Below are 47342 nucleotides of genomic sequence, written 5' to 3'. Positions count from 1 at the left end.
AAGGAGCATAGCCTAAGCTAAGTGACTGAAGAGTAACGAAGTGCAGGATAAAATTTGGCAAATGCAGCCCAATGGGTGAAATCCCAACATAGTCTTAGATCAGTTTTAGCCCATTTTACCTTGTATTAAATCATAGCTGACAAAAAACATCCTGGTTTTCGGAATTGCAGATGGTTTGAAGTTCTTAACTTGTGCAGCCAAATGCATTAAAACTCACCCAAGTGCGACGACTGCTGCCCATCCTTCTGCTATTGTACTATGCCTCGCTGCCGGGGCAGGAGCAGCCTCCTGTCAACGCCTTTGAGCCAGACGTGTACGATGCAGGCAACCAAAACTGGATGCTAAGCCAGAGCAAGCGGCAGTTCATCTATGTGGCCAACAATAAGGGACTGTTGGAGTACAACGGCATGCAGTGGACCCTATTACCCTCGCCCAACGAAACGATTATCCGTGCAGTAAAAGTAGTGGATGGGAGCATCTACACCGGCTGCTATCAGGAGTTTGGCGTTTGGGAGCCTAATGCCTACGGTGGGCTGGAATATCAGTCCCTTTCCCAACCGGTCGCCGATCAGATGGTCGCCGATGAGCATTTTTGGAATATCCTGGTCCACGAAGGCCAACTGATTTTTCAGTCGCTTGATCAGCTGTTTATCTACGACCCGGAATCGGAAGCCATTGAGGTTTTTACGCCTGATAATGGTGTGGACAAACTCTTTGAAGTTCGTCAGGGTCTGATTTTTTCCGACGCCCGGGCAATGCTCTATCGTTTGGAGGGAGGAGAAGCCCTGCCATTACTAAAGGCTGCTCTGCCTTCAAGGATTATCTATGCCTGGGATGCACAGGAAGGCATTGGCTTGGTCACGGACCGGCACGGAAGGTGGCTGGTCCGGCCAGATGGCACCGTTGAAAAACTGCAGGACCCTCCCCGGATGCAGAATACTCGGGTGTACAGTGCGCTGCAGTTGGAAAACGGGCAGCTCGCAATGGGTACAATTTCTAACGGTATTTTCATACTGAATGCCTCCGGGGAAGTGGCCTATCAAGTCATTCAAACCGACGGGCTGACCAATAATACCGTCCTGTCGCTATACGAAGACGCCTCCAACAACCTCTGGGCAGGTACCGATAACGGGATCAGTTGCGTGAATCTGGGCTCTCCCTTTCGGAAATATACCGATCAAAATGGGGTGTTAGGTACTGTCTACACTGCAGTGAAACACAATGGACGGCTCTACTTCGGCACCAATCAAGGCTTATTTGTCCAGGTGCCCGGGCGTACCGAATTTAAGCTGGTGGAGGGTACCACCGGTCAGGTTTGGTCACTATTCCAATATGAGGGGGCATTGTTCTGCGGGCACGATCAGGGGACTTTCATTATTGATGGGCTTAGTGCGGAACAAATCTTCGGAGAAAGCGGCACCTGGCAGTTCGTGAGTGTGCCGGGCAGGCCGGATCTCCTCATGCAGGGCAACTACTACGGGTTGTCAGTGCTGGAGCGATCGGGAAAGGGGTGGTCGTTTCGAAATAAGGTGGAAGGGTTTAATCTGTCCAGCCGGTTTATAGCGCTTCGCAAAGAGCAGGAGGCTTATATCAGCCACGAATACAAAGGCATCTTTGGCCTGATGCTGGATAAAGGTTATCGTCAGGTGGTTGCCCGGATGGATTACCCGGAGCCAGTAAAAGGTAAGAATGCGGGGCTGGCCGCTTTTGACGACAAGGTGTTCTACTATTCCCGGGAGGGGCTTTTCGCGCTGAAGGGCTTTGAATCTGGGTTTGAATGGCACGAAGCCCTGAGTAAGGAACTGGCTGGGAAAGCCTTTGAATCCGGCAAAATGTCGGTGGACCCTGAAGGGCGCTTGTGGTTCTTCACAGATGACGAGCTCATTTACTACACCAAGGGGGCTTTATCTGAGGATTGGGAGTTGCGCTCTGTACCGGTTCAAGCCAACTTGATCAATGCGATGTCCGGCTATGAAAACATCACCTGGTTGAAACCTGACCATTACCTTATTGGTACGGCAGATGGCTATCTGGTGTTCAATTTTGAAGACTTACCGGTGTTAGACCATCAAGTGTACATTACCCATGTACTCAGCTATAAAGTGGACCGTCTTGAACGTGCGCTGCCGGTCAGTGACAGCCCAACGGTGCCTTTTTCCTACAATAATCTATCCTTTGAGTTTGCGGTGCCCACTTACAGCCGTTACTTTGTGCCGGAATTTCAATACCGTTTGCTCGGGCTGTACGATTCCTGGAGCGAATGGTCGCATGATGCCTCCTTGTCGTTCCGCAACCTGCCCTTTGGTCACTATACCCTTGAAATCCAATCTCGTATAGGACAACAGCATAGCAGCAATGTTCTAACCTATGACTTTGTAATCAATCGGCCCTGGTATTGGTCAGTCGTGGCGATAGTGGTCTACGTACTCCTCGGTCTGCTACTGATTTACTTCACCCACCGGGCCTACACGCGTTACTACCAAAAGCAAAAAGAAGAGTTGCAAGCTGAGAGCCAGCTTCGGTTGGAGGCGCAGCAAAAACAAGCTGAACTGGAGTTGATTCGGGTACGCAACGAGCAACTGCAACAAGATATCGACAGTAAAAACCGGGAACTTGCCATCTCCACCATGAGCCTGGTCAAGAAGAATGAGCTGTTGCACCAAATCAAAAGTGCCCTGAAGCAGGAAGGCTCCCCGGATGCCAACATCCGCCGGGTAGTTCGCACGATTGATAAAAACACCGATGAGGCCGAAACCTGGAATTTTTTCAAGGAAGCTTTCGAAAATGCGGATCAGGAGTTTTTTAAGAAAGTACAGGAGAAGCATCCCAAGCTGACCCACAATGACTTGAAACTGTGTGCCTACCTGCGCCTTAATCTGTCCTCCAAAGAAATTGCCCCCCTCCTCAATATCTCTGTGCGCAGTGTGGAAGTGAAACGGTACCGGCTGCGCAAGAAGATGGAGCTGGAGCACGATGAAGGCTTGGTGGAATACATTCTCAGTATCTAAATGCCACCTCAACAAGACCGGAATTTACCACAACATTACCTATACAAAAACGGTTTTCAACCGGTTTTACTGGTATAAGCGCCCTTCACTGGATTAACCTCTGATGTAGTGGATTCCATGCGATTCCAACTTTTTAGAGCCTGAACAGGCATTGGGGGAAAAATAATTTGGTGTTGTATGCTTTTTGTTGTGGTCTCTTTTTTCTCAGCCACCTATACATGTCCTAGTTTTGAAGAGAATCAATAAGTCCTGCCCTGACTTTGAGGAAGGGAGGAAAAAATTAGTGATATGAAACGAAATTGCCTAACCATTTTTCTGCTGTTGCTTGGCGGATTCCTGTATGCTCAGGAAGTCACAGTCAAAGGCACAGTACAGGATGCCGAATCGGGTGAGCCCCTGATCGGCGTAAACGTTTTAATGCTCGGTGGCGACGGCACCGGCGGTGCAAAGGGGACCATCACAGACTTTAACGGGGAGTTTGAACTGCAAAATGTACCGGTTGGTACGGTCTTGCAGTTCTCTTACACCGGCTTTGAGTCGCTCACCAGAACGGTAGAGAGCGATGCGCCCATGATCATCGAAATGGGCACCAACGCCGAGGTGCTGGAGGAAGTCGTAGTCATTGGCTACGGTACCCAAAAGAAAAGAGATGTAACCGGCGCCGTTGCCATTGTCGATTCCAAAACCATCGACGAACTGAAACCTATTAAAATTGAACAGGCCCTGCAGGGTACTACACCTGGCGTAAATGTGACACAGCAGTCTGGTTCGCCCGGTGCAGGCTTGGATATCCGTATTCGGGGAGTGTCCACCAATGGGCAGAACGCGCCCCTGGTCATTATCGATGGGTATCAGGGTGACTTGAATACCCTCAACCCGAATGATATCGAGTCCATTACGGTACTGAAAGATGCTCAAGCGGCGGTATACGGCACCATTGGTGCGAACGGCGTCATCCTGGTAACTACCAAGACCGGCCGGAAAAACAAGCCGCCTCAGCTGAGCTACAATACTTACTTTGGCCTGCAAGAAACATCTCGCACACTGCCGCTGCTCAATGCTACAGAATACGCGTTGCTGCTCAACGAAGCCTATGCCGCAGGCGGGCAGCCTTTGCCTTATCCCAATGCAAGCGGGCTGGGCGCAGGCACCAACTGGCAGGACGAAGTTTTCGATCAGGCACCTATGATGAGCCACGACATCACCGTTTCCGGAGGCTCAGACCGGGTGACCTACTCCCTTAGTGGTTCTCATCTGGAGCAAGAGGGCATAGTAGGTGGGAATAAGTCGAGTTTCCGGCGGAGTACGGCACGCCTGTCCCTTGGCATTGACCTTACCGACAACCTTAAGCTGACTACCAACGCGATTTACTCCTACGTAGACCGCGATGCCCTCAACGAGAATGGTCTTGGTGCAGTCTTGTTTAACGCCTTGAATACACCGCCCACACAGGCTGTTTTCGACGATGCCGGTGATTTCACCCTCGTGCCCAACACCCCTGGTCTGGGCATTGAGGTCATCAACCCGCTGGCACAAATCGCCAATACCTTCAATGATTATGACCTGAACAAGCTGAATGGACAGACCACACTGGACTGGACGGTGCTGGAAGGGCTGAAACTTACCGGGCGGGTAGGTTTTAATACCAGCAACAGTGAGGGGCGGACTTTTAACAAGCTTATCAGCTACGGTGGCAAGGTGTTCGATATTACGCGAAGCAGCGTGAATCAAAATGCCATTAACGACAATAACTACTCGATTGATCTATTTGCCACTTACGAGCGGTCTTTCGGTAGTGCCCACAACCTGACCCTGACTGGTGGTTCCACCATCTTCCGCGAAATAGGCAACGGGCTGTTCGCAACGGGATTCGATGTTCCGAACAACTCCTGGAATTTTGCCGATATCGCACTGGCCCTGGGCACAAGCCCGGATGGCGGCCGTGATGTGGGCTCTTACGCCTACGATGAGCGCCGCTTGTCCTACTTCGGTCGTGCGCAGTACGATTTTGATGGGAAATACCTGCTGAGTGCGATGCTGCGCCGGGATGCTTCCACTAAGTTCGGCCCTGAAAACAGAGTGGGTATCTTCCCTTCTTTCACTGCGGGCTGGGTATTGTCTGACGAAGACTTCTTCAATCCGGTTGGCAAAGTCGACCTGGCCAAACTTCGCGTAAGCTACGGTATTCTGGGTAACGATCAGATCGTTAATAATGGCTATATCGGCACCCTGAGTGGCGAGGCAACTTACGTTTTCGACGGCGCGCTGGTTAACGGTACCGCGATTGGCGCTTTGCCCAACCCGGAACTGCAGTGGGAGGAAGCCGAGAAGTTCAACGCCGGTATCGATCTGGCTCTTTTCGACTACAAAATAAATATCACAGCCGACTACTTCATCAACACTCGGGATAATCTGCTGATTTCCAATATCCCGGTTTCCGGTATTACGGGTACTTCCGCTCCTGGTGCCGCCTCTCCAACCGTCAATGCCGGTTCGGTGCGCAACCAGGGACTGGAATTTTCCATTGGTTACCAGCAGCGGTACGACAATGAACTGAAGGTGAATATCAACTACAACTTCACCACCCTCAGCAACGAAGTGCTGGAAGTGAACAACGGGACCGGCTTCATTGAAGGTGGTGCCTTTGGCGTTGGGCAGTTGGCTCCATCCCGCATGGAAGTAGGGCAGCCGATTGGCTATTTCTTTGGCTATCAGACAGATGGTATCTTTCAGAATGCAGCAGAGGTGGAAGCTCATCCTTCCCAGATTGCGTTGGGTGCAGAGGCGCAGCCGGGCGACCTTCGCTTTGTGGATATCAACGGGGACGGCGTGATCGATGCCGATGACCGTACCAACCTCGGTGACCCGATCCCGGATTTCACCATGGGCCTCAACCTGGGCTTTGAATACAAACGGCTGGATTTCCGGGCGTATATTTTCTCCTCCATTGGTAACGATATGGTCCGCAATTACGAGCGGGCGCTGTCTGATGTGAACCGTCTGGACTATTACCTCGACCGCTGGACCGGTGAGGGTACAAGCACAGAGGTGCCGCGTGTGACTACAGCAGCGACTTCCAATCTGGTCTTCTCTGACTTTTATGTGGAAGATGCTTCCTTTGTGCGCTTGCAGAATGTGCAGTTGGGCTACACCCTGCCACTTTCCTTCCTGCGCAATGACTTGTCTACGCTGCGGCTTTACGTAAGTGCGAACAACCTGCTGACGCTCACGCAGTACCGCGGCTTTGACCCCGCAGCCTCATCCGGTGCACCGATTGGCGGCGGTATCGACTACGGATTTTACCCCATTCCCCGCATCTTCATGTTCGGGGCAAACCTTAACCTGTAAAATCGATCAACATGAAATCTTTCCTTCAAAAAATAGGGATTGTCCTGCTGGTACTGACACTCAGTACAGCCTGTGAAAAGGAATTCATAGACCGGGCCCCCGTTTACTCTATCGACTCGGAAAACTATTTCAACTCCGAGGACGACTACAATAATGCATTAATTGCGGCCTACGATATCCTGCAGTCCACTTACGTGAATGTACTGCTGGGCGAGATTGCGTCTGACAATACCCTTTGTGGTGGAGAAAGCGCTACCGACGTGGTGGGCTTTCAGCAGATCGACGATATGATCCACACCCCGGTAAACAGCAATCTCCGGGATGTATGGAACTGGATGTTTGCCGGTGTTAGTCGTGCCAGTTATATTCTGGAATTCCAGGATAAGACAGATTTTCCCGGCAAAGCACAGATTTTAGCGGAAGCTCATTTCCTGCGTGCTTACTACCACTTTGAGCTGGTAAAATGGTTTGGCCCGATTCCGCTGAAAGGAGATGAGCGTTTTGCGATTGGCGATGAGACCCGAATCCCACGTTCTCCTGTATCAGATGTCTATGCTGCCATTGAGGAAGACTTGCAGTTTGCGGTGGAAAACCTGGCAGATGTAGCCCCTCAGACAGGGCGGGCCACCAAAGGCGCTGCTCAGGCGCTGCTGGGTAAGGCCTACCTCTATCAAGACAAGTTTGCCGAAGCAGCAACCGTACTTCAGGAGGTGATCAACTCTGGCTTGTACGAGCTGGAACCGGACTACAGCGTCATTTTCGAGCCACAGGGCCAGAATGGAGTGGGCTCCGTTTTTGAGGTGCAGTACTCTGACGCAGAAGGTGCTGGTTTTGGCTGTCTGCAGTGCAGCGAGGGCAACGTAGCCGTTGGCTTCAATGGCATTCGTAACTATGTAGGCCCTGAGTTTGACAGCGGCTTTAGTTTTAATGTGCCGGTACAGGAAGCCTATGATGCTTACGAGCCGGGCGACAGCCGCCGGGACAATGCCATTCTAAATATTAATGCCTGGGCGGAAGAGACCGGAGCGACTTTCGGAACAGGGTATGAGCACACGGGCTTCTTCAACCGCAAATACCTGCCTCGCAAAGGCGATTCCAACATCGGTGATCAGAACCTGACCAACCCCAACAATTACCGGGCGATCCGCTACGCAGATGTGCTGTTAATGGCAGCCGAGGCCCTGAACCGGGGCAATATCGACGATGAGCTGGCACGCGAATACCTAAACCGCGTACGTCGCCGTGCATTTGGCGATATGGACCACGAAATCAGCGCCAGTGGCGGCGCGCTTACCGATTTCATCCTGGCAGAGCGCCGGCTGGAACTGGTAGGAGAGGGGCACCGCTTCTTTGACCTCGTCCGTACGGGCCGGGCTGCTGAAGCAATCGAAGGCTTTCAGGAGGGCAAGCACGAGCTGTTCCCTGTCCCCTTTGAAGAAATCCAATTTTCGAATGGAAACTGGGAGCAAAACCCAGGCTACTAAAATTGACAACCATGCGTATTTTAAAATATCAGCTATTTCTGTTCCTCCTCATCGGCTTATTCAGCTGTACGGAGGAAGATACGGTGCCTGAGCTGGAGGGCATACCGGCACCTTCAAATATTTCCGCCCTATTCACTATCGCTTCTGACAATTCGGGCGATGTAACGATTTTGCCGGATGGGCAGGGCGTTACCCAATACACGGTCTTCTTTGGAGACGGCAGCGAGGAAAGTGCCGAGCTACAGCCTGGCGAAAGCGCCGAGCATACTTACACCGAAGGTACTTACACTGTTGCGATTGATGCGATGGGCGTAAATGGCAAAGTTACAAGCTATACTCAGGACCTGACCGTAGCCTTTGAGGCGCCTCAGAACCTGGAGGTTACCGTTGTGCCCGTGCCTGGTGACCCCTTTTCCATAGATGTGGCGGCTACTGCTGAGCTGGAGACCTTCTTCGAAGTGACCTTTGGAGAAACCCCTGATGAAGAGCCAGTTGCCTTTATGGAAGGAGAAACGATACGGCATACCTACAGCGCCACTGGCGAGTATGTGGTCAGGGTTGTGGCCCGCAGTGGCGGAACAGGCAGTGCAGAAGCTACAGATACCGTGACCATTGCCAATCCACTACTGTTGCCGATTGACTTTGAGGACCCTACTCAGGAATATGTTTTCTCCAATTTTGGTGGCGCAACCTCCACCGTAATAGATAATCCGGATATGTCGGCTGCGAACCCAAGCAGCCGTGTGGGCCAGTTGAATAAAATGGATGGCTCAGAAGTCTGGGCAGGTTCCTTCCTGGAGCTGGGCGAGCCTATTGATTTTGCTTCCGCACAAAAAATTGCGATCAAGACCTGGGCGCCTGAAGCCGGTATAGACATTCTGCTCAAGGTGGAAAATGCCGCTAATCCCGACTTATTCCATGAAGTGACGATGCAAAACACCGTTGCCAACGAATGGGAAGAGCTGGTTTTCGATTTCAGCGAGGCTGACTTTGCCAATGATTACAACCGTGTAGTGGTTTTCTTCAAGTTTGGCACCGCTGGTACAGGCGAAGATTATTACTTCGACGACATTGAAGTGACGGACGGCAGCGCAGAGCTGGTCTTTCCGGTAGATTTTGAAAACCCGGATATCAACTACAGCTTCGAAGGATTCGGCAGTGCAGGCGCTTCGGTGGTAGCTAACCCCGACATGACTGCCCCGAACGAAAGCGCCAATGTAGTGGAATTTATCAAAGCCGAAGGTTCAGAAACCTGGGGCGGTGTGTTCTTCGACATGAGCAACCCGATCGACTTTTCTACCCAAAAGAAAGTCCGTATGAAGGTTTGGGCGCCAGCTGCTGATGTACAGGTCCTACTTAAGTTTGAGAACCTGGGCAACGGCGATATTTTCATTGAGCGTCCGGTACAAAATACAGTACCGAACCAATGGGAAGAGCTGGAATTTGACTTCACAGATGCTGATTTCTCCAATGAATACCAGCGCGTGGTACTCTTCTTTGACTTTGGCAATGCCGGTACCGGTGAAGCCTACTATTTTGATGACATTCAACTTGTTGAGTAAAAAAATCAAACGATGAAATTTTTTCCCATATCAATAATATTGCTCAGTGCGCTGGTCTTCTTTGGGTGTGAAAAAGAGGACTACGAGTTTGGTGAGATCACGGCTCCTTCCGGGCTGGAGGTAGCGGTGAACATCGCCGGAGCAGATGAAGAAAACCCCTACGGTGACGGCAGCGGCCTGGTGACTTTCACCGCTAATGCCAGCGATGCCATCACCTACAAATACGTATTTAGCGACGGTACAGAGCAAGTGTCGCCAACGGGCAAATTTGCCAAGCGTTTCACGCAGGTTGGTGTGAACACCTATACCGTAACCACTATCGCTTCCGGCAAAGCCGGCGTGGCCACTTCCTTTACACAGGAGGTGACGGTGCTCAGTAATTTCAACGATAATGAAGCCATGGAACTCCTTACCGGTGGAAGCTCCAAAACCTGGTACTGGGCAGCGGATGAGCCGGGGCACCTGGGCGTAGGCCAGAATGATGACAACGCCGAACTGAACTACTTTGCCAACTATTATCAGGCTGTACCTTTTGAAAAAGACGGTGCAGCTGAAAGCACTTGCCTGTATCAGGACGAGCTGACCTTCTCTATGGACGGCAATCGGTTGTTGTACCAGCTAAACAACAAGGGGCAGACCTACTTCAACTTCAATTTCGAAGGTGTGGCAGGTGGCTCCAATGGCTTCGACTACTGCTACGACTTTGAAGTAAACGATGAGCCTCAGGTGGTGTCTCTTAGCCCTTCGGAGTCCGTCGTGGCTATGAATGGTATCCCCGGGCTGACCCGCGGAACGGTGATGAATTTCACGGATGGCGGCTTTATGAGCTACTATGTGGGGTCCTCCACTTATGAAATACTGTCCATTACCGAAAACCGGCTGGTGGTCCGTGTTGTGCAGGGCAATGATCCTGGCCTGGCCTGGTACCACATCTTCACCTCCACCAAGCCCGGTGCTGATGAGCCTACCTTCGACAACCTGGTCTGGTCTGATGAGTTTGATACCAATGGCGCACCGGACGAAGCCAACTGGAGCTACAATACCGGTACCGGCAGCAACGGCTGGGGCAACGGCGAGGCGCAGTTCTACACCGACAGTCCGGATAATGTGATCGTGGAAGACGGCTTGCTGAAGATTACCGCCCGCCGCGAAGAGTTTGGCGGGTCGCAGTTTACCTCTGCCCGGATTGTCTCTGAGGACAAATTTGAATTCACCTACGGACGGGTAGATGTGCGTGCAAAGCTGCCAACCGGTGGCGGTACCTGGCCGGCGATCTGGCTTTTAGGCGAAGACTATCAGACCAATACCTGGCCAGCTTGTGGCGAAATTGATATCATGGAGCACGTGGGCAACGAACAGGACCGCATTTTCTCTTCCCTGCACTTCCCCGGCAACTTTGCTGGTGATGCGGTAACGCAGGGGACTGATCTGCCTGGTGCCTCCGAAGACTTCCACACCTACTCCGTGACCTGGACCGAAGATTTCATCCGCTTCCTGATTGATGATGAGGTGTACCACACCTTCGCCAATAATCCGGATTTGCCTTTCAACAGCGACTTCTTCCTGATCCTGAATGTCGCCATGGGGGGCAACTTCGGTGGAACAATTGACCCCGCCTTCATGGAATCTACCATGGAAATCGACTGGGTGCGGGTTTACCAATAAAGACTCAGTTGCTGCGTGCTGCCTAACCATTAGCCCGCAGCAACTACTTTCCTTAACTAAACTTTCCAATTTGACTTCAAAAACGTATGAGACTATGAAAAAATTTACTTTCCTCCTGTTGTGCCTGATCCCGTTTTGGGGTATGGCGCAATCTGAACCCACAGTGGCTGCCCCTACGCCCACACAGGATGCAGGGGACGTAATTTCTTTGTTTAGCGATGCCTATACAGATGTACCTGTGAATACGTACGCAGCCCCCTGGAGTGCTGGCATGGTATCAGATGTACAGGTCGATGGCAATGCTGCCAAGCTCTATACCAATTTAGACTTTGCCGGTATCGAAATGCTCGACGATAACGCATTAGACCTGGTTGCAGCTGGTATGACGCACCTGCACGTGGATGTATGGACACCCAATGCCACGACATTCCGAGTCAATATGGTCGACTTTGGAGGTGATGGCTTTGGTGGTGGCAATGACACCAACTTCAACCTGCCGTTTGAGAACTTCACGCAGGGCGAGTGGGTCAGCTTGGATATTCCGCTGACGGACTTTATGGGCATGAATCAGACGGATGTTTCTCAGTTGGTCCTCTCTGCGGTACCGGCAGGTGAAAGCACCGTTTATCTGGACAACCTGTTCTTCTATGCAGGCGTGCTGCCCCCGGCACAAATGGACCTGCCGGTGACATTCGATGAAGACAACGTACTGTACAGCACAATTGATTTCGGAGGCACTTCCTCTATGCTGGTTGAAGACCCTGAAAATGCAGGCAATACCGTAGTGCAGACCGTTAAAATGGCGGGCGCAGAAATCTGGGCAGGCACGACCCTGTCTGAAAACCTTGGCGGTACGCCGAATGATCCCGGTTTTGCCAGCGCTATTCCATTTTCCTTTGCGGAAAGCGTGATCTCTGTGCGGGTTTGGTCGCCCGCAGCTGATGTTCCGGTTCGACTGAAGGTAGAGAACTCCATGGACGCCGGTGTTTTTGTAGAAACGGAAGATACAACCACAGTTGCCGGAGCCTGGCAGACGCTGGAGTTTGAGTTCAAGAATCAGGTGGAGGGTACCCCAGCTATTGATTATGCAGCGATGTACGACAAGCTGTCCATCTTTTTTGATTTTGGGACCTCTCCCGCTGCAGATGCTACTTACTACTGGGACGATGTGGTCTTTACCGGCACCACTACCGTTGGCGGTACGACTCCTATGACCGCTGCGCCAACCCCAACTGAAGATCCCGCCAATGTGATTTCCCTGTTCAGTGATGCCTATACAGATGTACCAGTGAATACCTTCCTGGCGGTGTGGAGCAATGCCGCTTTGGAAGACATCGAAATTGAAGGAAACCCCACAAAGCTTTACACCAACCTGGATTTTGCTGGCATCGAGATGCTGGATGACAATGCCCTTGACCTCGTTGCAGCCGGCATGACCCACCTTCATTTGGATGTTTGGACACCCAATGCCACGACTTTCCGCGTCAATATGGTCGACTTCGGCGGTGATGGTTTTGGCGGTGGTAATGACACGAACTTCAACCTGCCATTTGAGAACTTCACTCCAGGTGAGTGGGTCAGTCTGGATATTCCGCTGACGGACTTTATGGACATGAATCAGACCGATGTTTCTCAGCTTGTGCTTTCGGCAGTGCCAGCCGGGGCGAGCACCATTTATCTGGATAACCTGTATTTCTACCAGGGCGTTACGCCCCCTGCGCAGATGGACCTGCCGGTGACATTTGATGAGGACAACGTGCTCTACAGCACAATCGATTTTGGCGGTACCACTTCTATGCTGGTCGAAGACCCTGAGAACGCAGGCAACACAGTCGTACAGACTGTAAAAATGGGCGGTGCAGAAATTTGGGCAGGCACGACCCTGTCTGAAAACCTTGGCGGTACGCCCAATGATCCCGGTTTTGCCAGCGCTATTCCATTTTCCTTTGCGGAAAGTGTGATCTCTGTGCGGGTTTGGTCGCCCGCAGCTGATGTTCCGGTCCGTCTGAAGGTAGAGAACTCCATGAATGCAGATGTTTTTGTGGAAACAGAAGATACAACCACAGTTGCCGGAGCCTGGCAGACGCTGGAGTTCGAGTTCAAGAATCAGGTGGAGGGTACCCCCGCTATTGATTATGCAGCGATGTACGACAAGCTGTCTATCTTCTTCGACTTTGGCACTTCCCCTATGGAAGATGCGACCTACTACTGGGACGATGTCATCTTCACCGGCACCACTACCGGAAGCCAGGAGCCTATGGTCGCCGCACCAACGCCCACCGAAGATCCTGCCAATGTGATTTCCCTGTTTAGCGATGCTTATACGGATGTGCCTGTGAATACCTTCCTGGCCGTTTGGAGTAATGCAGGACTGGAAGATATCGAAATCGAGGGCAATCCAACGAAACTGTACACCAACCTGGACTTTGCCGGCATTGAGATGCTGGATGTCAATGCCATTGACCTGGTCGCAGCTGAGATGACCCACCTGCACGTGGATGTATGGACACCCAATGCCACGACTTTCCGTATCAATATGGTGGACTTCGGCGGTGATGGTTTTGGTGGTGACAATGACACCAACTTCGAGATTCCATTTGAGAACTTCACGCTAGGATCATGGGTCAGCCTGGATATTCCACTGACAGACTTTGAGGGCATGAACCAGGATGATGTTTCCCAGCTTGTGCTTTCAGCAGTGCCAGCCGGGGCGAGCACCATTTATCTGGACAATCTGTATTTCTACAAGCAGGAAGTACAGACTGGCAACCAAATGGACCTGCCTGTAACTTTTGATGATCCTGAGGTACTGTACAGCACTATTGACTTCGGCGGTACGTCCTCTACCATTGTAGAAGACCCTGAAGCTGCGGGCAATATGGTAGTGGAGACCGTGAAGATGGCAGGCGCAGAAACCTGGGCCGGCACTACACTGTCCGAAGACCTCGGCGGCACGCCCAACGATCCTGGTTTTGCCTCCGCCATACCTTTCACAGATGAAGCGACTATCATTTCTGTACGGGTGTGGTCACCTGCTGCCGATATTCCGGTCCGCCTCAAAGTTGAAAATTCTATGGATGCAGCAGTATCTGTGGAGACAGAGACGATGACCACAGAAGCAGGTGCATGGCAAACGCTTGAGTTTGAATTCAAGAACAACGTGGGCGGCACCTCGGCGCTCGATTATGAGGCTGTTTACAACAAGCTGTCCATTTTCTTCGACTTTGATACTTCTCCGGCAGAAGACGTTACCTATTACTGGGATGATATCGTTTTCACAGGTACCACCACCACGGGAGAGGATCCTACTCCAATGGAACCTGCGCCAACACCTACCGTTGACCCGGCATTCGTGATCTCCATGTTCAGCGACGCCTATGCCGATGTACCGGTAGATACCTGGCTGACAACCTGGAGCGCTGCAAATTTGGAAGATATCGAGATCGAAGGCAACCCCACCAAATTGTATACGGCACTGGATTTTGCTGGTATAGAAACGGTAGGTCCAAATGCCATTGACTTAGTGTCTACAGAAATGACGCACCTGCACGTGGATTTCTGGTCGCCTAACAGCACCACCTTCCGCATAAAACTGGTCGACTTCGGCGGTGACGGCTTCGGTGGCGGCAATGATACCGAGTTTGAGATCCCGTTTGAACTGGCACAGGAAGAATGGGTCAGTCTTGATATTCCACTGGTCGATTTTGAGGGTATGAATCAGGATGATATCTCACAGTTTATCATCTCTTCTCTGCCGGCAGGAGGATCCACAGTTTACCTGGACAACGTTTACTATTATGATGCTGATCCTAGCAGTACGAATGCCCCTGAGCTCGGCGTGGCTAAGGCTTTCCCGAACCCGGGCCATGACAACTTTACTATTACTGCACCAGCTATTATGGACGAGGTGATCCTCTATAATGCTTCCGGTCAGGTAGTAAAAACCTGGCAGCCACTGAGCACGCAGTTGAATGTGGATGCTTCCGGCCTGAACCCTGGCGTTTACGTCGCTATGGTTCAGTCTGGCAGCCGCCTGATGGTGGTACGCCTGATCAAGCAGTAAACCAAAAATCAGGTTTCATACTACGTATTTCTTGAGCTACAATTGGACGAAACCCTGTCTCTTCGGAGGCAGGGTTTCTTGTTGTAGGAAACTAGGCGACTTCCGACCCGGTGGAAGCCTGAAGCAGTTCAAACCATTCTTCCCGGCTCATCATGAGGTGTACCGCATCGGCTGCCGCTTTGAGGCGTTCTATGCGGGCAGTGCCGACTACGGGCAGGATACCGGATGGGTGCCGCATCAACCAAGCCAAGAGTAACTGGTCTACGCCAATATTTTGCTCCCGCCTTTCAATGATTTCCCGGGCAGTAGTAAGGATCCGTTGTGCTCGCTCATCGGGCGAAGCACTGAAAATACTCCCTCCGCCCAGCGGCGACCATGCCATAGGCCGAATCCGGTGCTGCTGGCACTGATCGAGGGTGCCATCGGTAAAGGGGGGCAGGTGGAGCAAAGCGGCTTCTACCTGATTCGTAACGAGTGGAAAACGGCTGTTGAGCAAATCAAACTGCGCGGGCGTGAAGTTGGATACCCCAAAATAGCGCACCTTCCCTTCCTTCTTTAGGTATTCGAACTCCCCAGCGATCAAATCAGCGTCCATCAAAGGGCTGGGGCGGTGAATGAGCAGGAGGTCAATGTAATCCGTATTTAAATTGCGCAGGGACCGGTCTACGGAAGCGCGGATGTGCTCCGGGCTGGTATCGTACGACTTGATGCGGTGATGAGGGCGCTGTGGCACCTGCATCTTTATACCGCATTTGGTTACCAGCTGTATTTTGTCCCGAAGGCTTGGCTGAAGCTTCAGGGCTTCACCAAATTCCGCTTCAGTGGTGTAGCTGCCGTAGATATCCGCGTGGTCGAAGGTAGTCACGCCATAGTCCACACTTTCTTCAATCAGGCGAAGCATATCCTGGGTGTTGAGCTGATGCCCCCAGAGCCCCCATTTCATAACGCCGAAAACGATGCGGGAAAATGTAGGGCCTTGCTCAGAAAGGGAAGTCGTCATAAGTCTGTGGTTTTGCATTGGCCTAAAGGTAGTAAGCTTGTATAGATTAGGAATGGATTGAGTTTGTTTCTAGTTTTTGCTTTTACTCATTTAAAATTTTCTTTCTTTTTGTTTTTTGAAAAACAAAGGACAGACCTATACGATATGACTTGAGGCACTAGCTGAGGAGGCGCGCCCCCTGCAATATTCTCGGTTGACCGGTTCACTTAGGCGGTAGTCAGCCATTATTCCTGTGCATCCGGAGCCACGGGTTCCTCACCTAGCAAAAGACTGACAAAATAGTCCGGTAGCATCACATGCACCGGGTGTTCCTGGCCGGGCAGTGCAATAAGAGGAGCTTGAATAGGCAGCAATGCTTGCAGATAGGTCGAATTCTCAAAGGGGACAAGGGTGTCTGCGGTGCCATGAATGAGGGTAGTGGGCACCTTTACCGACTGAAACAGGGCTATGGCTTCCCGGAGCGCTTGCGGGTGCCCCAGCTTCTCTACATTAGAAACCCAAATCGGGGAGGGGAGCAGGTAGCGGAAAAGCTGAAAATTGATCCAGTAGGAGATACCGAAGGTCACTTCCAGTTTCGGATCATAAGCACCCGAAACGCCATAGATGCGTGCTATCTCTTCCGGTGCCAGCGCCCCAAGTGCTACCGCCACTGGTGCGCCATAACTATGCCCAAAAACCACGGCAGGTTTGGGTTGAGCTTTGAGAATGGGCAGCAGCGCCTGACCTTGTACCTTCACAGAGGGCTCGGCTCTCTTGGGGCGAGTGCCGCCGTAACCGCGACGTTCAGGGATGAGTAGATAGTATTGCTCGTAGAGCTGGTTCCGCTTAGCGATGGCCAACCAGTCGAACAGCCCGCCCGGCGCGCCATGGATAAACAGCAGAGGGGTCTTGGTACTGTCGCCAATTTGCAGGTAGCGCACCTCATCGGGCGTGAATTTTATAGTCAATGGCTGCTCAACTTCACTGTACAGCCAGCGGGCGCCCCTCTCAGAACTTAGAAACCGGTCAGCGCCTGCAATCAGTAGCAATAAAAGCACCGTCAGCCCACCGAGGCTGATCAACACCCATTTCAGGATACGTTTTACTTTATTCATCGTAGCTTTAACAACCGCTCCTGCCAGAAGTAGTTTGCCGCTTCCAGTCTAAGTAAATAAGTGCCGGCAGGGTAGGGCGTCAGCGGGATGCGCAATTCTCCTCCGTTCAAAGCCCAGCGCCCGGCCTCCTGACCTTGCATAGTATATAGTACCGCCTGCCCTTCAGTCTGCCCGGGGACAACGAGCCAGACCGCATCTTTAGCCGGATTGGGAAAAAGCCTTACCTGTTGACTCCCGGGCTCTTTGGTATCCACAATCACCACTTCAATAGTATCACAGTAAGTATTGCTGCCGCAGAGGTCGGTAGCGGTCAGGCAAACCGGATAGAATCCAGACTGCTCATAGGTATGAATGGGATTGGGCACGTCGGAGGTATTTCCATCCCCGAAATCCCAGCTCCAGTCTGTGACGGTGTTGTCAGCCAGTTCGAAGAAGCTCACCATGCCATCCTCAGCAATCCAGTTGTAATTGACCCAGGGCGGAGAACAAGTAACGCTTATGGAGTCACAAAACTGGGTGCTGCCGCAAATGCTGCTGGCGGTGAGGCAGACCTGGTAGGAGCCAGGTTGCGTATACGTATGCATGGGGGCCTGTTGGGTACTGCTTTGACCGTCGCCGAATGTCCAGAGCCAGGCGACTGCATCAGTGGTAGAGCTGTCCTGGAAAGTAGCCAGGAGTTCATCAGTGGTGAAGCCAAAATCAGCTTGTGGAGGTGTGCAGGTTACTGTGATGAGCTCACAACGTTGTGTTGACCCGCACACGCTGGAGGCCTGCAGGCAAACCAAGTAATTGCCTGGACTGCTGAAGGTATGGGTAGGGTTCTGCGCAGCACTGCTGTTGCCATCCCCGAAAGTCCAAAACCAGGTGTCAGGAATATTGGTGGAAATATCGGTAAAGTCTACTTCCAACTCTGAATTCATGTAAGTGAAATTAGACTGGGGCGCATTGCAGGTGATGCCGATGGTTTGGCAAGTCTGTGAAGTCCCGCAAATACTGCTGACGGACAGGCAAACGGTGTAGATGCCCGGTTCGGGGAAAGTATGGGCAGGGGTTTCCAGATCGCTGGTGGTGCCATCGCCAAAATTCCAGGACCAGGAGGTGGGATTATTGGTGCTGGCATCCGCGAAGATGAGGTTAAGTTGGTTGGGTGTGTATTCGAAATCAGCCTCAGGCGCAGCACAGCTTACCGTTATGGTTTGGCAGGATTCTGTAGTACCGCATACGCTGCTAACCGTTAAGCAAACGGTATAGTCCCCGGGCGCAGCGTAGGAATGTGTGGGATCGGGCAGGGTGGAAGTTGTGCCGTCTCCAAAATCCCAGGCCCAGCTGGCTGGATCAGCCGTTGAGGCATCGGTGAAAGCCACCTCTAGTTCGTTGGGTTGGAAGGAAAACTGTGCCTGAGGCGCAGCACAGCTTACCTGCACGGTTTCACAGTCAGTGGCACTGCCACAAAGGCTGCCGGCTTCCAGGCAAACGGTATAGGTTCCGGGCTGACTATAGGTGTGCATCGGGTTAGGCCCGGTTGCGGAATTGCCATCCCCAAACGTCCAGAACCAGCTCGTGGGGTTGTTGGTGCTGGCATCGGTGAAAGACACCGAAAGCTCTTCTTCCTGCACTGCAAACACAGGTTGAGGGGCGTTGCAGGACACGGTGATCTGTGAGCAGGTTGTGTTGGAGCCACAAATGCTTTCAGCGGTGAGGCAGACTTCGTAGGTGCCTGGGGCAGCGTAACTGTGCGCCGGGTTTTGCTGGGTAGAACCGTTTCCGTCCCCAAATGTCCAGGACCAGCTTGTGGGCGCGTTTGTGGTGTTATCCTGGAAGTTCACCTGCAACTCATTGGCGGTATTGGTAAATGCAGGGCCTGGAGCTGCGCAGCTAACAGCAACCTGTTGGCAGGACTGATTGCTGCCGCAGGTATTGCTGCTGATGAGGCAAATGGTGTAGGTGCCCGGCGCATTGAAGGTATGCGTTGGGTCGGGGACACCGCTGCTACCGCCATCACCAAAGTCCCAATCCCATTCGGTTGGAGTATTAGGGCTCAGGTCAGTGAGGGTAACCGTGAGCTCGTCGGTCTGAACTTCGAAATTGGCTTGTGGCTCCGGGCATTCGATGACCACAGGAGCACAAAAATCATCAGAGCCACAGATGCTGCTTGTGGTCAGGCAAACTTCATAGGTGCCGGCTGCCCCGTAAGTGTGGGAAGGGTTTTGCTGCGTGGACGCGTTGCCATCGCCAAAATCCCAGGCCCACTGCGCCGGGTTGTTGGAAGAGGCGTCAAAAAAGGAAACATTAAGGAGGTTGGCTACCTGTTCAAAAGCAGCATTGGGCGCCGGGCAACCTACAGATTCGGTTTGGCAGACGGTATCGCTCACTCCACATTCGTTGGTTGCGGTCAGGCAGATTTCGTAGGTGCCGGGAGAGGAATAGGTATGCATGGCGTTGGCTTGCATAGCGCTGTTCCCATCGCCAAAATCCCAGGCCCAAGCGGTGGCAGTACCAGGCAGGTTCGCTGTGAAGCTATAAGAAAGCCCATTCGCAGAACTTGCGAAGTCAGCGTCAGGCGGAAAGCAGTCAATGTCAAGGGTCGTGCAGGTGCTTAAAAGCCCACACGGACCGTTGGACTGCAGGCATATTTCGAATACACCGGTACTCGGGAAGGCAAAGCTGAAACTGCTCCCTCCACCAACGCCCTGACCGTTGACCTGCCAAAACCAGCTGTCGGCCTGGACAAACGAGGTGTCGGTAAAAGTGGCTTCCAGTCCATCCAGGTCAATGCTGAAGCCAAGGGGCGCATTGCTGCAATCCAGGTCAAGAGTCTCGCAAACCACATCGCTGCCGCACACACTTGATGCAATCAGGCAAACTTCAAAGCTGCCCGAACCCGGGAAGAGGTATTCGGGAGAAGGTCCGGTAAGCGTATCCTGCCCGTCAATGACCCAGGCCCATTGTTCTGCACCGCCGTTGGAATCGTCTTGGAAACTGACCAGCAGGTTGTCTGATGCATAGGTGAAGCCAGCCTGCGGTGGCGGGCAGCTGACTGAAACCGTATCACAGACTGCTGAGTTGCCACAAATATTTTCTATGCTGAGACAGATTTCGTAAATCCCTGGTGTTTCGTAATTGTGGAATAGGGCAGGGCCGCTGGCGATGGTACCGTCCCCGAAGTCCCAGCTCCAGGAATCCGGGAAGTTGGCGCTTTGGTCTTCCACGAAAACAGCCAGGTCTGTGACCTCGGTGGTGAAGGCGGCAGCCGGAGGCGGGCAGGTAACCGCTACATTCTTGCACGATGTATCCGTTCCGCAAGCGCCGTCCACGGAAAGGCAAACCTGGTAGGTGCCTGGCGCATCATAGGTATGCTGAGGGCTCTGGCTGTCGGAAGTATTGCCATCTCCAAAGTCCCAGGACCAGCTATTCGTGCCAGCGCTGGAAGCATCGGTGAAGGTGACATTGAGGTCATCTTCACCGAAATCAAAGTCGGCTTCCACATCGCCGCAGTTGACCTGCACCAGCTCGCAGGTGGATGCGTTGCCACAATTGTTGAGCACCACCAGGCAGACAAAGTAGTTGCCCGGCTCGCTGTAGGAGTGGGTAGGGTTTTGCTCGCCGGAGGAATTGCCATCGCCGAAATCCCATATCCATTCATTGGGCATGCCGAAGGAAAAATCCTGAAAGCTGACTTCCAGCCCGTTGTTGTTTTGGGCAAAGAAGACTTCCGGAGGGGTGCAGGAGGTCTGTAGCTGTTTGCAAACGGTAGCACTTCCACAATCCCCAACGGTAGTCAGGCAAGCCGTGAAGGTACCGGTAATGGGAAAGGTGTGGACGACTGCCACTCCGGTGTCCTGTGCTCCATCGCTAAAGTCCCAGAAGTACTGATTAGTCCCTGTGTCACCCTGTCCCTGAAAACTGGCGGTCAGCCCTGTCACCTGAAAGGAAAAATCGGCCTGAGCTTGACAAAATTCCCCTTCGGTGATTTGATAAAGGGTATCCACATCCGGGTCTTCCAGGAAGTCGATATTCCCGTTTGGCCAGCGCACAATAATGCTATCCAGTGTAGTACTTGGCCCCAGCCCAAAGTGCGCCCGCAGGCCGCAGTGAATACCGTACCCTTCACCGCTTCGGATTTCGCGGACCTGCCGCCCCCATGGGCCATAGATTTCCACTCTTGACCCCACGCCATTCGGGTTGGCATCCGTTCCTTTGAGGGCGACCTCCACGTAGTGGTTGTTGTTCCCGGCATTGAGCAGCAGTTTGTCCGGCTGTGTGCCGATTTGGTTGAAGCCCAGGCCGTAGCCCGCGTAGATGTCCACAAAGCCGTCCGCATTGAAATCCCCAACCACCGCACTGTGTATTCTGCCCGGGGCAGGAATCGCATTATTGACCCTTACGAAAGTAGAATTGCCCTGATTGCGGAGTATGGCGTGGCTGGCTCCGATAGACGTGTAGAGCAGGTCCAGGCGCCCGTCATTGTCAAAGTCCGTAAAAATCGCCTGCACGCCCAGGCCCGTTCCGGCTAAAGCTTCCGGTATATTGCTATTGCTGGTGATGTTGGTAAAAGTGCCGTTGCCGTTGTTGCGGTAGAGGGCGTTGGGGATATCATGATTGATCACGAAGGCATCATAGTCGCCATCGTTGTCAATGTCGCCAAATGCAGTGGAAATACTCTGTCCCATCGGGAGCAGGCCTGCAAAGGCGGCTACTTCGGTGAAGTCGTCATCATCGTCGTTGCGGAAGAGCAAATTGAGGCGGCGGCCGTCAGTGGCATCGGTTACCCCCAGGCGGTATTTGGAGATATACAGGTCAGAGGCCCCGTCATTGTTGTAATCTGCCCAAACGGTGCCATAGTTGCCTGAGTTGTCGGAGGGGACACTTGAAACAGGGTTGATTAGGTTGTAGTCCAGTGAGAAGACATTGTTTCCCAGGTTGCGGAAAGGAGCGCTAAGCCCGTCCTGATGGGCTGCGAACAGGTCGAGGTCACCATCGTTGTCGATATCTGCCATATTGGTGCCCTGCAGGAAATAATTGCCGGGATCGATGACTAGTGCGGTATAGTCGGTGCCATCGTCATTGGCCAGGAACAATCGCAGGGCATTATAAGAACCGCCGGTCAAAATATCATTGTAGCCGTTGCCGTCTACATCACCCACCGCGATGCCATTGGACGGGTTGTTCAGGGACTGAACGTAAAGGCTGCTGAAAAACGGGGTGCCGGCCTGCTGATATTCAATGTAGAGTTCCTGACGATTGTCAAGGATCACGAGGTCTTGCAAGCCGTCACCATTCATATCAGCGGCGGCCATGGGCGTCCCCGAAAGCAAACCAACGTTATCAAGGTAAAGTGTAGAGTCAAGGAAGCTAATCTGCCCCAATACAGGCAGCGCAATTCCAAGGCAGGCGAGGAGTAAGTAGTTTCTCATAGGATTATGTTACGGTATGGCAAACTTCTGGTTTGCCTGGTGTGGGATTATCCACTATCAGTATATACTGTAGTCCGGACCTTAAAGTTACACAACTTTGAGAAAAGTAGGGTGAATTTGTGCGTACGGATTGAAAAGTGGAGAGGAGCAAAGCTGGTCGGGTAAGGCTTTGATATACTGGAAGCTTACAGTTTAGACAAAAGCAGATATTAAAAGATTTGATGATCAGTGGTCAGGCATTGATACGGGCTGCTCAGGCGCTGTATCACCCGGCTTGCCCGGGCTAAAATCAGGATTTGGCTGGAAATGCCCCTGTTTTTTTAACTTAGCAACCTATTTTACACCAAAACCCAAAAACCATGATGTTACAACGGACCTACCTACCGGGTATTTTTTGCCTGGTTTTCGCACTTCAAATGCTTTCGGCTCAGACTTACCAAGAATCAATCAAACTGACACCTTCGGACCGGGACACTTTCGACTTTTTTAGCGGACATATGGCAACCGACGGGGCTTTCGCTATTGTTGGTGCGGTGGGCACAGATGAGAATGCCGCAGGTACTAATTTCCTGGATAATGCGGGCGGCGCCTACCTTTTTGAATACAATCCTGCGGATGGTTCCTGGACGGAGCGGCAAAAACTAATAGCCTCTGACCGGAGTGCAGGGGACGAGCTGGGCTATCGGGTAGCGGTGTCCGGGGCGATAGCCGTGGCCACTTCTTTCCGCAATCGACTGGATGAGAACGGGGCCAATCCAATGCAGGATGCCGGAGCTGCCTATATTTTTGAAAGGCAGCCCAACGGTAACTGGGCCGAATTGCAGAAACTGGTACCCGCTGACCGGGCACCTGTAGATCGCTTCGGGAGAGGCCTGGCAATTACGGAAGGCCACACCATTTTTGTTGGTGCCCCGGATGAAGACCCGGAAGTCAATGGCTCGCCTGCTGTCTCTGGTGCCGGAGCAGTGTATGTTTTTGAGAAAAACCCGGAGAATCAGTGGACTGAACAACAGAAACTCGTGGCCTCTGATCTAACCACGGGCGATAATTTCGGCTATGCTGTAGCGGTGGATGGAGATGTGGCACTAGTCGGCGCATTTGGGAAAGACCGTACAGAAGGCGGGGAATTCTATAATGTGGCCGGTGCTGCCTATTTTTTTGAACGGCAGTCTGATGGCGAGTGGCTGCAAACCCAAAAGGTGGAGTCACCCGAACCGGTAGCCGAAGCCTTTTTCGGGCATGAGGTAGCTTTGAAAGGAGATTACGCTGTGATAGCTGCTGATGAAGAAAGTGTTTTTGAAGGGGGAGGGGCAGAAATAACCCAAGCGGGAGCAGTGTACGTGTATCATCGCGATGGTAATGGGCTCTGGACTTTTGAAGGACGTTTGACTGCCCCTGATCCGGATGTGAAGGACCATTTTGGGTTCAGTGTGGCTATCGAGTGGCCGATGTTATTAATCGGTGCATACCAGGACGAGGAAGATGCTAACGAAGAAGATGCATTAAACCAGGCGGGCGCGGCTTTTATTTTCGAATCCAGTGAAGATGGCGAGTGGGAGTGGGTACAAAAGTTAGCAGCTAGTGATCGCGCAACATCTGATTTTTACGGCCGCTCTGTTGCGATTGCCGGAGAACAGCTTCTGGTCGGATCTTTTCGGACCGCTTTTGCTGGCACCGGTGCGGCGGCCTTGAATGGAGCAGGGGGCGTATACATTTACAATCCCATGACTACGCATACCTTAGAGGCAGCTCTTATTCGGGCTGAGGTATTCCCCAATCCTACGTCTGGCGCTATTCGGGTGGTGTTGCCAAATTTACATTCCTCTGTTGAAGCTTCCATCTTGACGATTGATGGGCGTCCGATTGCGGATCACATGTTCCAGTACACTCAAACGCTAGACTTTTCGCTCCCGGGCCCCGCAGGTATTTACCTGCTACGATTGGCTACCGAGGATGGGGCAGCTACCTGGAGGCTGATTAAACAGTAGGTATCCGGTTCCAGAGCCACTGAGTGCATCAAACCATCCGCCAACGCGTAGGCTGCCAGCTTGCCCAGTCAAACCGGGGCACAAATCGCGGCGCCAGTTCGCGCAACCGTTTTACCCTATCCTTTATCTCGGGGTGGGAGCTTAGAATCGTTGGCACTTTGATGCCACGTGGGGACTGGAACCTGGCCAGCCAGCCGCCTTTATTGTAATAATCCAGCGTTTCGAGCGCATCTGCCAGCGCATTAGGGTCGCCGGTCAGCCGGGCAGCCTCAAGGTCGGCATCGTACTCGCGGCTGCGGGAAAAGGCTTGTACCATCAGCGTCACTAGCGTAGGCGCAAGGAGCAAGAGGGCGATTGCGGTCCATGAAACCGTTGCTTCCCCCATAAAGAATAATGGAAGGTTAATAAAAAGCAAAATCTGCCCGAAGAGAGAGAAAAACCGGGTATACCGGCTAAACAGGTTGACCATCGACTTCAATTGCAGGTCATTATTCCGGATGTGGCTGATTTCATGGGCTAAAATACCGGAGAGGCCTCTGAGGTCCATCCTGGAAAGCAGTCCATGGGTGATGGCAATAGCAGGGTCTTTCTTGCTACCGGTAGCAAAGGCATTCAAGCTGTTGTTGGGGACATAGTATAGTTTTGGGGTAGCTGGGAGGTTGGCCCGCTGGGCAAGTTGCTGAACCAGTCGGGCGAGCTGAGGTGCCTGATGAGGATGCAATGGGCGACCTCCCTGAAACCGCATCACCATTTGGCTGGAAACTCTTGTGCTCATCCCTAACGTAATGAGCCCGAAGGCACCTGCCCAAAGCATGCCGGTAAATCCAAAGAGGGTATAACCCAGCCCGAGCATTAATGCCAGCATGCTGATGAATAAGGCGCTTGCCCGAAGAGTATTCTGAAATTTCTGATTCTTATACTGTGATTCGCTCATTGGTCATGGTCATGGTTCGCTCTTTAAACAGCAAAACAAGTACCATGTGAAAAATACTGCCAGAATGACGCAGCTTTTTCTGGATTGCTGTCATTCTGGCATTTAGTCTGTCTAGATGTACTGATTAATAATATTCTCAAAATACTCCTGACGGCCACTATGCTGCACCAGCCGGATATTATGCCGGGCGATGCGGTCCAGGTCCTCCAGGCTCAGCTTGCCGGCTTCAAAATCCTTACCCTCGCTATGGTCGAATGAGCTGTAGCGGTCCTTGCGCAGTTGCCGGTAGTGGGATTCCTGCAGGATGCGGTCAGCGGCTAGGAGTGCCCGGGCAAATACGTCCATCCCGCCAATATGCGCGTGGAACAAATCAGCCAGGTCGGTACTGTTGCGCCGGGTCTTGGCATCGAAGTTAATGCCGCCGCCTTGCAAGCCACCGGCCTCCAAAATAACCAAAAGGGCTTCCGTTACCTCGTAAACGTTTACCGGGAATTGATCGGTATCCCAGCCGTTTTGATAGTCTCCGCGATTGGCGTCAATGCTCCCCAAAAGCCCGGCATCGGCAGCAACCTGCAGTTCGTGCTGAAAGGTATGCAGGGCGAGGGTAGCGTGATTGACTTCGACATTGATTTTGAAGTCGTCCATCAAATCGTTGGCTCTTAGAAAGCCGGTCACGGTTGCCGCATCAAAATCATACTGATGCTTGGTAGGCTCCATGGGCTTAGGCTCAATGAAGAAGTTGCCCTTGAAGCCTTGCTTGCGGGCGTAGTCTTTGGCTGTATGCAGGAAGGTTGCCAGGTGGTTCAACTCGCGCTTCATATCGGTATTGAGCAGGGAGAAATAGCCCTCCCGGCCGCCCCAGAAGACGTAGTTTTCACCGCCTAGCTTGATCGTGGCATCAAGGGCGAGCTTCACCTGTGCGCCTGCGTGGGCTACCACAGCAAAGTCAGGGTTCGTTGCCGCGCCGTTCATATAGCGGGGGTGAGAAAACAGGTTGGCGGTGCCCCACAGCAGGCCGACTCCAGAAGCTTCCATTTTCTCCTTTGCGTAATCCGTGATGGCGTCCAGGCGCTTCTCAAATTCTGCCAGACTGTCCCCTTCGTCGATGAGGTCTACATCGTGGAAGCAGAAGAAGGGAATGTTCATCTTGGTGATGAATTCAAAGGCCGCATCCATTTTGTCCTTTGCCCGCAGCAGCGGGTCTGCCGCTTCATCCCAGGGGAACTGCATGGTGCCCGGTCCAAAGGGGTCTGCCCCGGTATTACAGAAGCTGTGCCAGTAGGCGACCGCAAAACGGAAATGCTCTTTCATGCTCTTGCCGGCAACCACCCGGTCGGCATCGTAGTATTTGAAAGCCAGTGGGTTTTTGGATTCGGGGCCCTCGTAGGCAATTTGGTGAATGCCCTTGAAATACTCTTTTTGTCCTTTGATCACTTTCATGGTGTAATGGTTTTTTTTAAAGCCTTTTCCCAGGCCTGATAGGCGGCCCGGTAGGCATCAATATCGGTAGACTGAGGCTCGTATTGCCCCACTTTTTTCAGATTGTAATGGATGGCGCTGAGGTCATCCCAATGCCCTGCACCTACTGCTGCTGCCTGTGCAGCCCCAATGGCTCCGGTGGTTTCCATTATCTCGATGGTGCAACCGCTGAGGGTGGCCAACGTATGTCCAAAAATAGCTGACTGAAAGAGGTTGTCATTTCCTACACGGATTACCTCCATTTGCAGCCCTATCTCCTGCAGGATTTGCATGCCATATATGAAGGAAAAAGCGATGCCTTCCAGCCCGCCCCGCAGCAAATGCGCTTTGCTATGCCGGTTAAAGTCTAGCCCCAGCAATTGAGCGCCCACCTGCCGGTCATTGAGGATGCGCTCCGCGCCATTGCCGAAAGGAAGGGACGTCAGCCCGGCTGCGCCAATCGGGGCCTTTTGGGCTTCTGCCTCCAGCGTTTCGTAGGGCGTCCCGGGCGCGAGCATTTTACGCAGCCAACTATACTGTATGCCGGTGCCGTTGATGCACATCAGGACACCTATATGTGGGGCATCGGGTTGGTAGTTGACATGGGCAAAACCATTGACGCGGCTCTGAGGGTCGTAGAGGGGCTGATCGGTGACGGCGTAAACGACACCGGAAGTGCCACCGGTAGCTGCCACTTCTCCGGGGCTCAACACCCCCAGGGAAAGGGCATTGTTAGGCTGATCGCCTGCCCGGTAGGAGATAGGCGTGCCGGGCGCGAGCCCCAGTTCGCTTGCTGAGGTTTTGCTCAGTTCGCTTTGCGGGCCTATACCGGGGGCAATGTCTGGTAGCAAAGCCGGATCAATATCGTACACTCTAAGCACATCAGAAGATACCCGCCGGTCGGCAAAATCCCAGAAAATCCCTTCGGACAGCCCGGTAATAGTGGTTTGAACCTGCCCACTCATCCGCATGGCAATGTAGTCACCGGGCAGCATGATTTTGTGGATGCGGCCGTAGGTGCCTGGCTCTTCCTGTTGCACCCACTTTAGTTTGGAAGCCGTGAAATTGCCCGGGCTGTTGAGCAGGTGCTTGAGGGCGCGGTCTTGTCCAATGGCTTCAAAGCCAGCCTGCCCGGTAGCCACCGCCCGGCTGTCGCACCATATAATAGAAGGGCGTACCACTCGCTGCTGCTCGTCTACAAGGACGAGGCCATGCATTTGGTAGGCAATACCGATGCTGCCAATTGCCGTTCCGGGCGCGCCGGTTTGTTCCAGCAACTGCCGGGTAACGGCTTTGATACATTGCCACCAGAATTCCGGGTCTTGTTCTGCCCAGCCGGGCTGCGGCGCCTGAATTGGCATCTCCTGCTCCGGATAGCTGCTCTTGCCAACCGCTGCTCCGTCTTCCAGGCGGATTAATGCCGCTTTGACGGAAGAGCTGCCCAAATCAAAGCCTATACTGTATTGCGGTGCGCTCATGGTTTTTGTTTTTGTTGCTCAAGCCACGCTTTCTGTCGGTCATAGTGGGTATGGTCTGCCGGGGATCTCACCTTCAATAGCGGTGGAAGGTTTCCCAGGGAGTTCTGGAAATTTTTCATCGCCTTCAGCAGCTCCGTTGCCTTATTTTAAGAAACTTTATTAAGGTAAAGAATGATTTGATAATCCCTCGCTTCTAGGTTCTCAATGTTGTTGAAATTTTGAGCCGGCAGCAAAAAGTCAGCGAAGGACACCTCCAACGCTGATCCGGCATTGATGTATTTCCAAGAAGCGTGCCCCTTGGGGAATTCAGATTTGGCTTCAGTAAAAGGCCGGATTTATTTTTTCAGACACTTGCTCAGTGCTTTGTTGTGGTGAGGTATACTAACGCTAATTGTAACCAGGAAAACGGCTCATCCTGTTTGGTCTTCAAGCTTAAATTTGATTAATGAGGTTACAACCAGCAGGTACTTTACTCCCCCCACTGAACATGCCGTATATGGCATCTTTGAAGGTGCTTGAGGTGCTGCTGTTTTTCTTTTGCTGTCTGAGGCTGGTTTTGCTATTCGGTCAAACCGTATAGTGTTGTTGTCGCAATACCGGGTGAAGCGGCGAAAATTAAGGCATAGGCGGTCCGGGCATTGCTGTAGGCAAGACATTAAAATCACAATACAAATATGAGTACTCATTTTAAATCGTACTACGCGACCAATCCCAGAGATTTTAAGGCGTACGACACCCAACGGCTCAGGGAGGACTTTCTGCTCACTCCTGTCATGAAGGAGGGTACGGTGCAGCTCAACTACCTGCATTATGACCGGTTCATTGCTGGCGGAGCGGTCCCAACAGACAAGCCGCTAAAGCTCGAAGCCATCGATCCCCTGAAAGCGGACTATTTCCTGGAGCGCCGGGAATTAGGTATTATCAATATTGGCGGTGGCGGCACAGTCTCAGTAGATGGTACGGAGTATGCACTCGGGTATCGGGAAGCCCTGTACGTGGGGCGTGGTAACCAAGAGGTCGTTTTTAAAAGCAGTGATGCTTCGAAGCCTGCGCATTTTTACCTGAATTCGACTCCTGCACACCATGCTTATCCCACCAAAAAAATCACAGAAGCGGATGCTGAAGTGGTAGAGCTGGGCTCCCTGGAAACCGCCAACCATCGGGTTATCCGCAAGCTGATCGTGAATAGCGTGGTGGAAGTTTGCCAATTGCAAATGGGGATGACGCAGCTGAAGACAGGCAGCGTTTGGAATACCATGCCGGCCCACACTCACGATCGCCGCATGGAGGTCTATCTTTACTTTGAGCTCCCTGAAGATCAGGCCGCCTGCCACTTCCTCGGCGAGCCCACAGAAACCCGCCACCTTTGGCTCAAGAATGAGGAAGCAGCGATTTCTCCGCCCTGGTCCATTCACGCTGGCTCAGGTACCACCAACTACACCTTTATCTGGGGCATGGCTGGTGAAAACCTCGACTATGGCGATATGGACCAATGCGCAATCACAGATTTGAAATAAAGAGACATGAATCCACTATTCGATTTAAAAGGAAAGGTTGCTCTGATTACCGGCGGTACCCACGGGCTTGGAATGGCGATGGCTATGGGGCTCGGGCAAGCAGGTGCCACGCTGGTCATTAACGGGCATTCTTCTCAGGAAAAGATTGACAAAGCCCTGGAAACCTACCGGGCAGAGGGCATCACTGCGCACGGCTGCCTGTTTGATGTGACGCAGGAGGCTGCGGTGATGGAAAGCGTTGCTCAAATCGAATCAGAGGTAGGGCCTATTGATATCCTCGTTAATAATGCCGGGATTATTAAACGCATTCCGCTGGTCGAGATGAGCGTAGAGGAATGGGATCAGGTTATCCGTACTGACCTGACGGGCGTTTTTATTATGTCTAAGCATGTCGTTAAAGGCATGATGGAGCGCGGTGCGGGAAAGATCATCAATATCTGTTCTATGATGAGCGAGCTTGGGCGCAATACCGTAGGTGCTTACGCAGCAGCCAAGGGCGGCTTGAAAATGCTTACGCAAAATATGGCGACGGAGTGGGCCAGGCACAACATTCAGGTTAATGGCATCGGGCCGGGCTATTTTGCGACGAGCCAAACGGCGCCAATCCGGGTAGACGGGCATCCGTTCAATGATTTTATCCTTCAGCGCACGCCTGCGGGCCGATGGGGCGACCCAGCAGACCTGGCGGGCACGGCTGTTTTTCTGGCAGCCCCTGCCAGTGATTTTATTAACGGGCAGGTGATCTATGTGGATGGTGGTATTTTGGCTACCATTGGCCGGCCTGCTAATGAGTCATAAGTGCCAAAGTTTTGGGGTATTGCTTTGGAGGCCAATCGGGTACCTGGCGCGGCTTTGACCACTGCATAAAGGTACCCGCTTTTCGTTCGGGCCAGTGAAGTGCCCGTGCAGGCAAGGTCTTTTGAGCCAAGAGAATTGGCCTGTTTTAACCAGGCTTCTTGCGGTTGGTAGACTGCCTGCAGATTAATTCCGTATCGAGGACCACTTTTTGATGTATGTAGTTTTCATCCTGATCGCTATTGATCTCTTCAATCAGTTTTTGAACAGCCAGTTGCCCCATTGCTTTACTTGGCTGCCGGATAGAGGTGACGGAAGGTTTCATGAAGGCCGAGAAAGGCTCTTCAGAAAATCCAATCACGCCTAGCTGTTCAGGCACCTTAATGCCCAGTACTTCAGCGTGTGCGATGGTGCTGATCGCAGTCAGGTTATTGGCGGTAAAGATGGCATTCGGGCGATCTTTAAGGCTTAAGAGCTCATCAGCAACCCGGGTGCCATCGGCAAAAGAAAGGTTGGAGCTGTATTTTATCCACTCCTGTTTCAAGGGCAGCCCTGCTTGTTTTATTGCTTGCTCAAAACCTCTTAACCGGTCTGCGTAGATCAGTTGTTTAGTTGGGCCAGACAAATATGCGATTTTGGTGTATCCCTGTTCAATAAGGTGTTGGGTTCCTTCCAAGGAAGCCTGGTAGTCATCAATGACAATTTTGGTAGTCTCCTTCATCGCGTTGGTCACCCGGTCCACCAAAACCAACTTGATTCCTTGTTCCTTGGCTTTGTAAAAGTGCTCAAAAGATTCAGTTTCCAAAGATAAGGTCGCTATTATTCCGGCCACCCTGCTGGCAATAAGTGTATCCATGTAAGTTTTTTCCCGCTCGTGAGAGTTATTGGTTTGGCAAACGATGACCGAGTACCCCATTCCAAAGGCGGTCTCTTCTATGTTATGCACGAGAGCGGATAGAAAGCCCCGGTTGAGTTCAGAAACCAAGACCCCGATCACTTTAGATTGATTGGTTGATAAACTGGTTGCGATCGCATTCTTCTGGAAGCCAAGCATCTTTGCTGCGGCTTGAACTTTCGCTTTTGTTTTAGCGCTGATCCGGGGGTCGTCATTCAGGGCGCGGGATACGGTGGAGATAGAGACACCTGCTTCCGCTGCGACATCGTAAATATTTACCCTGGTTTTCTTTTTCATGGGGCTGATGATTTGGCCATGAAGCCGGGAGCCACAGTGCTTTCCTAGGCATAAGCACTCTGTTTTGCCAAAATAGTGGAAATTATATCATTCTTTAGGCAAGGCTTCGGATTCAAAATACAGGTCTCTTTTCGTTGGTCGATTTTGATTGACAAAGATAGGGCAATCACCTCAATGTTTTAATCAAGCGCTTGCCTTGATGAGAAAGATAATAAAAAATTGAGTTAAAAATAATTTATTTTATTGCAATTAGTACATATAAAACCAAAGTTTAGGTTGTTATAATTTTTTGAAACAAATAAAAAGCTGTACAAGCGCTTGCATAAATTGAAATCGATTGGTAGATTTATGTCGTCGTTTGGCAACAGCCGATTGCGTGAAACTGAATTCGATAGTTCAAGAACAAACCGAATTATGGAAGACCGAACTACCTGTAGTGCCCACCAAAAAAACTGGCAAGCCTATCTGAATGGCAGCGATCAGGCCTTTGAAGATTTATACCTAGCTTTCGCCGACCGTTTGTACGTCTATGGCTCCAATCTCACCGTAGACAAAGCCTTGGTGGAGGATGCAATTCAGGAGATCTTCTGCAAGTTGTACCAAAGAGATAAGGGCCTGATCGAGGTCAATAATATCCGGAGTTACCTGTTTGTTGCCCTGCGCAATCATATCCGGAAAAGCATGAGCACAGACCGCAATCACGAGCAGCACCAAAAGCGGTACCAGTCGATGCAGCCGGTGAGCGAAGAGGTACCAACACCAACTGTTGGCTATGAAGGGCAACCGCTGCAGGCAAGTGTAAAGCAGGCTATTGATGATTTGCCCCCGCGGCAGAAAGAGGTGCTTCGCCTTCGCTTTTTGGAAGGGTTCGATTACTATGAGATTTCTGAAATAATGAAAATATCCTATCAGGTGGCACGCAATTATGCTTCCCGCGGTATGAAGCGTTTAAGATCAGATTTGTTTACAGACCCAAAATTGCAACACCGGCGGATAGCTATGGCTGGCTGAGATCGTATCTGAGTGTACGCAGCTTGATAATAAGTCCAATCGCCCTGTCTTTTGTAATTGTGGGCTGCCTTTTATGGCACCACAAAGTTTGAAAGAGCTTCTGCCCCGGACCTGTTTGCCCGAAACGGTAACCATCTGTCCATCCTCATCTGGCAATGCAGGGCTGTAAAAACGGGAATTTATCCCTATCTTCGGACCCGAAAATTTATCTTAACCGTTAAAAAACGCTCTTCAATGATTTTACTGAAAAGAAGTTTATTGTTAATGCTGCTTTCCGGGCTTTTTGTTTTTACCGCTTGTAATGACGATGACGAGGATTGCATGCCTCCTGCGCTCTCTGAAAACATCGTGGGCGAATGGGAAGTGTCCACCACCAATGACGTAGTGGAGTTTCAGGCAGATGGTACGCTGATTGACCCCAATGATGCCGTGGTCGGTGGCTCATCCACTGCCGATAAAACCTATGTGGCCAGTGGAATGACCCTTACAGTGACCGTTTCAGACGGTGGTGCCTCCTTCTCCTCTGAATTCGATGTAACCAGCAACGAATGCGATGAGATTATAGTGACCTTCATTGGGGTGGATGTGACGTTTACGCGTCAGTAAGCCTGATAGGAATAGTCCTTGCGTTCAATGCGCTTCTTAGTGAAGATCAGTTAGTGTTTTGGAATTGCTAGGACCAAGCCCAAAGCGGGCATCCGAAACCTTCGGATGCCCGCTGTCATTGTAGCTCAAAAAAAGTTTTAAATCCGCTTTGCCCGCGGCTGCAAGTCCGTCAGCTCGGCGATCCGTACCGGCCGGCCGGATTCAATGCTGTTGCGGGCAGCCACGCCAATCAGTACGGACATGGCGCCATCGCGTACGCCTGCGGCTCTTTCGTAGGGGTCTTCTTTTTCCGGGTGGACAAAGATTTTATCGTGCAGGCGCTTGTCGCCACCGCCGTGGCCGCCACGCTCGTAGCCGACCATGATACGCTCGTAGTCATTCCACAGGTTGTGCGCGATGAGGGGCTTGTAGTTGATTTCGCCGGCCTTCTGATTCATTTCCTGTGCGTGTAGCTCAGCCTGACTTACGTCCTGTTCTTCCACGTATGGGATGTCCTGCCAGGCTTCCAGGCGGCCGTCGGTCCCGTTGAAGGCAATGCGCCAGCCTTCGAAGGGGGAGTAGGTGGTCAGGGAGTAGTTGACGAAGACGTTGTTGGCGTATTTGATCTGCGCCGACATTTTATCGTAAATGTTGATCTCCTCCCGGAACAGGCAGTTGTCCCGGATGTACCCGTCGTGGTGCTCGTTTTTGGTGTAGAGGTTGGTCAGGAACTCATTTTTGGTGATATCCCAGTGGAAGGCGCACTTGTCGGTATGTTCACAGTCGCGGCAATTGTTGCCCCGGAAAGGCCCATTGCTGCCGTAGTGCTCCAGATCGCCGTAGGCAAAGACCTCCTCGGGGTCGGAGTCGAGCCACCAGTTGAGCAGGTCAAAGTGGTGGGTGGCTTTGTGCACCCATAGCGTACCGCCCGCCTGCCGCAGCCCGTGCCAGCGCCGGAAGTAGGACGCCCCGTGGTAGGTATTCAGGTACCAGTTGAAGTCCACCGAGGTCACCTTGCCGATCTTTTCCTCCATCAGGAGTTCCTTGATCTTGGTCATGTACGGGCTCCAGCGGTAGTTGAAGCCGACGATCAGGTTCTTGTTGGACCGACGCTCGGCATCAATGATTTCCTGGCATTTGAACTCATCGGTGGTCATGGGCTTTTCGGTCAGCACATCGCAGCCCATATCGAGCCCCTTAATGATGAACTCGTGGTGGTTGGAGTCTTTGGTCGTGACAATCACCAGGTCGGGCTTTCTTTCCTGTACCATCTTTTCGAAATTGGCGTAGGTCGGGCAGCTCACCTGCATTTCCTTCAGGGCAAACTCAAGCCGGCCCGGGTTGATGTCGCAAAGCCCCACAAATTCGAGGATATCGGAATATTTTTCCACCAGCCGCCGCCCCCAGAAAGTGATGCCGCGTATGCCGGTGCCCACGAGGGCAATTTTGAGTTTTTCACCTTTTAGAATAGGGCTCCAAAGAGTGCTGCCCGCCACGGCGGTACCCGCGGAAAGGCTGCTGAGCATGGTCAGAAAATGTCTTCGGTTGATTTCGGTTGGCATAATTTGAATTGGTTTAGCTGTTGATCAAGGCACTATTTTTTACTTTCCATCCGGAAGGCTGTCCCCCACTGTGCTGCTTCCTGCTCCAGGTGTTCCCGGAATTCCCGGATGCCGCGTATTTGCATGGGGTCTTCTTCCCAAACCGCCATAAAACGGTAGGTGGCGGCTTCGTTGCTGGCATTGAGGATCATGAGGTGGTCGAGTTCGCTATCGTAGAGCACAGGTTCCTGAGCTTCCTTAGCCAGGAGGGCGAAGCCGAGCTGCTGCCCGTGGTAGGACTGATTGTCCCAGTTGTAGTAGGTCTGTACGCCATCGTACCGCTTGGCATTGATTTGGTCGGTATGCTTGACAATGCCGGTAGCAAACTTCATCCCGTCCGGCAGCGGGGTTTTGGACTGTATGCGCACCTCCGTCCACTGATGGCCGGCCTGTATTTCAAAATCTACCGTAAGGTCCAGCCGGAAGGTGTCCACCTCCAGCCCCTCAAAGGTGACCCGAAGGATGCTCCGCAGGGGGCCGTTGGCTATGATTTTGATGTCCTTTTTGGCGGTTTTAGAAAGGGCATAGGCTTTTTCCCGGTACCAGATGGCGGGGCTGCCAATACCCAGGGAGTTGCCTACTTTGAGAATGTCAGAGCCCCAGTCCTTCAGGTCGTGGTAGTCCCAGCCCACTGTATCCATGACCATATCCCGGACTTTCTTGCCATAAATATCGGTGCGGAAGCGGTCGTCCATGTAAAAGCGGTAAGCCACCAGGTCGTTTTCCCAAACCGGGCCTTCAAACATGACCCACATGTTTTGGGGGGTGAGATTACCGGGCACCGTCAGGGCTTCCCGTTGGGTATAATCTGCCAGCATTTCCCGGGCGGTCTCCGGAGCAAAGGGGCGGTCCTGTACCTTGAAGACGATTTGCGAACGTTGGGAGGCCTCAAAGGCGTCTGGGGCTGGCTGATAGGAGAGGCTTCGGGAAGATTTGCCCTTGAGGTCGGTCAGGAAGAATAAAGTTTCCGGCGTACCATCGCCATCCAGATCATCCTGCTGTGCGGGCAGCCAGGCTTCAGCCTCGGCGTCGTAAAGCGCCCATCCCGGGCCACCGTTTTCCGGGACAGCGGCCTCAAAGCCTGCATCCTTAAAAGCGGTAGCTTCCGGATTGGAAACCGTAATGGTGTAGTCATCGCTGTCATTGGCCGATTGATCAGCCCCGCAACTGCTGAGCAGGCTCAGGGCAAGTCCGGCCCCAAAAAAGCGTAAGGAAGAAGAAGGTGGGATCCGCATATTCCGGTTGGTTTTGATGAGTGTGCTCCTAAAAATATTCACTCTGGTTGGAATGGTGGTAAAAAAACTGGCCATTCTTTGGGAGGGTAGCCTGCAAGGGGCTTTTGTAACCTATTCGGGCTTATGTCGCGCACTTTTGAGTGGTATGGAAGTTTGCGAAGGAAGTAGGTGCACCAAGAGAGTAGGATGCGGTCCCAATCTGCCCCATTTCATACCTCTTTTCTGTGACAACATTGCCGTTAAGTTGGAAATTGAGTATCTTACTTGACAATAGCGCACCTCTCTAAAAAACCGGTACACTTACAGAGCGCGCAAACCATCTCTAATGCTATAAAATCTTACAAAATGAAAGAATTATTACTACTCTCTTTGCTCAGTCTGTCTTCTCACGCATTGCTACAGGCACAAATTGAAAAAGGCGCGCTTACCTTAAGAGGTGCAGCTGGATTGGAATACCTGTCTGCAGCGGAAGAAGAATATAGCGGGCTGACTTATGAACTAGGGACCAGAATTGGATGGATGCTCACAAACCATTGGCTGGTGGGTACAAGCTTGGGGGTAGTTGGAATCGGTGGCAGTGGTGCCGTTTACTTTGCTGCGCCGGAGGTGCGGTATTATTTCAATCCGGGCTCGGAAAAAAACAATTACTACGGTGGATTCAGATACAGCTTTAATTCAGAAGGATTCGATTATTCTACTTATGAGTTTCAGCTGGGGTTGAACCGGTTTATAAACGAGCAGGTCGCGTTTGATGCCAATCTTGTTTATGCGGTACAACCCGAGGAGGATCATACCCTGCTGCTATCTTTAGGGCTACAGCCCTTTATGAACAAAGCGGACAGAGCTGGATGGAAGTCGGCAGCTTCTGCTTTTGACAAAGGCGACTTGTTGCTTAACTCCAGTTTTGGTTTCGTCTCATATAGAGGTAGTTTCTTAGAGATGATGTTCAATCCTGATCTGGGGTTATTTCTTAGTGAGCAGACTTTGATAGGTGTAAATTTCAACGCCTCTTTTAATACTATTGTTGGCAATTTAAGAAAAGTTAACCAGGGAACGATTACCGAGCTATCCATCGCCCCTTACCTCCGGCACTACCTCAGTAAGGAGCAAAAACACTGGCGTTGGTATGGTCAGGCGGGTTTCCTCTTTGCCGGGTCAAACTTCGAGTCATCTTCTTTTGAAAGGAATTCATCAGTTGCCCTTGTGAGTGGCCGCTTAGGCACCAATTGGTTCCTGACGCCTAATTTAGCTTTTGATATTGGGCTGGATTTGAGCCATCATCTCCGGGCTAATATGGAGGGGACCAGTGACTGGTCAGGTTCATTTGATGAGCAATTACCTGACCGTGGGTTCCAGGTAGGGGCATCAATAGGCGTGCAGTACTTCCTGCAAAGAGGAAATTAGAACACCAAACCATTTAAGTAAGATTATTCCTACTGTCTGGGATCAATATCTATTTCCCGGCCTCCATTTCTAAGCGAGAACGGGCCTGCATCCCAATCGAAGACAGGCTTGGTTTCCCATTTCAGCCGAAGCTCATCGGTATGTAAGGTCGCATGGGCTTTCACTTTTTTACCCTGGGCTTCCCAGCCAAAATACCCCTGCCACGCTTTAAGGTCGAGCAGCAGGGCGGGTGGAGGATTGGTCAGCTTCAAAAATCCACTGGGCATTTGAGCGAAGAGGTTGCCATCTGTATGGTTGTGAGCATTCGGCAGTTCAATGGCGTGCTTGCGGCAGTCGATGAAGATATTTTCGGTTACGTTTTGCGCGCGGGCGGTACCCCCTCTGCCTGCTACGATGCGGGTCGGATTGAGGTAGGAGCCGTAGCCGGTATTTTCGATATCAATGGCCAGGTTGTGGTGAAAGTGGATGCTGTCTGAGCCATCCGTATAAAAGGCGTTCCCACCTGAACCGTAGTCGCCACTGATCCAGTACTGGCTGCGTAGTTCGTGGATAACGTTGTGACCGACGTCTATGGCACCCCGGCTGACTTCCACATAAATGGCACCCCGAGCTATGAATTGGTATGCCACATTTCGTTGCCAAGGTCAAGGGCGATGCTATTGGCCCATTCCAGTGTACAGCCCTCAATGATCCAGTGGTTGCCCCGCCGGGCAGAGACCATGCCGCGCTGTGGCATGGCAAACCCATTGCCAGCTTTTTCAAAAGTGAGCCCCTGCAACCTGATGTAGGGTAGCCCGTAGTCCGTTGGCGTAAAAACCTGCTCTTTAACAGTAGCCTCAATTGAGCTGTAATCGGTAGCCCCGGTACGCCCGGGGAAGCGGACATGCAAGCGCAGCCCGTTGTGCTCAATCCAGTAAGCACCTTCCTGCGCTTCCGCAAGATCGACGGGGTGCTCCGCCTGCTTCAGCAACTGCCCATCCAAAAATAGGCGGCCCCGGCGCTGAAAGTGGGCGTGCATGTTGATATTCTTATAGTCCACCCATTCCAGGTCCTGCCCGAGGTTCCGCAGCGCAAAGGGGTTGTAGCCCATAAACCATTCCGGTGGCAGATCGTATTGCCAGATTTGCAGGGGTGGTTTCTCAGTATCTTCGTAGGTGTGCCGCTGCCCGGTATAGCGCCATCCTTTGCCGGGTTCCCATCCTTCCAACGGCAATTCCCGCGCACCGCTAATCACCACCTGGTGGCCGGGTGCAGCCGCATACGTGATCATCTTCTCCGGACTTGTTCCGCCCCGTGCAGGATTTACCGCTTCCCGGTAAGTCCCGCTTTTGATCAGCACCCGTTCTCCGGGCTGCAAAACTGCCGCTGCTTTTCCAATAGTACGCCAGGGCCGCGCCTCCGTACCCGGGTTGGCATCACTCGCCTTCGGATGATTTTGGTCCACGAAAAAAGTACGGCTGGGCTCAGCTTCACTTTCCCAGCTTTCAAAAGCATTACCATGGGGCATCAGGCTGCTGTCAAAATCCCGGTAGGGCGATTGACCGTACATGGAGCCACATAATATCAGCATCAAGGGTAAAACAAAATAGCGAAAAGGCATGATAGGTATTCGTTGTAATGGCTTTACTGATTTGAACATTGGGTTTGTATTCTACAATTGACCCCGTTAGGGGTCTGATGTGGGTAAAAAAAATCACACTAAAAGAATATCCCGTGCCGTAGGTACGGAATGTAAAACTATGACTTACAGAAGTCTGGTTGATTGAGCCGTAAATACCTGACCATTTAATATGCAGTATTTGCAAGTGCTTCAGGAGCAAAAAAACTAACCACTAATTCGGCTTAGTCGCACTGGTGTCTTAATGTTGTTTACTTCCCTCTAGAGTACCCAAGCCCTACCGAGGCGCAGCCAGCTCAAACTCCGCCTCCAGGTCTGCCTTCGAGCTGTTGCCTGCAAAGACCGAAAAGCGTCCCGGCTCCGCTTCCCACTCTCCATTGGTCGTATAAAAAGCTAGGTCAGCCTCCAGGCGAAGTGTCCTGATTTTTTTAGCTTTAAGCATCTGAAAAAAATAACTGATATGCCATCTTCTTATGCTTATCGCAATTTAGCGGTTGTACTGTTGCTTACCTTGAGCACGGCCTTTGCCGCACAAGCCCAGCTACAACCTTGGGAAGACCCCGCCGTTAACGGTATCAACCGCATGCCGGCCCGGGCAACGTCCTATTCCTATCCCGATGAAGCCACCGCCCTTATGGTGGACCGCGAAGCCTCCGGGCGCTACCTCAGCCTGAATGGAAACTGGGCGTTTGCCTTCGCTGAGGTGCCCGAAGCCGCTCCGAAAGATTTCCATCTGCCAGATTTTCAACCCAAAGGATGGGCGCAGATTCCAGTGCCTTCCAACTGGGAACTGCAGGGCTACGGCACCGCGATTTACACCAACATCACCTATCCCTTTGTGCCGGTAGACCCGCCCTACGTCCCTGATGAGGACAACCCCACCGGCTGCTACCGCCACACTTTTGAGGTGCCTTCAGACTGGGCCAATCAGCAGGTGGTACTGCACTTTGGAGGCGTGAGCTCTGCGTACTATGTTTGGGTGAATGGGGAGATGGTTGGCTATAGCGAAGACAGCCGGGTGGCTACGGAATTTGATATCACGCCCTATGTGAAATTTGGAGAAAAGAACCTGCTGGCGGTGAAAGTACACCGCTGGTCCGATGGCAGCTACCTTGAGGATCAGGACCACTGGCGCCTGAGCGGTATTCACCGGGAGGTCATGTTGCTGGCGCAGCCCCGGACCCACATTCAGGATTTCTTTGTCAAAGCAGGTCTTGATGAAGGCTACAGCTACGGTAATCTCACAGTCAAGCCCCGGCTCAACCATAGCAGATTATCCGATTTAGAAGGCTGGTCCTACGAAATTGATGTGTACGATGATTCGGGCCACCCCATGCTGGAGGAGCCCCTCAAGGCTACGGTCAGTGAGGTGATAAGGGAGGACCTTCGGGTTTACCCACGGGAAAGTACGGTGCTTTCGGCTACTGTTTTCAATATTGAGCCCTGGACAGCGGAAACGCCCAACCGCTACACCTTGGTCATTGCGCTTAAGGATGAGAATGGGCAAACTGTGGAAGCTCGAAGCAGCCGCATTGGCTTTCGGAATATCCAAATCGGCCCGGAAGGAGAACTGCTCATCAACGGGGAATCGGTGGAGCTGTACGGGGCCAATCGCCATGACCATCACCCGGTTACGGGCAAGGTGGTCTCAGTAGCCGATATGGAAGCGGATATTCGCCTGATGAAGCAACTGAACTTCAACGCCGTGCGGACTTCCCACTATCCCAACGACCCCCGCTTTTACGAACTCTGCGACCGCCACGGTTTGTATGTCATTTGCGAAGCCAACCTTGAGGTTCACGGTATTGGCAGTTTGTTGACCAAAGACCCACGTTGGTCGAATGGTTTTGTGGAGCGGGCGGTGCGTATGGTGGAACGCCACAAAAACCATCCCTCCATCATTTTTTGGTCACTGGGCAATGAGTCTGGTGCCGGAGCCAATCACGCTGCGATGACCGGCTTCATACGCGAGTACGACGATACCCGCCTGGTGCACTACGAGGGCAATCACGAGTTCCCGCACACCAAAGCCAGCTACGTGGATATGTACAGCCGTATGTACTGGTCTATCCCCGAGATGGTCAACCTCAGCCGTCAGTCAGATTTGAAACTGCCCATCATGTGGTGCGAAATGGCCCACTCTATGGGCAATTCCACGGGCAATCTGTTCAAATTCCGGGATGTGATACAGGCGGAACCGCAGATTGTCGGGGCATTTGTCTGGGACTGGGTCGATCAGGGGCTGGTCAAAACCACCGAAACTGGCGAAAGGTATTTTGCCTACGGAGGTGATTTTGGCGATACCCTGATCAATGACGAGAACTTCTGCCTGAATGGCGTTGTAGACCCCGACCGCCGGGTGAAGCCCGGTGCTAAAGAGTGGAAAAAAGTCTTTCAGCCCGTCCGTATCACCAGCAATGAACCAAAGAAAGGTAAAGTTGAATTGACCAACTTGTATGATTTTACCAATTTGAAAGGCTATGCAATTCAGTACCGCCTATTGGAAAATGGTAAGGTGCTACAAATGGACGAATCAGAACTGCCGGAATGTCCTCCGGGTGCCTCTTGGCCGTTTCAGTACATTAGAATGCTCGACATTGACTTTCTGCCCGATAGAATCTATACCTTGGATGTTAGCGTAAAACTCCCGGAAGCGCAATCCTGGGCACCGGCGGGGCATGAGATTGCCTCTGCGCAGTTTGTACTGCCGGAAGTGCCGGACAACCGAAGCTTTAGTGCTCCAGAAGGCAGGCTCATGCTGGAAGAGCGTGAGCAACAAGTCAGAATTACGGGCAACGATTTTGATGCTACTGTAGACAAAACCACTGGTGCGCTATCCGGCTACAAAACCGGCTCCACCAACTGGCTGGAAGCCCCCCTGAAGCCCAACTACTGGCGTGCGCCCACCGACAACGACCGACGGGGCTGGAAAATTTACCGCGAAGCTGCGGCTTGGAAAACGGCGGCTGAACAAGCCAAAGTTCACGGCGTGCGCGTACAGGAAGCGGCCAGCTACGTGCAGGTGGAAGTGCAAAGTGTCCTACTGGAAGGCAAAGCCAGTCAAAAGACGGTGTACACCTTCTACGCGGACGGGCAGGTCAAGGTTGATTACCATTTCAAAAAAGAAGGCGACTACCCGGAACTGCCCCGCATCGGAATGCAAATGGCCATCCCGGATGCCTATGATCAAATTGAGTTTCTCGGGCGCGGGCCGCATGAGAATTACATCGACCGGTTGTTGAGTGCTCAATTAGGCCGTTACAGCATGCAGGTGGACAGCTTTTTCGAAAGCTACATCATGCCACAGGAGTGCAGCAACCGAACCGGCGTGCGTTGGATGGCGCTTTCCTCTGGGCGCGGCAGTGGATTGCTGGTGCAGGCTCAGGATAGCCTTAGTATGAGCGTTTGGCCGTACAGCATGGCCGATCTGGAAGCCGCAACGCACACTCCGGAACTGCCCGAACGAGACTTCCTGACCGTCAATATTGACCATCAGTTACTGGGCGTAGGCGGAGACAATACCTGGTCAAAGGAATCTAAAGCCCACCCGGAGTTTCGCCTGAATGCTTCAGAATATCGCTATGGTTTTGTGCTGCGCCCTTTCCGGAACAAACGATCTTTGCAAGCGTGGCTAACGACGCCCGTACCAAAAACCAATTAACATGAGCACCTCCATTTTACCGCTAATGTTTTTCCTGATTGCCCAATCGGTCGGGCTACCCGGTCCGTCTGCCATGAAAGGCTGGAGTGACGAATTCGACCGCCCGGTCATCGATACCAACCTTTGGCGTTTCGAAGAAGGCTTCATCCGTAATCACGAGGGGCAATACTACACCAACCGCCCCGAAAACGCCTACATCGAAGACGGTTGCCTGGTGCTTGAAGCCCGCCGCGAGCCCTTCCCCAATGCCCGCCATAATCCCGATAGCGACCGGTGGCAGGAACAGTGGGGAACCGCTGAATATACCTCCGCCTCTCTGCATACAGCGGGCAGACGGGAATTCCTCTACGGCCGCATGGAAGTCCGTGCCAAGCTGCCTGCCGGGCGCGGGGTGTGGCCGGCCATCTGGACGCTCGGCAATAAAATGGGCGAAGACATCCCCTGGCCCGACCGAGGGGAAATCGATATTATGGAATTCGTAGGGTATAATCCGGGGATGATCTACGCTAACGTTCACACTGGCGCTTACAACTGGGTGGCAGGGACCAACAAGGGGGATTCCATCCGGATTGAGGATGCCTCCACAGCCTTCCATGTCTATGCCATCGACTGGACGCCGGAGCGGATTGACTTTTACGTTGATTCCACCCGTTATTTCTCCTTTGAGCGGGATGCAGCTGCCGACTTTCAGCGCTGGCCCTTTGACCGCCCGCAGGCATTGAAGCTCAATCTGGCCATCGGTGGCAACTGGGGCGGCCGGCAGGGGATTGATACGACGATCTTTCCTCAGCGGTACTATATTGACTACGTGAGGTATACGCCTTATTGATCACCCACCTGCCAGGCAAGCGCATTCACCACTATATGATCAATATTGATGATGCAGTTAAGGCGAATGAACAGCGGAGAAAGGCCATACCGGATAGTTGGTTTGAAGATCAGGGGATACTTTGGGAAAAGGAACCGTAACAGGGTAGGGTATAACCTGCCCGGGAGCATCTTGCCCAGCTAAAGCAGCAAAATATTTTTTAAAAAAGTTAGTGTAAAGATTACACCTAGCAGGTACCGATAACCTGCTGTTGGATAGTAAGTTGTTGCCCGGTTTCCTAATCTGGCTGTACAATAATTCATAAATTGAGCCATCAAATCCTGCCCATAAAGTTGGGAATTGTACAGATTTGCTTATTTTAATTTCCAAAATCAAAACAATCAGATTAAATGAAAAAACCAGGAAAAAAAGGATCAAAGGGACTGGATCGCCGGACTTTTATCCGTCAGGCTGGTGTTGCTGCGGCTGGGATGACCATCGTGCCCAGCACCGTAGTTTCCGGACTGGGGCATGTGATGCCAAGTGACAAATTAAACATTGCAGGCGTTGGTGTAGGCGGTATGGGCCGTTCTAACCTGCGCAATATGAATTCTCAAAATATTGTAGCGCTTTGTGATGTAGATTGGAAATACGCTGCCAAGTGTTTTAATGATTATCCGGATGCAGCGGTATACAAAGACTACCGCCGCATGATGGAAGATATGGGCGACGAAATCGACGCCGTAGTGGTGGGTACGCCTGACCATACGCACTATGTGGTAACTGCAGATGCCATGCGTGCCGGCAAGCACGTCTATGTGCAGAAGCCTTTGACCCACTCGGTCTATGAGTCCCGTATGCTGGCTAAGCTGGCGAAAGAAACCGGCGTAGCCACGCAGATGGGCAATCAGGGCAACTCCGGCGAAGGCATTCGTCAGGTTTGCGAGTGGATTTGGAATGGTGAAATCGGTGAGGTGAAGGAAGTTCACGCCTGGACCAACCGCCCGATCTGGCCACAGGGCCTGGAGCGGCCGACCGAAACGCCTTCTGTACCACCTACTCTGGACTGGGACCTCTTTATCGGCCCGGCTAAATGGCGCCCTTACCACCCGGCTTATACGCCTTGGAACTGGCGTGCGTGGTGGGACTTCGGTACCGGTGCACTGGGCGATATGGGATGTCACATCATCGACCCGGTTTTCAAAGCCCTTAATCTTGGGCAGCCTACTGCTTTTGAAGGCAGTTCCTCTCAGGTAAATACCGAAAGCGCGCCAATCGCTGAAAAGGTAACGTACTATTTCCCTGAGCGTAAGAAGATGGGCAAAGTCAACATGCCAGCTGTTGAGTTTACCTGGTACGATGGCGGCTTACTTCCAGATCGCCCTGAAGGAATTCCGGAAGGCAAGATCCTTGGTGACGGTGGTGGTGGTGCTATGTTTGTAGGCTCCAAAGGCACACTCATTTGCAGCACTTACGCCCGTGACCCCTACATCGTAGGGCGGGAGAACGACCCTCCTAAGGCAACCAATGAGCTGCGCCGCGTAGAAACCAGCCACGAAATGGATTGGGTACGTGCCTGCAAGGAAGACAAAGGCAGCCGTACGGAAGCGTCTTCTCACTTTGGCTACTCTGCTCCATTGAATGAGGTAGTGGTAATGGGTAACCTGGCCATCCGTCTACAGGACCTGAAGCGTAAGCTGGAGTGGGATGGTGCGAATATGAAGATTACCAATATTGCTGATGACGAAGAAATCCGGGTGGTTTCTTCTGATAAGTTTACGGTAGTGGACGGCGACCCGCGTTTTGATACCCAATACGCAACCATCAATGCGAAGCAGGCGATGGAAGATTACATCAAGCGTCCGTACCGCAAGGGTTGGAACTATTAAGCATCAACGAAAAACAATACTTTGATTATGAAATTCAAAATTCTTTTGTTTGCTGCTTTGGCGTTTGCCCTGGCTTCCTGCCAGGGCGGTGCCTCGGAAGCTACCGAAGGAGAAGCCACAGAAGCTGAAGCTACTGATGGAACCACAGAGGCTGAAGCTCCGGCAGCGATGAATACGCTCACCGAGGAGGAAAAAGCCGATGGCTGGATGCTCCTTTTTGATGGCGAAAGCACCGATCAGTGGAAAGGTTACTGTAAAGATGGTTTCCCGGAAAAAGGATGGGAAGTCGTAGACGGTACCTTAATGTGCAAAGCATCTGGCCAGGGCGAAGCTGGTGGCGGTGGCGACATCATCACCAAGGAAACCTTCGGCAATTTTGAACTGAAACTGGAGTGGAAAATCTCCGAAGGCGGCAACAGCGGTATCTTCTATCTGGCCCGCGAAAAATGTGGTGAAGATGGGCAGGCGATCTGGAAATCCTCTCCTGAAATGCAAGTCCTCGATAATGAGAAGCACCCTGATGCCCGTCTTGGAAAAGATGGCAACCGGCAGGCAGGCTCCCTCTACGACCTGATCCCGGCGAAGCCGCAAAATGCGGTACCAGCTAATAGTGGTTGGAACGAGGTGACCATTCTTTCCTACGATGGCACCATCGTACATACCCAAAATGGTGAGAATGTGGTAGAGTACCACCTCTGGACAGACGACTGGAAAGAGATGGTGGCCAACAGTAAGTTCAAGGATTATCAGGACTTCATTGACGTCGCTAAGGAAGGGCATATTGGCCTTCAGGACCACGGCAATGATGTTTGGTTCCGGAATATTAAGATCAAGAAGCTGTAAATCAGACAGCGCTCTTGATTAAGTTTAAACCGGCTGTGGGCATTGGGCTTGCAGCCGGTTTTTTGTCCGTTTACTCTTGTTGATGCGGTAAGTGTTTTGAAAGGGAAAAAAGTTCAAGAGAGGCAATAGTTGAAATATCAGCCTATGAAATGAATTTTTTGAGTAATAAAACGTTTATATTCATGACTCTAAATACATGTTCATGAGTACTGTAGAAATAAGAGCCAAAGTTCATCAGATGATTGATGAAGTGGATCATGCACTTTTGGAAGCTATCCACGCTATGCTGGAAACTTACCAGAAAAGAGAAGAAGATCCTATTATTGGCTATGAGGTTGATGGAAGACCAATTACGACTTCTACCTTAGAAGAGCAAGCTGACGAAGCAATGGGACAAGTAGCTCGTGGTGAGTACATCACGTTGGCAGAACTTGAAAAAGAATCGGAAAAATGGCTGAAACGTACCGAATAATCGTTACAAGTTTAGCCAAGAAAGATATCAACGATATTCTTGGTTACCTGCAAGATAATGTTTCTTATCAAGAGGCATTTGATACACGGCAAGCCATATTATCTGCTATCCGTAAATTAGTGTATGTTTGGAGGTGCACTTCGGCTGATAACCAAAGCCTTGTGAACAGTGACGTCATGGAAAAATACTTATTTGACCCGCCAAACGCGCATTTT

At 52.0% G+C, this 47342-nt stretch carries 30 protein-coding genes; 18 read left to right on the top strand and 12 right to left on the bottom strand.

Features of this window, described 5'->3' with window-relative positions; all coding sequences use genetic code 11:
• The first annotated feature begins 221 nt into the window (after positions 1–221).
• The 6 genes from MRY86_RS14765 (at position 222) to MRY86_RS14740 (ending at position 15130) form a co-directional block, all read left to right on the top strand.
• Positions 222–3008 carry a two-component regulator propeller domain-containing protein gene (locus tag MRY86_RS14765; RefSeq protein ID WP_293571602.1) on the top strand — a complete coding sequence of 929 codons (2787 nt, stop codon included), beginning with the start codon at positions 222–224 and terminating at the stop codon, positions 3006–3008.
• A 288-nt stretch (positions 3009–3296) separates the two neighbouring features.
• Positions 3297–6356: a TonB-dependent receptor gene (locus MRY86_RS14760; RefSeq protein ID WP_293565676.1), complete on the top strand. Its 3060-nt coding sequence runs from the start codon at positions 3297–3299 to the stop codon at positions 6354–6356.
• 11 nt (positions 6357–6367) lie between these two features.
• Positions 6368–7840 carry a RagB/SusD family nutrient uptake outer membrane protein gene (locus tag MRY86_RS14755; protein ID WP_293565678.1) on the top strand — a complete coding sequence of 491 codons (1473 nt, stop codon included), beginning with the start codon at positions 6368–6370 and terminating at the stop codon, positions 7838–7840.
• Between the two features lie 11 nt (positions 7841–7851).
• Complete coding sequence (locus MRY86_RS14750) at positions 7852–9402, top strand: carbohydrate binding domain-containing protein (RefSeq protein WP_293565680.1); 1551 nt, start codon at positions 7852–7854, stop codon at positions 9400–9402.
• Positions 9403–9414: 12 nt separating this feature from the next.
• The gene (locus MRY86_RS14745; RefSeq protein WP_293565682.1) at positions 9415–11067 is read left to right on the top strand and encodes a family 16 glycosylhydrolase; all 1653 of its coding nucleotides are present in this window, start codon (positions 9415–9417) and stop codon (positions 11065–11067) included.
• Positions 11068–11161: 94 nt separating this feature from the next.
• A complete protein-coding gene (locus tag MRY86_RS14740; protein WP_293565684.1) occupies positions 11162–15130 on the top strand; it encodes a T9SS type A sorting domain-containing protein in 3969 nt (1322 codons plus the stop codon).
• Positions 15131–15221: 91 nt separating this feature from the next.
• Here the strand turns inward: MRY86_RS14740 and MRY86_RS14735 are convergent, their stop codons facing one another.
• The 3 genes from MRY86_RS14735 to MRY86_RS14725 form a co-directional block, all read right to left on the bottom strand.
• Positions 15222–16130 carry an aldo/keto reductase gene (locus MRY86_RS14735; protein WP_293571601.1) on the bottom strand — a complete coding sequence of 303 codons (909 nt, stop codon included), beginning with the start codon at positions 16128–16130 and terminating at the stop codon, positions 15222–15224.
• A 224-nt stretch (positions 16131–16354) separates the two neighbouring features.
• Complete coding sequence (locus MRY86_RS14730; RefSeq protein ID WP_293567008.1) at positions 16355–17224, bottom strand: alpha/beta hydrolase; 870 nt, start codon at positions 17222–17224, stop codon at positions 16355–16357.
• On the bottom strand, positions 17221–22638 hold the full coding sequence (locus tag MRY86_RS14725; RefSeq protein WP_293571600.1) for a PKD domain-containing protein: 5418 nt from the start codon (positions 22636–22638) through the stop codon (positions 17221–17223). The genes MRY86_RS14730 and MRY86_RS14725 overlap by 4 nt, the downstream gene beginning before the upstream one ends.
• A 359-nt stretch (positions 22639–22997) precedes the next feature.
• Between MRY86_RS14725 and MRY86_RS14720 the strand changes: the two genes are divergently transcribed.
• Positions 22998–24626: a T9SS type A sorting domain-containing protein gene (locus MRY86_RS14720; RefSeq protein ID WP_293571598.1), complete on the top strand. Its 1629-nt coding sequence runs from the start codon at positions 22998–23000 to the stop codon at positions 24624–24626.
• 28 nt (positions 24627–24654) lie between these two features.
• Here the strand turns inward: MRY86_RS14720 and MRY86_RS14715 are convergent, their stop codons facing one another.
• From MRY86_RS14715 to MRY86_RS14705, 3 genes are all read right to left on the bottom strand, one after another.
• A complete protein-coding gene (locus MRY86_RS14715; protein WP_293563530.1) occupies positions 24655–25560 on the bottom strand; it encodes a zinc metalloprotease HtpX in 906 nt (301 codons plus the stop codon).
• A gap of 111 nt (positions 25561–25671) precedes the next feature.
• Entirely contained in the window at positions 25672–27000 is a 1329-nt protein-coding gene (gene xylA / locus MRY86_RS14710) for a xylose isomerase (protein ID WP_293563529.1), read from the bottom strand.
• Positions 26997–28496: an FGGY family carbohydrate kinase gene (locus MRY86_RS14705; RefSeq protein WP_293563528.1), complete on the bottom strand. Its 1500-nt coding sequence runs from the start codon at positions 28494–28496 to the stop codon at positions 26997–26999. Before MRY86_RS14705 ends, xylA begins: the two co-directional genes overlap by 4 nt.
• A 674-nt stretch (positions 28497–29170) precedes the next feature.
• Between MRY86_RS14705 and kduI the strand changes: the two genes are divergently transcribed.
• Positions 29171–30013, top strand: coding sequence for a 5-dehydro-4-deoxy-D-glucuronate isomerase (gene kduI, locus MRY86_RS14700; protein ID WP_293563527.1), 843 nt, complete (start codon positions 29171–29173; stop codon positions 30011–30013).
• 6 nt (positions 30014–30019) lie between these two features.
• A complete protein-coding gene (locus tag MRY86_RS14695) occupies positions 30020–30811 on the top strand; it encodes a gluconate 5-dehydrogenase (protein ID WP_293563526.1) in 792 nt (263 codons plus the stop codon).
• A 145-nt stretch (positions 30812–30956) separates the two neighbouring features.
• Here MRY86_RS14695 and MRY86_RS14690 read toward each other — a convergent pair whose 3' ends face one another.
• Complete coding sequence (locus tag MRY86_RS14690; protein ID WP_293563525.1) at positions 30957–32000, bottom strand: LacI family DNA-binding transcriptional regulator; 1044 nt, start codon at positions 31998–32000, stop codon at positions 30957–30959.
• A 414-nt stretch (positions 32001–32414) separates the two neighbouring features.
• On the opposite strand from MRY86_RS14690, the gene MRY86_RS14685 reads away from it, so the two are divergent.
• Together MRY86_RS14685 and MRY86_RS14680 are read left to right on the top strand one after the other, a co-directional pair.
• A complete protein-coding gene (locus tag MRY86_RS14685; protein ID WP_293563524.1) occupies positions 32415–33011 on the top strand; it encodes a sigma-70 family RNA polymerase sigma factor in 597 nt (198 codons plus the stop codon).
• A 234-nt stretch (positions 33012–33245) separates the two neighbouring features.
• Positions 33246–33617, top strand: a complete 372-nt coding sequence (locus MRY86_RS14680) for a hypothetical protein (protein ID WP_293563523.1) — start codon at positions 33246–33248, stop codon at positions 33615–33617.
• A gap of 137 nt (positions 33618–33754) precedes the next feature.
• Here the strand turns inward: MRY86_RS14680 and MRY86_RS14675 are convergent, their stop codons facing one another.
• Positions 33755–35158, bottom strand: coding sequence for a Gfo/Idh/MocA family oxidoreductase (locus tag MRY86_RS14675; protein WP_293563522.1), 1404 nt, complete (start codon positions 35156–35158; stop codon positions 33755–33757).
• 32 nt (positions 35159–35190) lie between these two features.
• Positions 35191–36432 (bottom strand): DUF4861 family protein, encoded by a 1242-nt coding sequence (locus tag MRY86_RS14670; protein ID WP_293563521.1) that lies wholly within the window; start codon positions 36430–36432, stop codon positions 35191–35193.
• Positions 36433–36777: 345 nt separating this feature from the next.
• Here MRY86_RS14670 and MRY86_RS14665 point away from each other — a divergent pair, with 345 nt between their 5' ends.
• Complete coding sequence (locus MRY86_RS14665; RefSeq protein WP_293563520.1) at positions 36778–37836, top strand: hypothetical protein; 1059 nt, start codon at positions 36778–36780, stop codon at positions 37834–37836.
• Between the two features lie 29 nt (positions 37837–37865).
• Here MRY86_RS14665 and MRY86_RS14660 read toward each other — a convergent pair whose 3' ends face one another.
• The 3 genes from MRY86_RS14660 to MRY86_RS14650 form a co-directional block, all read right to left on the bottom strand.
• Positions 37866–38465 carry a hypothetical protein gene (locus MRY86_RS14660; RefSeq protein ID WP_293563519.1) on the bottom strand — a complete coding sequence of 200 codons (600 nt, stop codon included), beginning with the start codon at positions 38463–38465 and terminating at the stop codon, positions 37866–37868.
• Complete coding sequence (locus MRY86_RS14655; RefSeq protein WP_293563518.1) at positions 38447–39409, bottom strand: DUF1565 domain-containing protein; 963 nt, start codon at positions 39407–39409, stop codon at positions 38447–38449. Before MRY86_RS14655 ends, MRY86_RS14660 begins: the two co-directional genes overlap by 19 nt.
• 322 nt (positions 39410–39731) lie before the next feature.
• A complete protein-coding gene (locus tag MRY86_RS14650) occupies positions 39732–39896 on the bottom strand; it encodes a hypothetical protein (protein WP_293563517.1) in 165 nt (54 codons plus the stop codon).
• 18 nt (positions 39897–39914) lie between these two features.
• On the opposite strand from MRY86_RS14650, the gene MRY86_RS14645 reads away from it, so the two are divergent.
• The 6 genes from MRY86_RS14645 to MRY86_RS14620 form a co-directional block, all read left to right on the top strand.
• A complete protein-coding gene (locus tag MRY86_RS14645) occupies positions 39915–43115 on the top strand; it encodes a glycoside hydrolase family 2 TIM barrel-domain containing protein (RefSeq protein WP_293571597.1) in 3201 nt (1066 codons plus the stop codon).
• A gap of 1 nt (position 43116) precedes the next feature.
• Positions 43117–43944 carry a glycoside hydrolase family 16 protein gene (locus tag MRY86_RS14640; RefSeq protein ID WP_293564103.1) on the top strand — a complete coding sequence of 276 codons (828 nt, stop codon included), beginning with the start codon at positions 43117–43119 and terminating at the stop codon, positions 43942–43944.
• A 389-nt stretch (positions 43945–44333) separates the two neighbouring features.
• Positions 44334–45812, top strand: coding sequence for a Gfo/Idh/MocA family oxidoreductase (locus tag MRY86_RS14635; protein ID WP_293564104.1), 1479 nt, complete (start codon positions 44334–44336; stop codon positions 45810–45812).
• A gap of 27 nt (positions 45813–45839) precedes the next feature.
• Positions 45840–46655 (top strand): DUF1080 domain-containing protein, encoded by an 816-nt coding sequence (locus MRY86_RS14630; protein ID WP_293564105.1) that lies wholly within the window; start codon positions 45840–45842, stop codon positions 46653–46655.
• Positions 46656–46857: 202 nt separating this feature from the next.
• The gene (locus MRY86_RS14625; RefSeq protein WP_293571595.1) at positions 46858–47127 is read left to right on the top strand and encodes a hypothetical protein; all 270 of its coding nucleotides are present in this window, start codon (positions 46858–46860) and stop codon (positions 47125–47127) included.
• Positions 47106–47342: hypothetical protein (locus MRY86_RS14620; protein ID WP_293571593.1), on the top strand; the 237-nt coding region annotated here is incomplete at its 3' end. The genes MRY86_RS14625 and MRY86_RS14620, both read left to right, overlap by 22 nt.

The organism is Phaeodactylibacter sp., from assembly GCF_022763345.1.
Taxonomy (GTDB): Bacteria; Bacteroidota; Bacteroidia; order Chitinophagales; family Saprospiraceae; genus Phaeodactylibacter.
Note: the sequence above shows the minus strand (reverse complement) of the source record. Positions and strands in the feature narration are given on the sequence as shown.

What these genes read in the sequence shown, in the direction of transcription:
- MRY86_RS14760 (WP_293565676.1), top strand. Translation starts at nt 3,297, where the DNA reads ATGAAACGAAATTGCCTAACCATTTTTCTGCTGTTGCTTGGCGGATTC.
- MRY86_RS14755 (WP_293565678.1), top strand. Translation starts at nt 6,368, where the DNA reads ATGAAATCTTTCCTTCAAAAAATAGGGATTGTCCTGCTGGTACTGACA.
- MRY86_RS14750 (WP_293565680.1), top strand. Translation starts at nt 7,852, where the DNA reads ATGCGTATTTTAAAATATCAGCTATTTCTGTTCCTCCTCATCGGCTTA.
- MRY86_RS14745 (WP_293565682.1), top strand. Translation starts at nt 9,415, where the DNA reads ATGAAATTTTTTCCCATATCAATAATATTGCTCAGTGCGCTGGTCTTC.
- MRY86_RS14740 (WP_293565684.1), top strand. Translation starts at nt 11,162, where the DNA reads ATGAAAAAATTTACTTTCCTCCTGTTGTGCCTGATCCCGTTTTGGGGT.
- MRY86_RS14735 (WP_293571601.1), bottom strand. Translation starts at nt 16,130, where the DNA reads ATGACGACTTCCCTTTCTGAGCAAGGCCCTACATTTTCCCGCATCGTT.
- MRY86_RS14730 (WP_293567008.1), bottom strand. Translation starts at nt 17,224, where the DNA reads ATGAATAAAGTAAAACGTATCCTGAAATGGGTGTTGATCAGCCTCGGT.
- MRY86_RS14725 (WP_293571600.1), bottom strand. Translation starts at nt 22,638, where the DNA reads ATGAGAAACTACTTACTCCTCGCCTGCCTTGGAATTGCGCTGCCTGTA.
- MRY86_RS14720 (WP_293571598.1), top strand. Translation starts at nt 22,998, where the DNA reads ATGATGTTACAACGGACCTACCTACCGGGTATTTTTTGCCTGGTTTTC.
- MRY86_RS14715 (WP_293563530.1), bottom strand. Translation starts at nt 25,560, where the DNA reads ATGAGCGAATCACAGTATAAGAATCAGAAATTTCAGAATACTCTTCGG.
- xylA (WP_293563529.1), bottom strand. Translation starts at nt 27,000, where the DNA reads ATGAAAGTGATCAAAGGACAAAAAGAGTATTTCAAGGGCATTCACCAA.
- MRY86_RS14705 (WP_293563528.1), bottom strand. Translation starts at nt 28,496, where the DNA reads ATGAGCGCACCGCAATACAGTATAGGCTTTGATTTGGGCAGCTCTTCC.
- kduI (WP_293563527.1), top strand. Translation starts at nt 29,171, where the DNA reads ATGAGTACTCATTTTAAATCGTACTACGCGACCAATCCCAGAGATTTT.
- MRY86_RS14695 (WP_293563526.1), top strand. Translation starts at nt 30,020, where the DNA reads ATGAATCCACTATTCGATTTAAAAGGAAAGGTTGCTCTGATTACCGGC.
- MRY86_RS14690 (WP_293563525.1), bottom strand. Translation starts at nt 32,000, where the DNA reads ATGAAAAAGAAAACCAGGGTAAATATTTACGATGTCGCAGCGGAAGCA.
- MRY86_RS14685 (WP_293563524.1), top strand. Translation starts at nt 32,415, where the DNA reads ATGGAAGACCGAACTACCTGTAGTGCCCACCAAAAAAACTGGCAAGCC.
- MRY86_RS14680 (WP_293563523.1), top strand. Translation starts at nt 33,246, where the DNA reads ATGATTTTACTGAAAAGAAGTTTATTGTTAATGCTGCTTTCCGGGCTT.
- MRY86_RS14675 (WP_293563522.1), bottom strand. Translation starts at nt 35,158, where the DNA reads ATGCCAACCGAAATCAACCGAAGACATTTTCTGACCATGCTCAGCAGC.
- MRY86_RS14670 (WP_293563521.1), bottom strand. Translation starts at nt 36,432, where the DNA reads ATGCGGATCCCACCTTCTTCTTCCTTACGCTTTTTTGGGGCCGGACTT.
- MRY86_RS14665 (WP_293563520.1), top strand. Translation starts at nt 36,778, where the DNA reads ATGAAAGAATTATTACTACTCTCTTTGCTCAGTCTGTCTTCTCACGCA.
- MRY86_RS14650 (WP_293563517.1), bottom strand. Translation starts at nt 39,896, where the DNA reads ATGCTTAAAGCTAAAAAAATCAGGACACTTCGCCTGGAGGCTGACCTA.
- MRY86_RS14645 (WP_293571597.1), top strand. Translation starts at nt 39,915, where the DNA reads ATGCCATCTTCTTATGCTTATCGCAATTTAGCGGTTGTACTGTTGCTT.
- MRY86_RS14640 (WP_293564103.1), top strand. Translation starts at nt 43,117, where the DNA reads ATGAGCACCTCCATTTTACCGCTAATGTTTTTCCTGATTGCCCAATCG.
- MRY86_RS14635 (WP_293564104.1), top strand. Translation starts at nt 44,334, where the DNA reads ATGAAAAAACCAGGAAAAAAAGGATCAAAGGGACTGGATCGCCGGACT.
- MRY86_RS14630 (WP_293564105.1), top strand. Translation starts at nt 45,840, where the DNA reads ATGAAATTCAAAATTCTTTTGTTTGCTGCTTTGGCGTTTGCCCTGGCT.
- MRY86_RS14625 (WP_293571595.1), top strand. Translation starts at nt 46,858, where the DNA reads ATGAGTACTGTAGAAATAAGAGCCAAAGTTCATCAGATGATTGATGAA.